The sequence below is a fragment of the Streptomyces atratus genome, assembly GCF_014648655.1.
GTDB lineage: Bacteria > Actinomycetota > Actinomycetes > Streptomycetales > Streptomycetaceae > Streptomyces > Streptomyces atratus.
In genome coordinates, this window is record NZ_BMRN01000005.1 from 113409 (window position 1) to 169144 (window position 55736).

Here is a 55736-nt window from a genome sequence, read left to right on the forward strand (position 1 = left end):
GTCTCGTGCGTCCCCTGACCGGTCTCGGGCAGGGGTTCGACCACCGGCTGCTGTACGGCGTATGCGTCCGCGACCTGTGTCTGGACGGGCTCCTGTACCTGCACCTGCACGGGCCCCTGGGGCTGCGCGGGAGCCTCGCCGACCGGCTGGGAGTGGGCCGCGTGTACCGAGGGCTGGGCCTGGTGGGCGCCCTGTTCGGGCAGCAGCGCCTGCGCGGCGACGCCCTCGGGGTACTGGCCGGGGGCCGGTACCGCCTGCGGGTCGCCCCAGGCGCCCTGGGCGCTCGGCATCAACAGGAGATCGTCGTCCTCGGACACATGCTCGGAGGGAGCGAGGTAGGTGTAGGCATCCGGGGCGGCGATGCCCGGCTGCTCCACCATGCCTGCGTTCTCCGGCAGTCCCTCACCCGGGATCTGGCCGGTGTCACTCATGCGTACCCCTCGCCCATCGTCAGTGCTCCTTCGGCCCATCGCCCGGGACGCCCGACCACGGCACGCCGGCGCTCGTCAACAAGAACGAGCGGGCGCGCCGCGCGGCACGAAACGGTCGCGGACATACTGCATTCTCGCGGCCGTTCGCCGCCGCGGCAGCTCATTTCGCCACGGCCCGCTGTGGACTGCGCCACGTCGCGCATCCCCCGGTTCTGCCGTACCACAACGGGGGCCAAAACGGTCCCCTTTTCCGGACATTGACGAACGAAGCGACGAACGCCCAGCCGCGGTGCAACGATCGGCCAGCCTACCTCGCGCTGTACGCCGACCGGTTCAGGGGGCGAGGTCCGAACGCAGCGCCGAGAGCAGGAACACGACCGAGCGTTCGCGCTCCGACCATGCGGCCGTGTCGAGTTCGACGGACTGAAGGAGCGAACACCGGACGGTGTACCCGTTTCCGGTGAGTGCCGCGCCGAGTGCCTCGGCCTCGTCCCGTGTCGACGCATGGGTCACGATGCGCTCGGGCCGGCGCTCGGTGACGGCGGTGACGACGGGGACTCCCCCGCCCCCGATCCGTACGACATCGGGCTCCGGCAGCCGTTCCAGCACATGGGGTGCCCGGCCCTCGACGACCTGGAGCTGGACTCCGAAGGACCGGGCCGAAGCCGCGGTGCGGGCGCAGGCCGCCGGGTCGCTGTCGACCGCCAGGACCGCAGCCCCGAAACGGGCGGCCTCCACCGCCAGGGCTCCGCTGCCGGAGCCGATGTCCCACAGAAGGTCTCCGGTGCGGGGGCCGAGGCGGGCCAGTTGGGCGGCGCGCAGCCCCGGGGCCTCGCCCTCGCCGCTCTCGTCCCCGGCGTCCGTGGCGCCGCCCGGGTAGGCATGGGAGGGCAGTGCCCAGCCGCGTACGCCACGGGGGTAGGCGGGGTGACGGCCGGCGATCCAGGCGCCGGAGGCCTGCGGTTCGGGGCCGCCGCCGATGACGATCACCACGTTGGGGTCGCGCCAGACGTGGTCGGCGGCCTTTTCGGATGTGACGACGCTGACCTGTTCGCGTGCGGTGCCGAGTTCCTCGCAGATGACGAAGGTGCGGTGGACGCCTTCGAGGAGCAGGGCGAGTTCGGCGGGGCCGGCGCCGGGCGAGGTGAGAACGGCGACCTTGTGGTGGGCCCGGCACACGTTGACGGCGCGCCGCAGGGTGCGGGGGTGGGCGACGACGATCTGGGCGTCCTCCCACGGCATCCCGGCGCGGGCGAACGCGGTGGCGACGGAGGACACGGCGGGCACCACTTCGACTTCGAGGCCGTGCTCGGGTGCGCGGAGATTGCGTACGACCCCGAAGAAGCCGGGGTCTCCGTCGGCGAGGACCACGGCGCTGCCGCGGTGTCCGGCGATCCGGCGGGCGGCGAGGTCGATGGAGCCCAGGCGGATCCGTTCGGCGTTCGCCGGGACTTCGGGGAGTGCGAGGTGGTGGGCGGCTCCGGCGACGAGCGTGGCGGCCGAGAGCGCGGCCGTGGCCGCTCCGGTCAGTGGCGAGCCGTCCCAGCCGATCACGGTGACCCGATCGGCCATCTGTCGTCAGTCTCCTGGAGTTGTCGCAGGTGGGGATGCCCGTGAGGGGCGGGCACGGTGAGAGTACCCGGTCCGTGCCAGTACGGTGCCAGGACCCCTTGGAGGGGTCAGTTCCAGTCGTTGTAGGCGCCGTAGCCGCCCGCGTCGGCGAGCTGTTCGGCGACCCCTTCGAGGTCCTCGGGAAGCAGGCCCCAGACGATCAGGTCGGTCCTGATGTCGGTCCAGCCTCCGTCTGTGCCGTTCTCGGTCCGGGTGCGCGCTATGCGGGCGTTGCGCAGCACTCCCTCGCTGATGCAGCCGAGCTTCTGGGCGACCTGCTGGGCGGCGGTGTTGTCGGCGGCGGTGCGCAGTTCGATGCGCTCGAAGCCCTGGTCGCGGAAGAGCCACTGGGCCAGCGCCAGCACGGACTCGGTGGCGTATCCCTCGCCGCGTGCCCAGGGGGCGGTGATGTACGCGGCCTCGGTGGCGAGGGTGCGCCAGTCGGTGTTGCGCAGACGGACCGATCCGACGAGTCGCTGGGTGAGGAATTCGGTGACGGCGAAGACGATGCCGTCGCCCGTGGTCCGCTGTGCGGGTGCGATCCTGCGGACCCAGCGTTCGGCGTCGACCTGGGTGTAGGGGTGAGGGGCCTCGGTCCAGGCGGTCACGAGTTCGTCGTTCATCATCTCGATGTACGCGGGGACGTCCGCCATGTCGAAGGGGCGCAGCACCAACCGATCCGTGCTGATGGAGATGTCCGGAAAGGTGGAAGTCATGCGCAGCTCCATGCCGAAGACCGTGTAAAGGCACAGCATGCAGCATCGGGCCGGCATTGTGCATGGGCGGGTCCGTACGACGGAGCCCCGCGCCCCCCTGGTGGGGTGCGCGGGGCTCGTCGGACAAATTCCGTGCGGGTGTCAGGACTTGGCGGCGGTGCCGAAGGCCGGGATGACCGAGCCCTGGTAGGTGTCCTCGATGAACTTCTTGACCTCGTCGGAGTGGAGGAGCTTCACGAGCTTCTGAACGCGGGCGTCCTTCTCGTTGCCCTTCTTCACGGCGATGATGTTGGCGTACGGGTTGCCGTCGGCCTTCTCAAGCGCCAGGGCGTTCTCGGCGGGCTTGAGCTTGGCCTCGATGGCGTAGTTGCCGTTGATGACGGCGGCGTCCACATCGTTCAGGGCGCGGGGCACGGTTGCGGCCTCCAGCTCCTTGAACTCCAGGCCCTTCTTGTCGGTGATGTCGCTCAGCTTGGCGTCGGTGCCGACACCGGGCTTGAGGGTGATCAGACCGTTCTCGGCGAGCAGCTGGAGGGCGCGGCCCTCGTTCGTGGTGTCGTTGGGCACCGCGATGGTCTGGCCGGACTTGATGTCACCGATGGCCTTGACCTTCTTGGAGTAGAGGCCGAGGGGCTCCAGGTGGACGGTGCCCACGGAGACGAGGTGAGTGTTGTTCTTCTTGTTGAAGTCGTCGAGGTACGGCGCGTGCTGGAAGAAGTTGGCGTCGACCTGGCCGGTCTCGGTGGCGGTGTTCGGCAGGACGTAGTCCGTGAACTCCTTGACCTCCAGCTTGAGGCCCGCCTTGGCCGCCAGGTTCTTCTTGACGAAGTTCAGGATGTCGGCGTGCGGCGTCGGGGACGCGGCGACGACGAGCGCCTTGGAGGTGTCGGCCTTGGCGCCGGTCTCGCTCTTGGAGGCCGGGTCGGACGACGTGCCGCAGGCCGTGAGGCCGAAGGCCAGGGCGGCGGTGGCGGCGGCAGCTGCGGTGATCTTGATGTTCTTACGCACGAAAAGTGCCTCTTTCTGGTGGTGAGGGTGGTGCGCCCGGACAAGGAGTTCGGGCTTGAGCAGAGAGGAAGTCTCAGGTGGTGGTACGGCCCCGGCGGGCCAGCAGGCGTACGGCTGCGTCGCCGACCAGCTGGATCACGGTCACGATGACGATCAGCAGCGCGACGGTGATGAGCATGAACTGGTTGTCGAAGCGCTGGAACCCGTAGGTCACGGCCTTGGAGCCGAGCCCCTCGCCGCCGACCGCACCGGCCATCGCGGAGTAGCCGATCAGCACGATGACGGTGGTGGTGACGCCGGAGATGAGCGAGGGCAGCGCCTGCGGCAGCAGCACCTTGCGCACGATCGTCGGGATGGATCCGCCCATCGACTGGACGGCCTCGACGAGCCCGTGGTCGACCTCGCGGACCGCCGTCTCGACGAGCCGTGCGAAGAACGGGATGGCGCCGACGGCGAGCGGCACGATCATCGCGGTCGGGCCGATGAAGGTGCCGACGACCCAGGTGGTGAAGGGGATCAGGGCGATCAGCAGGATGATGAACGGCAGCGAACGGCCGACGTTCACGATCACGCCGATGACCTTGTTCACCGGGGTGTTCCGGAGCAGTCCGCCCTTGTCGGTGAGGACCAGCAGGACGCCGAGCGGCAGCCCCACGAGAACGGTGACGACCGCGGACCAGAGCACCATGTAAAGGGTGTCGATGGTTCCCTGGGTGAGCAGCGGCTGCATTTCGGACCAGGTCACTTCGCCACCTCCTTGGTGAGCGGGGCGGGGGTCTGTACGGGGATGGAGGCGGCGTCCTGCTCCACGACCTCGGCCTGCAGGCCCTGCTCCCGCAGGAAGCCGATCGGGACGACGTTCTCCTCGAAGCGGCCGGGCAGCTCGATGCGCATCCGGCCGATCTGGTTGCCGCCGACGGTGTCCATCGCGGCGCCCAGGATCGAGATGTCGATGTTGTACGTACGGGAGAGTTGCGAGATCACCGGCTGGGTGGCGGCCTCCCCGTGGAAGGTGACGTCGACGACCGTGCGGTCGGGGCCGGAGGCCGTACCGCCGACGGGGAACAGCTCGTGGGCCAGTTCGGAGCCGGGCGTGGCGAGCAGTTCACCGACGGTGCCCGACTCGACGATGCGCCCCTTCTGCATCAGCGCGGCCGAGTCGCAGATCGTCTTGACGACGTCCATCTCGTGCGTGATGAGCAGAACGGTCAGGCCGAGCTGCTGGTTGAGGTCGCGCAGCAGCTGGAGGACGGAGCGGGTGGTCTCGGGGTCGAGGGCGGAGGTCGCCTCGTCGGAGAGCAGTACCTTGGGGTCTCCGGCGAGCGCGCGGGCGATGCCGACGCGCTGCTTCTGCCCGCCGGAGAGCTGGCCGGGGTAGGCCTTGGCCTTGTCGGCGAGGCCCACCAGGTCGAGGAGTTCGAGGGCCTTGCGGGAGCGGTCCTTGCCAAAGACGCCGAGGATCTCCAGCGGGAGTTCGACGTTGTCCTGGACATTGCGCGAGGCCAGCAGGTTGAAGTGCTGGAAGACCATGCCGATGCGGCTGCGCGCCTCGCGCAGCTCCTTGCCGGCCCGGCGACCCCGGCCCGCAAGGGCGGTGAGGTCCTGGCCGGCCACGGTCACGGTGCCGGAGGTGGGGCGTTCCAGGAGGTTGATGCAGCGGATGAGGGAGGATTTTCCGGCGCCGCTCTGTCCGATGACGCCGTACACCTCGCCCTCGCGGACGTGCAGGTCGACGCCGTCCAGGGCGGTGACCTCGCGGCCGCGCGACTGGTAGACCTTCGTGAGGCCCGAAGTGGTGATCACAGGGGTTTCCGTCACTGTCGAGTGCGCGGCGCGGTGTCCGCCGGGCACGGGGCATTCGTCTGATGAGACTGTTTGGACGTTTCGATCGGACGTTCCAAGCGGGGTCTCGGCACGGCTGGGTACGGCGGGGGCCGGGACAGCGGTGCTCGGGCAGGCTCGCTCCGCCGGGTGCGGACGGCTCGGGCTCGGTCTCGCTTCGGGGCGCGAGGCTCAGGCGGGGGCCCTCAGAAGGCGCGCATTCGACACATACAACGAGCACCGGGCGTCGTGATCGCCTCGGTCGCAAGGATGCGGTTGCTCGTCGTGGTCATGCGCCAAGTAAAACAGACGTAACGTTCCGCCCGGTCCGCCTGTCCGAATAGCGGACAGCCGTGGATGGTGGTGCGAGCAGATTCAGCCGACCGCTGTGATTTCCACGCCCTGGGCTGTGACCTGCACCGATACGGCGGAGAGGTCACCGATGACGACATCCGCGTCCAGCTCGGAACGGTCGTGCGTTGTGGCCAAGGCCACGGTCTTCATGCCTGCCGCCCGTCCGGCCCGCAGTCCGGCGGGGGCATCCTCGAAGACCACACAGCGCGCCGGGTCGACGCCGAGGCGCGCGGCAGCCAGGAGGTAGGGCTCGGGGTCGGGCTTGCCCCGGGTGACGTCCTCGGCGGCGATCATCACGGGGAAGTCGATCCCCACCTCGCGCAGCCGGGCCTCGCCGAGCAACCGGGTGGCGGAGGTGACGACGGCCCAGCGGTGCGCGGGCAGCGCACCGAGCAGCTCCTTGGTGCCGGGCAGGATCACGACGCCGCCGGGGGCGTCCTCGACCTCCAGCTGTTCTATACGGGCCAGGGCCCCGTCGACCCGGTCCGCGGGAAGCAGCTCGGCGATGATCTCCCCTGCCGTCCGGCCGTGCAGTTCGACGCCCTGGAAGTCCTCCGCCGTGAGCCCGTACTCCTGGGCCCACCGGGTCCAGCAGCGGTACACCGACTCGATCGAGGAGAGCAGTGTCCCGTCGTTGTCGAACAGCAGGGCCTGGGCATGGATCTTCATGTGCATCGACACTAGGGCCTTGCCCTCGGGCCATGTCCTCCGGGTACGGGGGCGCACGCAGGGGGCCTTTTGGTCCGTAATACCCTCACCTCATGCTTGACGCCCTGACGGTCGCGGTCGCCGTGACCGCGCTCGCCCTCGCCGCCTGGTGCGGATTCGCCGCATACCGGGACCAGCCGACCAAGGACTGGCATTTCATCGGGATGGCAGTGGTCTCCCTGCTGGCGCTGGCCCAGCTGGTGGTGGGCATCGTGCAGTTGTCCCGGGGCGAACGGCCCGAGCAGGGCATGACGATCTTCATCGCGTATCTGATCGGGGCCTTCCTCGCCGTGCCCGCGGCCGGTTTCCTGTCGCTCACCGAGCGGACCCGATGGGGTTCGGTGACGGTGGCGGCGGGCGCGGTCGTGCTGGCCGTCCTCGAAGTACGGCTCTACGACATCTGGGGAAACTGACCGTGACCGACACCGATCGCACCCCCGCGGCGGCCACCGGCGAGAAGCAGCCCTTCGACCTCGGCACCGGTCCAGGCCGGGTGCTGGTCTGGTTCTACGGGGTGTTCACCGTCGCGGCGGCCTCCCGCTCGATCGTCCAGGTGATCCTGGACTTCGACAAGGCACCGCTCGCCTATGCGCTGTCGGCCGTCGCCGCCCTCGTCTACGGATTCATCACGTACTCGCTGGTGCGCGGCGGCGAGAAGGCGCGCAGGTCGGCGCTGGTGTGCTGCGCCGCCGAGCTCCTGGGCGTGCTGGTCGTGGGGACCTGGACGATGGTGGAGCCCTCGGCGTTCGCGGACGCCACCGTCTGGTCCGACTTCGGTATGGGCTATCTGTTCATCCCGGTGATCCTGCCGATCACCGGGATGATGTGGCTGCGCCGGGCGAAAAACGCGTAGGCGGGGCGAGAACGCGTAACCGGCCCTACGCGCTGGCCACATAGGCGGGGGCGGTCACATCCTTCTCCAGCAGGATCAACCGGACGCCGTCCCGACCGGTCTCGTTGCCCACGGGGGCGTAACCCGCCCGCTGGTAGAGCCGCAGATTTCCCTCGCTGCGATGGCCGGTGTGCAGCCGGAAGCGAGTGGCCGACCGCTCGTCGACGAGTCCCGACTCCGCGGCCCGCAGCAGCCGGGCGCCGAGCCCGTGCCCCTGGAGCCGCGGGTGGACGCAGAGCCTCGCGATCTGCCCGGTACCGTCCTGATCGGTGGATCCGCGGACCGAGCCGACGACCTCGTCCCCCAGCCGCGCCACGAACACCAGATTCGTGGCGATCTCCGCGCGCACCGAATCGAGGGTCTGGACGAGCGGGTCGATCCGGTAGTTCCCGTACAGCTCCGCCTCGCTCTGGAAGCAGAGGTACTGAAGTTTCAAGATCTGTTCGGCGTCCTGTGCCGTCGCCGCCGAGATGATCACGCTCATGCCCATGTGCGCATGCCTCCGCCCACCTGATCCACCGGTTGTCTAACGCTCCTTTCCCCGCGGTTCAGGAGCTACAACCTCCGCCGCGAGCATTCTGCGCAGACATCCAAGGCATCGGGAACGGACCGGACCCAAACTCCCCTGTGACATACCCAACTTCCCTGCGATTTCCCGGTAGGTGGGATCACCGGGCGCGAGCATCGCCGCGAGCAGCCGGGCGCACCGGCCGGGCAGCCGGTCCACCGCGGCACGCAGCGCCCGGCGTTCGTCGGCACCGACGGCGATCCGCTCCGGGCAGCCGGCCGGATCCGCGGAGGTCTCGTCACGGTAGGGGCGTTCGCGCCGGGTGGTTCGACGGGCCCTGCGGGCCTCCGCCCGTACGGCGTCCCGCACCCAGCGCGCCGTGTCCACCGGCGGCCCATCCTGCGCGAGCCGCTCCAGCAGCCGTAGCCAGACGGCCTGTTCGAGATCGGCGGGTTCGATCGCCGCGCCCGTTGCCGAGGCTGCCGCCTCGGCCGCGGCCTCGGCACTCACCAGTGGATACAGGGAATGGACGACCGCCGCAGGGCCGGCGGCCCCCACGGGGGCAAGATCGATAGGCGTCATGCCCCGGCCGACGCACCTGTGCCGACGGCCGGTTGCCGTATCCGGCGAGCACCACCCGACCGGGGCCCGCCCCGGCCGGGTGCTGACGCAGGTGTCACTTCGCGGCGAAGTCCGCCGCCGCGAGAAGAGCGGTGTCTGGATTGTCGGAGAAGATCCCGTCGATACCCGTCGCGAAGTACGCCTGGAACGCACCGAATGCGTCACCGTACGCGTTGGGGTCCGTACCGCGTCGGAAGTCGGCGGGCAGGAAGGAGTTCTCGTTGCGCATGGTGTACGGGTGGAGGACCAGCCCCTGGGCGTGCGCATCCATCACCAGGGTGGTCGGTGCGGTGAGCCGGCCCGAGGCGTCCTTGGGAATGATCAGGTCCAGGGTGGGTCCGATGCCCTGGGCGAAGGACGCCATCCACTTCAGGCCCTCGGGCTTCACCAGGTCGGCGACGGTACGCGGATCTCCGGACGTCACGAAGTCCCAGGGCCGCCCGCCCGCGCCGGAGAGCAGCACGACGCGCGGGGTGGCGACGAGTCCGGCCAGTCGCTGGATGCTGCCGGGCTCGAAGGACTGGAGGATGAGCGGCGACTGCCTGCGGTGGCGGTTGTAGCGGCGCAGCAGCTTGGCGAGGGGCTCCTCGAGTCCGAGGCCGAGGCCGCGGAAGTACGTGGGGTGTTTGGTCTCGACGTACAGCCAGACCGGCTTGCCGCGCTTGTGGCCCTCGCGGTCGGCCCACTGGAGCACCTCTTCGAACGTGGGGACCTCCCAGCGGCCGTCGTAGAGCGTGTTCTTCTGACGGGTGCCGGGGATGCGCTCCTTGGCGCGGAGCGTCTTCAGCTCGGCAAGGGTGAAGTCCTCGGTGAACCAGCCGGTGAGGGAGACCCCGTCGACCTTCTTGGTGGTCTTGCGGCTCGAGAACTCGGGGTGGGCGGAGACATCGGTGGTGGCGGTGATGTCGTTCTCGTGACGGCAGACGAGATGGCCGTCCTTGGTCGGCACCAGGTCCTGCTCGATGACGTGCGCGCCCATGTCGAGGGCCAGCTGGTAGGAGCCGAGGGTGTGCTCGGGCCGGTAGCCGCTGGTACCGCGGTGTCCTATGACGGTGGGCACCGGCAGGTCGAGGCGGAAGCCGTGGCCCCCGCCGTGGCCGCCGGACCGCTCGGAGGCGTTCCCGGCGGCGTCGGCCGGTCCGCCGGCCAGTCCGAGAGCGGCCGTGCCCAGTACGGCGGCCCCCGCTCCCAGCAGGGTTCTGCGGCCGGGACCTGCCTGCGCGCGCTCTGTCATGAATGCTCCTCGCGTGTGATGTCTCGCACCTGTCGGGCGAGGCCTGAGCCTAGGGAGTCGTACCGTCTTAGGAGCAGCTCCTGGACGAACTTGGCGGAAACACACGTCAACACTGCGTATCCACTCGATGAACCCGATGTGCGATGGGCGAGTACCCGCGAGTATCGTCCTCACCTGCATGGACCGTCACGATCCCGCGCCCCGGCCGGCCCGGCCACTACACCGGAGGAACCGTTGTCCCGACACGCACTCATCAAGGCAGTGCTCGGACCGATCTTGCGTCTGATGTTCCGCCCCCAGGTGGAGGGTGTGGAGAACATTCCCGGGGACGGTCCGGTGATCCTCGCGGGCAATCATCTGACGTTCATCGACTCGATGATCATGCCGATCTGCTGTGACCGGCAGGTTTTCTACATCGGCAAGGACGAGTACGTGACGGGCAAGGGGCTCAAGGGCCGGGCGATGGCCTGGTTCTTCACGGGCTGCGGCATGATCCCGGTGGACCGGGACGGCGGCCGCGGCGGTGTCGCGGCGCTGATGACGGGCCGTCGGGTGCTGGAGGAGGGCAAGGCGTTCGCCATCTACCCGGAGGGCACCCGCTCCCCCGACGGCCGCCTCTACCGGGGCCGTACGGGCATCGCCCGGCTGACACTGATGACGGGTGCACCGGTGGTGCCGTTCGCGATGATCGGTACGGACAAGCTGCAGCCCGGTGGTGCCGGTCTGCCCCGTCCCGGCAAGGTGACGGTCCGTTTCGGCGCTCCGATGGAGTTCTCCCGCTACGAGGGCATGGACCGCGACCGCTATGTGCTGCGGGCGGTGACCGACTCCGTGATGGCCGAGGTGATGCGGCTGTCGGGTCAGGAGTACGTCGACATGTATGCGACGAAGGCCAAGGCCGCGTGAGCTGACGCGCAGGACATACGGAAGGGCCCGTACCCCGGTCGGTGGTACGGGCCCTTCCGTATGTCGTCACAACTCGTACGGCCCACGGCGCGGGCAGCTACTGGTGGACGATGCCGTCCTCCAGCTTCTGACCGCGCAACAGGAACCAGGCGGCGACGGCTGTCGCCAGCAGGACCGCCGCGCCGACACCCGCCGCGAGCCGCAGCCCGTCGACGAACGATTCCTGTGCCGCGGAGACCAGCGCGCTCGCCTGATGCGCCGGAAGGCCGTGGGCCGCTTCGACGGCGCCGCCCAGCGACTCATGGGCCGCTGCGGCGTCGGCCGACGGGACGCCCCTCGGAGTGGCGAAGTCCTGGTAGACGCCGGTGACGATGGAGCCGAGCAGGGCGATGCCGAGGGCCGCGCCGAGTTCGTACGCCGTCTCGGAGACCGCGCCCGCGGAGCCTGCCTGCTCCTTCGGGACGCTGGAGAGGATCACATCGGAGGTGACGGTGAAGGCGAAGCCCGCACCGACGCCGACGACCAGCAGCACCGCACCGATCAGCGGATAGGCGGTCTCCTTGTGGATCAGGGTGACCGCGGCGAGTGCCAGGCCGATCGCCCCGAGGCCGCCGGACACCACCGACCGCACCGAGTAGCGCCGGGCTGCCAGGCCGGCGATGAGACCCGCGGTGACCGCACCCACGGCGGCGGGCAGTTCGGCGAGCCCGGCCTCCAGCGGCCCGCGTCCCTGTACCAGTTGCAGGAACTGGGAGAGGAAGAAGACGAGCCCGGACAGGCCGAGGATGGTCAGCAGATCGGCGAGGACCGCACCCGAGAAGCCCCGGTGGTGGAAGAGCCGCATGTCCAGCAGGGGTGCGGGGAGCGTGAGTTGCCTGCGTACGAACCAGCAGAGCGCGGCCAGACCGCCGATGCCCGCGACGGCGACCTCCCAGCTCGCGCCGTGCGCGGCCAGCTCCTTGACCGCGTATACGACTCCGATCATGCCGATGAAGGAGAGCGCCACGCTGACCAGGTCCCACGGGCCCCGTGCCGGGTTCTTCGACTCGGGGATCATTTTGATGCCGACGACCACGAGGACGGCCATGACCGGCAGGTTGATCAGGAAGACCGAGCCCCACCAGAAGTGCTCCAGGAGGAAGCCGCCGACGACAGGGCCGACGGCCGCACCCGCGGAGGCCATGGCTCCCCAGATACCGATGGCGAGGCTGCGCTCGCGCGGATCGTGGAAGAGGTTGCGGATCAGGGCGAGTGTGGACGGCATCAGGGTGGCACCGGCGACCCCGAGCAGAGCCCGCGCCAGGATCATCATCTCGGGCGTGCTCGCGTACGCGTTGAGCACGGACACCGCACCGAAGGCGACGGCACCGGTCAGCAGCAGCTTCTTGCGGCCGATGCGGTCACCGAGGCTGCCCATGGAGACGAGGAGCCCGGCGATGACGAAGGAGTAGACGTCCCCGATCCAGAGCAGTTGGGTGCCGGACGGCTTGAGGTCCTCGGTGAGGAAGGGGGTGGCGAGGCCGAGGACTGTGGCGTCCACGGCCACGAGCAGCACAGCGAGGACGAGGACGGCCAGGGCGATCCACCGCCCCGGACGGCGCAGCTCCTGGGAGGTTTCCGCATGCTGTTCGAGACTGCTCATTGCCCCACGCTCCGGCGTGCGCCGCCGAGCAGCAACTCGACGATCATGTATTGGAAGTCCTGCCCGGCCACCCGGCCCACCTGGACGGTCCAGGCGCCGGCGGAGACGAGTCCGTAGAAGGCCTCGGTAAGCCAGGCGGGGGTGAGGTCGATCCGGAACTCGCCGCGCTCCTGGCCGCGCCGGAAGAGGGCGGAGACCCGGGCGTCGAGCCGGTTCCAGCCCTCGTTCACCTCGTCGCCCTCGAAGAGCTGGTTCTCGGTGACGAGGAAGGAGAGCAGTCCGGCGCTCGGCTCGACGGCCGCGACGAGTCGGCGCAGCGCCTCCTCGCAACTCCCCTCGTCGAGCGCGGCGGCGTCCAGGGCCGCTTCGAACTCCTGGATTCCCAGGCTCTCCAACGCTTTGACCAGGGCGTCCCGTCCGGCGAAGTGCCGGTGCAGGGTGGCGCGTCCGATGCCTGCGGCTCTGGCGACCTCGTCCATGGTGGCGGTCGATTTACGGGTCAGCAGTGCGGCGGCGCTGCGCAGTACCTGCTCACGATCGAGAGTCATGAGACAACAATAAACCATATGAGACATGAATGTCTCACCGGAGGTGTCTGCCTCCGCGGAAGGGAGAGAGGACGATGTCGGCATGAAGCCGCTGCTGCTGATCGACATCGACGGTCCGCTCAATCCGTACGCGACACTGATGCGCCGACGGATCCCGGACGGCTATGCGCTGTATCTGATGCGGCCGACGGGGTGGGACTACGGGACGCCGCTGCCCGTCCTGCTCAACCCGGAACACGGCCGGGCGCTGCTGGCCCTCGCCGGCCGCTACGAACTGGTCTGGGCGACGACCTGGAAGGACGAGGCCAACGTGTGGATCGGTCCGCGGCTCGGGCTGCCCCCGCTGCCGTACGTCGACTGGCCGTCGATGCATGGCGGCGCACCGGACGGTACGTACTGGAAGACGCAGTACATCGTGGAGTACGCGGCCGGCCGGCCGTTCGCCTGGGTCGACGACGAGATCGCCGAGCAGGACCGGGAGTGGATCTCGGGACAGGGGGCGGCCGAGACGCTGCTGATGTGGATCGACCCGCGGATCGGACTGCTGCCGGCCGATTTCGAGCAGCTGGCCGAGTGGGCGGACGGCCGCCGGGGCGGCGGACACTGAGCCCGCGGTACGGCCGCCCGCCCGGGGTCAGTCGTTGAGGACGGTCAGATCCAGGTCGGGGAGGCGGGCCGGGTCGTTGATCACGGACATCTCGACGACCTTCCCCCGCTCGACCGTGAAGATCATGACCGAGAACCGCCGGCCCTCGCGCGTGGAGATGACGGCCGGGTTCCCGTCGACCAGTGCCCGCTGCGACGACCGGGCGAACGGCGCGAACATCATCGCCTGACGGGCCACGACCGCGGCGCCCCGCACCAGGGACGGCGCACCGACACCACCGGCACCGAAGTCGGAGCGCACCACCACGTCCGGGTCGAGCACGGCGACGAGGGCCTCGAAGTCACCGTCGCGGGCGGCGGCCAGGAAGGCATCGACCACCTCGCGCTTGCGGGTGAGATCGGGGCCCGGATCCGGGTCCACGCCCTGCACCCGGCGACGGGCCCGGCTGGCGAGCTGCCGGGCCGCGGCCGGGGTGCGGTCCACGATGCGGGCGATCTCGTCGAAGGGCACGGCGAACATGTCGTGCAGTACGAAGGCGAGCCGCTCGGCGGGGTCGAGCGTTTCGAGTACGACCAGCATCGCGAGACCGACCGAGTCGGCCATCAGGGCCCGCTGCTCGGGATCGGCATCCGGCTGAGTGCCGAGCACCGGTTCGGGGGCGTGCGCCTCGGGTGCCTGTGTGTCGAGGGGCGCCTCGCGGCGGGAGCGGCGGGAGCGGAGCATGTCCAGGCACACCCGCCCGACAACCGTCGTCAGCCAGCCGCCGAGGTTCTCGATCGCCCGGCTGTCGGAGCGGCTGAGGCGGATCCAGGCTTCCTGGACGGCGTCCTCCGCCTCGCTCGTCGAGCCGAGCATCCGGTAGGCAACGGCCTTCAGCTGAGTCCGGTTCTCCTCGAAGCGTTCTGCCAGGAACTCGATTCCGTCCACAGTCACATTCCTCCGTAGTGTTCCGTCAATGTGGTGACGAACCGGATCTCGTGGATGTGACAGGTGGATCGGCGCCGCTTCACCGGCGCCGGGCACGCCCGCTCAGCTCCACGGCAGTCCGGCACGATGACGCCAGTACGCCTCCGGCTCCTCCACGAGCGCATCGAGCCGGGCGCGCCGCTCCTCGTCGAGGTCGACGACGGCCGCGTGCAGGTTTCCGGCGAGCTGGCTGACGGTCGCCGCACCGGAGAGCACCACACCGGCCCACGGCTGGTGCAGTACGAGCGCCAGGGCGATCGCGTCACTGCCCAGGCCGGCCTCGGCGGCGATCTCCTGGACAACGGCGGGGGCTTCCGTGCCGGCGAGCCGGCCGTTGGCCATGGCTTCCTTGACGATCACGGTGAGCCCGCCGTCATGGGCCTCGGCGAGCGCCGCTCCGGCCGAGGTCTCCAGGGCGTTGTAGGTGGCCTGGACCGTACGGAAGAGCGGCTCGCCGTCGACCGTGACGGCAAGAGCGGCCCGGATGGCGTCGGCCTGGGCAGGTCCGCTGGTGGACAGGCCGACACTGACCCCCTCCGCGGCGAGTGCGGCGAGCCGTGCGTGCAGATCCTTGTCGGTGAGGGCCGGGCTGTCGGCGGTCACCGAGTGGATCTGGTAGAGGTCGAGGCGGTCACCGAGCAGCGCGTCGGTCTCTGCGCGCTGGCGTTCGAACATGGCGAGGCTGTGGTCCTTGACCTCGTGCGCCTCGGCTTCGACATTCCAGTCGGCGGTGTAGGTGTAGCCCCACTTGCTGCCGATGACGACATCGCGCACTTCCGGGTGCACCGTCAGCCACTCGGCGAGGAACTCCTCCGAACGGCCGTAGGAGCGGGCCGCGTCGAAGTAGCGGACGCCCTGGGCATAGGCGGCGTCCAGCAGCTCGTGGGTGCGCTCGCGCAGGGCCTCGGCACTGCGGTCACCGGGCAGATCGCGGTCGCGATGGAGGTTGATGTAGCCGGGCCTGCCGACCGCTGCCAGGCCGAGCCCGATGTGGGCGGTCGGAGTAGTCGCTGTGGCCAGCCTGGCGAAAGGCATCGCGGGCTCCTCGTCGATCGGGTGCACTCCCCCGTCAACGTAACTCAGCTCGGGAAAACCGGAAGGCGGGGAACGACCGCTCCCCGCCTCGATTCGCCTTCGGCGCTGCCGGTTCCGTGCCGTCAGTTCTTCGCGGTGGCCCACGCCTGCTGGACGGCGAGGTCGGCCTTGACCTCGGTGAGCTGTACCGCTACGGCCGACGGGGCCGTACCGCCGCGGCCGCTGCGGGACGCGAGCGCACCGGCCACGTTGAGGACCGCGCGGACCTCGGGGGTGAGGTGCTCGGAGATCTTCGCGAACTGCTCGTCGGTCAGCTCGTCGAGCTCGATGCCCTGCTGCTCGCACTCCTTGACGCACTCGCCCGCGACCTCGTGCGCGACGCGGAACGGCACGCCCTGCTTGACCAGCCACTCGGCGATGTCGGTGGCGAGCGAGAAACCGGCCGGGGCGAGCTCTTCCATGCGCTCGCGGTTGACGGTGAGCGTGGCCATCATTCCGGTGAAGGCGGGCAGCAGGACTTCGAGCTGGTCGCAGGAGTCGAAGACCGGCTCCTTGTCCTCCTGGAGGTCGCGGTTGTACGCGAGCGGGAGCGCCTTCAGCGTGGCCATCAGGCCGGTCAGATTGCCGATCAGCCGGCCGGACTTGCCGCGGGCCAGCTCGGCGATGTCCGGGTTCTTCTTCTGCGGCATGATCGAGGAGCCGGTGGAGAAGGCGTCGTGCAGGGTGACGAAGGAAAACTCCTTCGTGTTCCAGATGATGACCTCCTCCGCGATCCGGGAGAGGTTGACGCCGATCATCGCGGTGATGAACGCGAACTCGGCGGCGAAATCGCGGGAGGCCGTGCCGTCGATGGAGTTGGCGATGGAGCCGTGCTCGAAGCCGAGGTCGGCGGCGACCGCCTCCGGGTCGAGCCCGAGGGACGACCCGGCCAGCGCGCCGGAGCCGTACGGGGAGACGGCGGTCCGCTCGTCCCACTGGCGCAGCCGCTCGGCGTCCCGGGAGAGGGACTGCACATGAGCGAGGACGTGATGGGCGAAGAGCACCGGCTGGGCGTGCTGCAGATGCGTGCGACCGGGCATCGCGACGTCCGGGTGCGCCTCGGCGAGGCCGACCAGGGCGCCCTGCAGCTCGGCGATCAGACCGCCGATGATCCGGGCGTGGTCGCGCAGGTACATCCGGAAGAGCGTGGCGATCTGGTCGTTCCGGGACCGGCCGGCCCGCAGCTTGCCGCCGAGGTCCGGGCCGAGGCGTTCCAGCAGGCCGCGCTCCAGCGCGGTGTGGACGTCCTCGTCGGCGACGGTGCCGGTGAACGAGCCGTCGGCGACATCGGCATCGAGCTGGTCGAGACCGGCGATCATGCGGTTCAGCTCGTCCTCGGTGAGCAGGCCCGCCTTGTTCAGCACTCGCGCGTGGGCGCGGGAGCCGGCGATGTCGTACGGCGCGAGCCGCCAGTCGAAGTGGACGGAGGCGGACAGCTTGGCCAGCGCCTCGGCCGGACCGTCGGCGAAGCGGGCGCCCCAGAGGCGTACGTCGCTGTTGCCGTTGCCGTTGCTCACTGCGTGCTCCTCGGAAGAACAAGGGGGTGGATGTGCAGCCGCCTCCCCGCACGGAGGGTCGGGGAGGCGGTGACGTAACTACTGGGGGTCAGGCGAGGTCACGCTTCGCGGCGATCTTCGACGAGAGGCCGAAGATCTCGATGAAGCCCTGCGCCTTGGACTGGTCGAACGTGTCGCCCGAGTCATAGGTGGCGAGGTTGAAGTCGTAGAGCGACTGCTCGGACTTCCGGCCGGTGACGACGGCGCGGCCCGCGTGCATGGTCATCCGGATGTCACCGGTGACGTGCTGGTTGGCCTCGTTGATGAAGCCGTCCAGGGCGCGCTTGAGCGGGGAGAACCACAGGCCGTCGTAGACCAGCTCGCCCCAGCGCTGCTCGACCTGCCGCTTGTAGCGGGCCAGCTCGCGCTCGACGGTGACGTTCTCCAGCTCCTGGTGGGCGGTGATCAGTGCGATCGCGCCCGGTGCCTCGTACACCTCGCGGGACTTGATGCCGACAAGACGGTCCTCGACCATGTCGATCCGGCCGATGCCCTGGGCGCCGGCCCGCTGGTTGAGCTGCTGGACCGCCTGGAGGACCGTGACGGGCTTGCCGTCGATGGCCACGGGCACGCCCTCCTTGAAGGAGATGACGACCTCGTCGGCCTCGCGCGGGGTGGCGGGGTTCTCGGTGTACTCGTAGATGTCCTCGATCGGCGCGTTCCAGATGTCCTCCAGGAAGCCCGTCTCGACAGCGCGTCCGAAGACATTCTGGTCGATGGAGTACGGGGACTTCTTGGTGGTCGCGATCGGAAGGTTCTTCTCCTCGCAGAAGGCGATCGCCTTGTCCCGGGTCATCGCGTAGTCACGGACCGGGGCGATGCACTTCAGGTCGGGGCCGAGCGCGGAGATGCCGGCCTCGAAGCGGACCTGGTCGTTGCCCTTGCCGGTGCAGCCGTGGGCGACGATGCCGGCGTCGTGCTTGTCGGCGGCGGCGACGAGGTGCTTGACGATGGCCGGCCGGGACAGGGCCGAGACGAGCGGGTAGCGGTCCATGTAGAGGGCGTTGGCCTTGATCGCCGGGAGGCAGTACTCCTCGGCGAACTCGTCCTTGGCGTCCGCGACCTCGGCCTCGACGGCACCGCAGGCGAGCGCGCGCTTACGGATGACCTCCAGGTCCTCGCCGCCCTGGCCGACGTCCACGGCAACGGCGATGACCTCGGCGCCCGTCTCCTCGGCGATCCAGCCGATGGCGACGGAGGTGTCCAGGCCGCCCGAGTAGGCGAGTACGACGCGCTCGGTCACGGGTTTCTCCCTACGGTGCAATCACTGATGGGTATAACTATGCAGTCCTCCGTATGGTTTGTCAAAGATGCAGGTGGGAGGCGCGCCTCAGGGCCCGCGCGCGGGAGGAGGATGCCGGACTCGAACGGTCCGGGGCGGTCTTGGCCCGGACCGCGACCGCACACTGGGGGGCAAGGACGGTGCCCGGCGACCACGAGGCCGCGAAACGGCCGGCCCGGGGCATACCGCTCGGGGCGGCGCCGGACACCTCGTCGGCCGCGGCCCGGTCAGCGGCTCCTTCGCCGTCATCGACGAACTGACCGTGGCCTACCTGGACTTCGCGGGCAGCAACGCGGAGACCGTCGCCCACCTCCGGGAGAACGGGCGCATCACGCTGATGTGGTGCGCCTTCCAGGGGCCGCCCAACATCGTGCGGGTGCACGGTCGCGGTGAGCCGGTCTTCCGTGACGATCCGCGGTTCGGCGCGCTGCTCGCCCGATTCCCCGCTGTGGACCCCGGCCCGCACGGGCTGCGCGCCATCATCGTGGTGAAGGCCGAGCTGATCCGGGACACCTGTGGATTTGCCGTGCCCTTCATGTCGTACGACGAGGACCGGCCGCTGCACGCCCATCGCTTCGCCCGCGAGGACGACGCGTCGCTCAGCGTCTACTTCGAGAAGAAGGAGCACGTCGCGACGAGTATCGACGGGCTGCCGGGGCTGCCGCTCCCGCTGCCGGCCATGCCGCGCGCGGAATGAGATCGAGCCGTACGGAGCAGGTCCGGGGGTGACACGCCGCCGGACGGTCTAGCGTTCGGGACATGCGCAGATCCCTGGTGATCGGTTCGGTACTGCTCGCGCTGGCGGGCTCGGTCGCGGCCCGGCCCGCCGGGGCGCCCGCTCTCCCGGGGCGGATGGCCGACACCGGCGGTGGTACCCAGTTGATCACGGCCGAGGCCCCGGCCACGGGTTCCACGACGGGCACCGTCACCTGGTGGAATCTGCGCCGGGGCATCTGGGTGAAGGGCGGGTCCGCACCGGCCCGGTTCGGTGCGAAGGGCCTGGCCGAGGGGACGTCGCGCAAGCAGGGCACCGACACCACACCCACCGGCCTGTACGACCTGCCGTACGCCTTCGGAATCAAGGCGGCACCGGCCGGCACCGTATACCCGTACCGCCGGGTCAACAGCCGGTCGTGGTGGTGCGAGGACACCGAGGCGCGGGCCTACAACCGCTGGGTGGAACCGCGGCCTGCGGACTGCCGGGCGGGCGAGTCGGAGCACCTGGCCGCGTATCCGACGCAGTACGCCCGCGCGCTCGTCATCGGCTTCAACTACGAGCGGCCGGTACGGGGGCGAGGCGCCGGTATCTTCCTCCACGTCAACGGGCGTGGTGCGACCGCCGGTTGTGTCTCCGTGCCGGCGGCCGCGATGGACCGGCTCCTCGACTGGGTGGACCCGGCCCGCAGTCCGCACATCGCGATCGGGACCCGTTCGGGCCCGACCGCGATCACGCGCTACTGACGGACGCGGGGTACCCCGGCCGTTCAGCGCTCGTTCTGGGCCAGTCGCAGCAGGTGCTCGGCGAGCGCCTGACCGCCCGCCGGGTCACGGCTGATCAGCATCAGTGTGTCGTCACCCGCGATGGTGCCCAGGATGTCGTGCAGTTCGGCCTGGTCGATGGCCGAGGCGAGGAACTGGGCCGCGCCCGGAGGTGTACGCAGCACCACGAGGTTGGCCGAGGCCTCCGCCGAGATGAGCAGTTCGGCGGAGAGGCGCCGCATCCGCTCCTCCTTCGCGGACTCGCCCAGCGGTGCCTGCGGGGTACGGAAACCGCCCTCGCTCGGCACCGCGTAGATCAGCTCGCCGCCGGTGTTGCGGATCTTCACCGCACCCAGCTCGTCCAGGTCGCGGGAGAGCGTCGCCTGGGTGACGCTCAGCCCGTCGTCGGCGAGGAGCTTGGCCAGCTGACTCTGCGAACGCACCGGCTGCCGGTTCAGGATGTCCACGATCCGGCGGTGGCGTGCGGTGCGGGTCTGCGGCACGGACGGCCCGCCGTGCTCGGTTTCCTGCGCCTCGGTCATCGTCGTCGCCTCATTCTCCGGATCGTCCGTCCCCTTTTGCCGCGTCGAGAGCGCCGGGCAGCGCCTGGAGGAACGCGTCCACCTCCGTGTCACCGATGATCAGCGGCGGCATGAGCCGCAGGACATCGGGGGCGGGTGCGTTCACCAGGATTCCGGCTCCCTGAGCCGCCTGTTGCACCTGAGGTGCGAGGGGCTCGGTGAGCACGATACCCAGCAGCAGCCCGGAGCCGCGGACACGGGCGACCAGCGGGTGCCCGAGACCCTCCACGCCGTCCCGGATCTTCTCGCCGAGCCGCTTCACCCGGTCCAGGGCACCATCGGCCGCCAGGGTGTCCAGGACGGCGAGACCTGCGGCGCAGGCGATCGGGTTGCCGCCGAACGTCGTGCCGTGCTGGCCCGGCTTCAGCAGATCGGCCGCCGGACCGAACGCGACGGTCGCGCCGATCGGCAGTCCGCCGCCGAGGCCCTTGGCGAGGGTGACGATGTCCGGCTCGACACCCTGGTGGGCCTGGTGCTCGAACCAGTGGCCGCAGCGGCCGATACCGGTCTGCACCTCGTCGAGGACGAGCAGGGTGCCGGTCGCCCGGGTGATCTCCCGGGCGGCCTCCAAGTAGCCCTTGGGCGGCACGACCACACCGTTCTCGCCCTGGATGGGCTCGATGATCACCAGCGCGGTGTCGGTGGTCACAGCGGCCCGCAGCGCCTCGGCGTCCCCGTACGGGACATGTGTGACATCGCCGGGCAACGGCTCGAAGGGTTCGCGCTTCTTGGGCTGCCCGGTCAGCGCGAGCGCGCCCATGGTCCGGCCGTGGAAGCCGCCGTCGGTGGCGACCATGTGGGTCCGCCCGGTCAGCCGGCCGATCTTGAAGGCGGCCTCGTTGGCCTCGGCACCCGAGTTGGCGAAGTAGACCCTGCCGCCCCGGCCGAAGAGCTGCAGCAGCCGTTCGGCCAGGGCGACGGGCGGCGGTGCGATGAAGAGGTTGGAGACATGGCCGAGGGAGGCCATCTGGGTGGAGACGGCCTCGACGACGGCGGGGTGGGCATGTCCGAGGGCGTTCACGGCGATACCGCCGACGAAGTCGAGGTACTCGGTGCCGTCGGCGTCCCACACATGGGCGCCTTCGCCTCGGACGAGGGACAGCTGGGGGGTGCCGTAGTTGTCCATCAGCGCGTGTTGCCAGCGCTGCGAGAGCTCCTGGTTGCTCATGACTCCCCCTGTGCGTCGGGCACGACCATCGTGCCGATTCCTTCGTCGGTGAAGATCTCCAGCAGGATCGAGTGCTGGACCCGGCCGTCGATGACACGGGCGGTCTCGACGCCGTTGCGTACGGCGTGCAGGCAGCCCTGCATCTTCGGGACCATGCCGCTGGACAGCTCGGGAAGCAGCTTCTCCAGCTCGGTGGCGGTGAGGCGGCTGATCACGTCGTCGCTGTTGGGCCAGTCCTCGTAGAGCCCCTCGACATCGGTGAGGACCATCAGCGTCTCGGCGTTCAGCGCGGCGGCGAGTGCGGCGGCCGCGGTGTCGGCGTTGACGTTGTAGACGTGGTTGTCGTCGGCGGAGCGTGCGATGGAGGAGACGACGGGGATCCGGCCGTCGTCGAGCAGCGCCTGGATGGCCCCGGTGTCTATGGCGGTGATCTCGCCGACCCGGCCGATGTCGACGAGTTCGCCGTCGATGGTCGGCCTGTGCTGAGTGGCGGTGATGGTGTGGGCGTCCTCGCCGGTCATGCCGACGGCGAGCGGGCCGTGCTGGTTGAGCAGGCCGACGAGCTCGCGCTGGACCTGTCCGGCCAGCACCATCCGTACGACGTCCATCGCTTCGGGCGTGGTGACGCGCAGACCGGCCTTGAACTCGCTGACCAGGCCCTGCTTGTCGAGCTGGGCGCTGATCTGCGGGCCGCCGCCGTGCACGACGACGGGCTTGAGGCCGGCCTGGCGCAGGAAGACGACGTCCTGGGCGAAGGCCGCCTTCAGCTCCTCGTCGATCATGGCGTTGCCGCCGAACTTGATGACGACGGTCTTGCCGTTGTGCCGGGTCAGCCAGGGCAGCGCCTCGATGAGAATCTGTGCCTTCGGGAGTGCGGTGTGCTTCCGCGCCGTGGTCATGAGCTGTACGCGCTGTTCTCGTGGACGTAGTCGGCAGTGAGGTCGTTGGCCCAGATGACGGCCGACTCGGTGCCGGTGGCCAGGTCGGCGGTGATCTTCACTTCCCGGTAGCGCATGTCGACCAGGTCGCGGTCCTCGCCGACACCGCCGTTCTTGCAGACCCATACGCCGTTGATGGCGACATTCAGCTGGTCCGGTTCGAAGGCGGCCTTCGTCGTGCCGATCGCGGAGAGGACCCGGCCCCAGTTGGGGTCCTCGCCGTGGATGGCGCACTTGAGGAGGTTGTTACGGGCGATGGACCGGCCCACCTCGACGGCGTCGTCCTCGGTCGCGGCGTTGATGACCTCGATCCGGATGTCCTTGGAGGCACCCTCGGCGTCACCGATGAGCTGCCGGGCGAGGTCGGCGCAGACGGTCCGTACGGCCTCGGCGAACTCGTCCTGCTCCGGGGTGATCCCACTCGCGCCGGAGGCCAGCAGCAGCACGGTGTCGTTGGTCGACATGCAGCCGTCCGAGTCGACCCGGTCGAAGGTGGTGCGGGTGGCGGCGCGCAGCGCGGTGTCCAGCGCCGGCGCGTCCACGTCGGCGTCGGTGGTGAGGACGACCAGCATGGTGGCGAGGCCCGGGGCGAGCATGCCGGCGCCCTTGGCCATACCGCCGACGGTCCACCCCTCGCCGCCCGCGACGGCGGTCTTGTGGACGGTGTCGGTGGTCTTGATCGCGATGGCGGCCTTCTCGCCGCCGTGCTCGCTGAGGGCGGCGGCTGCCTTCTCGATGCCGGGCAGCAGCTTGTCCATCGGAAGCAGCGTGCCGATCAGCCCGGTCGATGCGACCGCGATCTCGCCCGCGCTGTGACCGGTGAGGACCTCGGCGGCCTTCTCTGCGGTGGCGTGGGTGTCCTGGAAGCCCTGCGGGCCCGTACAGGCGTTGGCACCGCCGGAGTTGAGAACGACGGCACTGACCTCGCCGCCCTTGAGTACCTGCTCCGACCAGAGGACGGGGGCGGCCTTGACGCGGTTGGAGGTGAAGACGCCCGCGGCGGATCGACGCGGACCGTGGTTGACCACGAGGGCCAGGTCCGGGTTACCGCTCTCCTTGATTCCCGCGGCGATGCCCGCCGCCGAGAAACCCTGTGCTGCCGTGACACTCACGGTGCGACTCCGATCGTGGAAAGACCTGTGTCCTCGGGAAGTCCGAGGGCGATGTTCATGCTCTGCAGGGCGCCGCCCGCGGTGCCCTTGGCGAGGTTGTCGATGGCGCTGATGACGATGATCCGGCCTGCCGCCTCGTCGTGAGCGACCTGGATCTGTACGGCGTTGGAACCGTAGACGGACGCTGTGGCGGGCCACTGCCCCTCTGGGAGCAGGTCGACGAACGGCTCCTCGGCGAACGCCTTCTCGTACACGTCACGAACGGCCTGGGGGCTCACGCCCGGCTTCGCCTTCGCGCTGCACGTCGCGAGGATGCCGCGGGGCATCGGCGCCAGGGTCGGCGTGAAGGAGACCGTGACCGGCTCACCGGCCGCGGCGCTGAGGTTCTGGATCATCTCGGGGGTGTGCCGGTGTACCCCGCCGACGCCGTACGGGGACATGTTGCCCATCACTTCGGAGCCGAGCAGATGCGGCTTGGCCGCCTTGCCCGCCCCGGAGGTACCGGACGCGGCGACGATCACGGCCTCGGGCTCGGCCAGCTGGGCGGCGTACGCCGGGAAGAGCGCGAGAGAGACGGCGGTCGGGTAGCAGCCGGGCACCGCGATGCGCTTGGACCCCGCCAATGCCGGGCGCCCGCCCGGCAGTTCGGGCAGACCGTAGGGCCAGGTCCCGGCGTGCGGCGAGCCGTAGAACTTCTCCCAGTCCGCTGCGTCCCTGAGCCGGAAGTCGGCGCCCATGTCCACCACGAGCACCTCGTCACCGAGTTGCTCGGCGACGGCGGCGGACTGCCCGTGCGGGAGGGCGAGGAAGACGACATCGTGCCCGGCGAGGACCTCCGGCGTGGTCGGCCGAAGCACACGGTCGGCAAGCGGCCGCAGATGCGGTTGCAGCGCACCGAGCTTCTGACCCGCGTTGGAGTTGGCGGTGAGGGCCCCGATCTCGACCTCTGGGTGGACCAGCAGGAGACGGAGCAGCTCCCCACCGGCGTATCCGCTCGCCCCTGCCACTGCTGCACGTACCACCATCGAAATCCTCCTCGTCGATGGCATGACTATACGCAGCCATGCACTTTTATGCAAAGATCTATCCGAGCGCGCGGTCGAGACCGAAGGCCGCGCTGATCAGCGCCAGGTGGGTGAAGGCCTGCGGGAAGTTCCCGGCCTGCTCCCCGGTGTGGCCGATCTCCTCCGCATACAGACCGAGGTGGTTGGCGTACGTGAGCATCTTCTCGAACGCGAGTCGGGCCTCGTCCAGGCGGCCGGCGCGGGCCAGCGCCTCGACGTACCAGAACGAGCAGATCGAGAACGTGCCCTCATCGCCCCGCAGTCCGTCCGGGCTGGCCTGCGGGTCGTAGCGGTAGACCAGCGAGTCGGACACCAGATCCTCGCCCAGCGCGTCCAGCGTGGCGAGCCACTTCGGGTCGGTCGGGGATACGAACTTCGCCAGCGGCATCATCAGCAGGGACGCGTCGAGGACGTGGCCGTCCTCGTACTGGACGAAGGCGTGCCGCTCGTCGGACCAGCCATGGCGCATGATCCGGCGATAGATCGCATCCCGGGCCCGCCCCCACCGCACGATGTCGACGGGCAGGCCGCGATGCTGGGCCAGCCGCATGGCGCGCTCGATGGCCACCCAGCACATCAATCGCGAGTAGAGGAAGTTCTTGCGCCCGCTGCGCGTCTCCCAGATCCCCTGGTCGGGCTGGTCCCAGTGGTCGCACACCCAGTCGACCACCTCGCTGATGCTGTCCCAGTGCGCACTGGAGATGGGCTGCCCCCACTTGTTGTAGAGGTAGAGGGCGTCGATGAGCGCCCCGTAGATGTCCAGCTGCAACTGGTCGACGGCATCATTGCCGACGCGTACGGGGGCCGAGCCCCGATACCCCTCTAGATGGGTCAGCTCGCGCTCGGGCAGCTCACGGCGCCCGTCGATGCCGTACATGATCTGCAGCGGGCCGGTCGTCTCGGTCACTTCGAGGGGGACATGCTCGGAGAGGAAACCCATGAAGGCCTCGGCCTCCTCGGTGAAGCCGAGCCTGAGCAGCGCATACACGCAGAACGCTGCATCACGGATCCATACGTAGCGGTAGTCCCAGTTGCGCTCACCCCCGATGCGTTCGGGCAGGCTGGTGGTCGGCGCGGCGATGATGGCGCCGGTCGGGGCGTAGGTGAGCAGCTTCAGAGTGAGGGCGGAGCGCTGCACCATCTCCCGCCAGCGACCGCGGTACCGCGACCGGGACAGCCACCGCCGCCAGTACCCGACGGTGGCGTTGAACTGCTGCTCCGCCTCGGACAGCGGGCAGAAGCGGGGTGCCACGTCGCCCCCGACCCGGTCGAGGGCGAAGACCGCGGACTCGCCCTCGTGCAGCTTGAACAGCGACCATACGTCCTGCCCGGCGACCTCGAGCGGCACACTCGACGTCAGCGCGAGAGTGAGTGAGGGCGATTCGAAGACCGCCTGGCCGTGCTGTGCGTGCACGGTGTGCGGCTGCGCCCCGTACTCGAAACGGGGGGCCACACGGGCACGGAAGGGCAGCGATCCGCGGACGCACACCACGCGGCGGATCAGACGGTGCCGGTCGGCCTCGCGCGAATCGTCGAGTACCGGCATGAAGTCCTGGACCTCGCCGACCCCGTCCTCCGCGAAGAAGCGGGTGATCAGCACATTGGTGTCGGGGAAGTAGAACTGCTTGGTACGCGTCGGGGCATCCGCCGCGAGCTCGAAGTATCCGCCACGGTCGGCGTCGAGGATCGAGGCGAAGACACTGGGTGCGTCGAAGCGCGGGCAGCAGTACCAGTCGATGGTGCCGTTGGTGCCGACCAGCGCCGCGCTGCGCAGATCGCCGATCAGGCCGTGCTCGGCAACGGGCAGGTAGCGGGGCGCGCCGACACCCGGGGATGCGTCGAAAGCACTGAACGTCCCCGTGCTCGCGTTGGCCTCCACAGTCACGACAGACCTCCCTGAGCCTGCGCACCCCCTCTTCAGGCTAACCAGTCGTCGACGTGCAGGACAGCGGGAGTGGGCGCCGCGGTGTCCGCTCCCGCTGCCACGTCGACGGGCCCGGCACCGTGCCCGCCCGTCGGCGCCGAGCGCGTCGATGTCAGGATGGTTCCATGACGAGCAAGGTTTACTTCGACATCACCATCAATGACGAGCCCGCTGGGCGGATCACGTTCAAACTGTTCGACGACGTCGTTCCCAAGACCGCGGAGAACTTCCGCGCGCTGGCGACCGGCGAGAAGGGCTTCGGTTACAAGGGATCGTCCTTCCACCGGATCATCCCCGACTTCATGCTGCAGGGCGGCGACTTCACCCAGGGCAACGGCACGGGTGGCAAGAGCATCTACGGGGCGAAGTTCCCGGACGAGAACTTCAAGCTCGCGCACACCAAGCCGGGCCTGCTCTCCATGGCCAACAGTGGCCCCGACTCCAACGGATCCCAGTTCTTCATCACGACCATCGTGACGTCGTGGCTGGACGGCAAGCACGTGGTGTTCGGCGAGGTCGACAACCAGGAGAGCATGGACCTGGTCAAGAAGATCGAGGCCCTCGGCTCGCAGAGCGGCCGACCCCAGGCGAAGATCACCATCGCGGACAGCGGCGCCCTCTGACCCGCATACGGAACCGCTGAACGAGCGCGCCGTCCGACGGACTCCGTCGGACGGCGCGCTCCGTCGTATCCGGCCGGAGACGGACAGCCACCGCCGACCCGGCCGGCCGCGCAATTCCGCTCGGTAGGGTGTTCGGATGGGGAACGTCTTTCACGGCGGGGGCCGCAGTCTGTCCATGTCCAACGGGGGCACGGACGTCTTCGTCGATGTGCTCATGCTGGCCGTGTCCGACCTCGCCGACAGCACCTGGGAGCACCGTTTCGCCACTCTGCTGACCTTGCAGGACCAGAGCGTCATCGGGCGCGGGGTGGTCGGATTCGATCTGGAGGACATCGACTGGGGCCGCTCCCCGCACGAGCAGGCCGCAGCGAAGGACTTCGTCCTTCGGGTGCTCGATCTCGCGCTGTGCAGGCACCGGTGGGACGAACTGGACTACGAGCCGCCCTTCGCCGAGGGCTGTCTGCGGCAGTACCGGGAGATGGTCGAGGCATTCGATCCGGCCGACGTGGAGCGGCCGAGCGGCGGCTTCCCCTTTCCCGGCCCGGAGGAAGCCGCCATGGCCTCGTGCGTACGGCACCGCGTCCTGTGCGCGCCCGCCAATTGGGAGGCGTGCGTCTTCTGTACGGCGCTCTGGTGATCCCGCACCGGTGCCACGGCTCCCGTAGCTTTCACTGTCGACCGACGGTTGACAGTGAGGATGCGTCCTGCAGTTGACACATGGTGAAACCGGTACGCCCGGACGAGATCTCGTAGCGCTGCTGGGGCGTGTCGTCGTTCATGGCCGGAGGTCATCCCCCCAAGCCGGTCAGGACTTCGTCGCAGGCGGTGCGCAGGCGTCGGACCCCCGCGGTGATCTCGGCCGCCCCGGCGACCGCGGCGAAGCTCAACCGGACCTGCGGGAAAGGGGGTTCGGCGCAGAAGTACGGGCGGCCGGGCGCGATGGCCACGCCCGCGCGCAGGGCCGCCGAGACCACCGCGGACTCGTCCGTACCGGCTTCCACGTCGGGCAGGCGCAGCCACAGGCTGCCGCCGCCCGCGGGGATGTGCGGGAGCGCGAGGGCGGGCAGCTCCTGCCGCAGGGCCGTCGTCATGGCGGTCCGCCGGTTTCTCAGCTCGGTCGACACGGAACGCAGATGATGACTCCATGCCGGGGAGCCGACCAGTTCGAGCGCGGCCTCCTGGAGCGGTCGGGGCACGAAGAAGCTGTCGACGATCTGGATGGCGCGCAGCCGTCCCAGCACCGGACCGCGGGCGGCGAGCGCGCCGACCCGCAGGCTGGGCGAGGTGACCTTGGTCAGGGAGCAGACATGGACGACCACACCGTCGGGGTCGTCGGCGGCCAGGGGCGCGGGCAGCGGTCCGGCGTCGTCGTGGACCAGGCGGCGGGCGAAGTCGTCCTCGATGACGAAGGCTCCCGCCGCACGGGCGATCCGCACGACCTCGCCACGCCGCTGCGGAGCGAGGACCGCGCCGGTCGGGTTCTGGAAGAGCGGCTGGCAGACGAAGACGCGGGCACCGGTGGCCCGGAAGGCGGCGGCGAGCAGTTCCGGCCGCACGCCGTCGGCGTCGACGGGTACCGGTACGGGCCGCAGTCCGGTGGCGCGGGCGGCGGCCAGCATTCCCGGGTAGGTGGGCGATTCGACCAGGACCGGGGCGCCGGGCGGGGCGAGGGCGCGCAGCGCGGTGGCCAGGGCGCTCTGGCCACCCGCGGTGATCAGCACGTCGGCGGCGGTGAGCGCGGGCCCGATCTCCCGGGCGAACCAGGCACGCAGTTCGGTCAGCCCGTCGGTGGGCGGGCGGTCCCAGGCGCCGGGGCGGCGGCCGGCCCTGGCGAGGGCGGCGGCGAGCGCCCGCTCCGGCTGGAGCGAGGAGTGGAGGTAGCCGCCGTTGAGCTCGATGACGCCTGGCGGCGGTGCGGTGAGCGTGACCAGGACACCGGAGGCGTCGACGGTACGCGGCACCGCTTCGGGGCCGCCGTCACCGCTGAGGGAAATCTCCTGCCAGGAGGTGTCGCCCGGCGGGGGCACATCGGTACGGGGTCGCGCCCGGAAGGCGCCGGAGCCGGGACGGGTGACGACGAGCCCCTCGGCGGCGAGCTGGGCAATGGCCCGGGAGACGGTGACGGGGCTGACCCGGAAGCGCTCCACGAGGGCCCGACTCGATGGCAGCTTTTCACCTGGTGAGTAGCGGTTCAGTTCACTGCGGAGAGAACTGGCGAGTTCAGCGACGCTGCTACGCTCTTGCATGAAAGTTAAGGATAGCGCTACTCCAGAAAGCGCGATAGCGGTCGGCTCATCGACGGCCGATAAGGCGAGCGGCGGCGGCGTGGTTCTCGCCGGGCTCGGTGTCGTCGCCTTCTCGCTGACCTTCCCGTCCACGGCCTGGGGCCTGGAGAGCTTCGGCCCCTGGTCGCTGGTGGCGCTGCGGACCCTGCTCGCCGCCGCGATCGCGGGTGGTGTGCTGCTGGCCGGCCGTGTCCCGGTGCCGGACCGCCGGCACCGGGCCGGGCTCGTCGTCGTCGCCGCCGGTGTGGTGGTCGGCTTCCCGCTGCTGACGACGCTGGCGCTGCAGACGTCGACGACCTCCCACGCAGCCGTTGTGGTGGGGCTGCTGCCGCTGACCACCGCGGTGTTCTCCTCGCTGCGGACCGGGGCGCGGCCGCCGCGTGCCTTCTGGATCGCGGCGCTCGCCGGGGCGGCGGTGGTGATCGCGTTCACCGTGCAGGAGAGCGGTGGTGCGCTGTCCGGCGGTGATCTCTATCTCTTCGGTGCACTGCTGGTGTGCGCGGCGGGATACACCGAGGGCGGCAGGCTGGCCGGGATCATGCCGGGCTGGCAGGTGGTCGGCTGGGCCCTGATTCTCTCCCTGCCGCTCGCGGTGGCGGGGGCGGCCGTCGCATTGCCGCTGGAGCCGGTGCGGCTGACCGCGCACGGAGTGATCGGACTGGTCTGGGTGGCGGCCGGGTCCACCTTCTTCGGCCTTTACGTCTGGTACCGCGGGATGGCGGAGATCGGGGTTCCGCGGGCCAGCCAGCTTCAGCTCGCGCAGCCGTTGCTGACACTGGTGTGGTCGTTCTTCCTGCTCGGCGAGGAGGTCTCGGCGGCGGCGCCGGTGGCGGCAATCGCGGTACTCGTCTGCATCGTGGCCACCCAGCGGACGGGGCTCGCCCGGCGTCGTGGGTGAGAACCACGCACCTTCCACCGGGCGAAGTCGCTTTTCGGTCATAGACTTGTCGACAAGGACCGCACCCGTGAGGAGGTCACTCCCGATGGAGGCACACGCGGGCGACCGGCTGCTGACGCACGGCAGGACCGTGGGACAGCACGACCGGGTCGCAGAGATCGTCGAAGTGCTCGGGGCCGGGGGCACTCCCCCGTACCGCGTCCGCTTCGAGGACGGACACGAACACCTGATTTCGCCCGGTCCCGACAGCGTCGTACAGCACACCCACACCCGGAAGCAGGCGCCGGAGACCCCGTAGCGGCCTCCGGCGGACGGCACTGCTCTTCGCCCCCCGGGCCCCGGGCGGGCCGATCAGTTCCCGGCAGCCCGCCCACACACCCGGTGCGTCCGCTCCGCTGCTTCTGTCAGCGGGGTGGACGCACCCTGCTGCGATAGTGGTCGGCCACCACCCGGTCCATGGTTCCGATCCGGTCCGTGACCACGTTCTTGCCGGAGAAGTAGACATGGCCGCGCACCTGGTCGTAGGCGGCGGCGAAGTCGAGGTGGCGGGAGAGTTCGGCCGGGTCCTGCCAGGCTGCGGGCTGGGCCGGGTCACCGGCCTTGTAGAGTGCCTCGCCCACGAACAGATCGACGCCCGTGCCCCGTACGACCGCGTCCCACCAGGGCAGCAGCTTGGCGTAGTCGGCGGCGGCGAAACCGATGTTCCAGTAGATCTGCGGGCAGATGTAGTCGATCCAGCCCTTCTGGACCCAGCCGCGGGTGTCGGCGTGCAGATCGTCGTAGGTCTGCACACCCGCCTTCGTGTCGGAGCCGAGCGGGTCGGTCGCGGCGTTGCGCCACACACCGAACGGGCTGATCCCGAACTGGACGTTCTTCTTGATCTTCTTGATCCGCTCGGCCGTCTCGCGCACCAGCTTGTCGGTGTTGTCGCGCCGCCAGGCGGCCTTGTCCGGGAAGCCCGCACCGTATTTCGCGTACGTGGCGTCGTCGTCGAAGACCTGCCCGGCCACCGGGTAAGGGTAGAAGTAGTCGTCCCAGTGCACGGCATCGATGTCGTAGCGGCGGACCGCGTCGAGCATCGCGTCCTGGACGAAGCGGCGGACCTCGGGGATTCCGGGGTTGTAGTAGAGCTTCCCGCCGTACGGCAGCACCCAGTCGGGGTGCAGCCTGGCGGGGTGGGTGGCCACCAGGCGGGACGGATCGGTGTGGTTGGCGACCCGGTACGGGTTGAACCAGGCATGCAGTTCGAGCCCGCGGCGGTGCGCCTCGCGGACGGCCGTGCCCAGCGGATCCCAGCCGGGGTCCTTGCCCTGCACCCCGGTGAGGTACTGGGCCCACGGCTCGTAGGGCGAGGGCCACAGCGCGTCGGCCGTCGGCCGGACCTGGAGGATCACGGCGTTCAGCCGCCGGTCGACGGCCTCGTCGAGGTACGCGATCAGCTCGGCCTCCTGCGCGGCCGCTGTCAGACCGGGCGCGGAGGGCCAGTCGATGTTGGCGACGGTGGCCACCCACATACCGCGCAGCTCGCGCCGCGCCACATGGTGACCACCCTTGCGCGGCGCTGTGTCCGCCGGCCCGCTGCCCGCCCGCCGGGACGGGACCGCGACGGCCTCACCGGCCATGGTGATTGTGCTCACCACCGCTGCGACCACTCCGGCCGCACCCGCCACAAAGCCTCTTCTGGCCATTTGCCGCATTTCGTTGCACCTGCCGTCTCTCTGTCCTCGTCCGTCGCTCCGGTATCCGGGCGTAACGCAGAGCATGCCCGCCCCGGCCCGCAATCACCCGTAGGTCGCGGAGTAACGTCGGGGGGTCGGGGCGGGCACCGGAATCAGACGGGAACCTGCGACACGCAGAACAGCGAAAGGCACGAGGTGACGGACTCTATGGCCGACATTGCACGCGTCGGAGTGGTGGGCTGTGGCCAGATGGGCGCGGGTATCGCGGAGGTGTGCGCCCGCAGCGGTCTTGAGGTCATGGTGGCCGAGACCACCGGCGAGGCGCTGGAGATCGGCCGCACCCGGCTGCACAACTCCCTCTCGAAGGCCGCCGAACGCGGCAAGATCACTCCGGAGGAGCGCGACGAGACACTGGCTCGTCTGAGCTTCACCACCGACCTCGGAGAGTTCGCCGACCGCGATCTCGTCATCGAGGCCGTCGTGGAGAACGAGCAGGTCAAAACCGAGATCTTCCAGGTGCTCGACCAGGTGGTGACCCGGCAGGACGCAATCCTCGCCTCGAACACCTCCTCCATTCCGCTGGTGAAGCTGGCCGTGGCGACGTCTCGCCCGGACCAGGTCATCGGCATCCACTTCTTCAACCCGGCCCCGGTGCAGAAGCTCGTCGAGCTGATTCCCGCGCTGACGACGTCCGACGAGACGGTGAAGCGCGCCGAGGCCCTGGTGCAGGACGTGCTCGGCAAGCACCCGATCCGCGCCCAGGACCGCTCCGGCTTCGTCGTCAACGCGCTGCTGATTCCGTATCTCCTCTCCGCGATCCGGATGTTCGAGTCGGGGATCGCCAGCCGTGAGGACATCGACAACGGCATGGAGCTCGGCTGCGCCCACCCGATGGGCCCGCTCAAGCTCTCCGACCTGATCGGTCTGGACACCGTGGCCTCGGTCGCCGACTCGATGTACGCGGAGTTCAAGGAGCCGCTGTACGCCGCTCCCCCGCTGCTCCAGCGGATGGTGGACGCGGGCCGGCTCGGCCGCAAGACGGGCTCGGGCTTCTACCCGTACTCCTGATCCGCCTCTCATGCCCGCACGGGGCCGGCCGGGAAACCCCCGGCCGGCCCCGTGCGCGGTTCCGGGAGTTCATCCCGGCCTCGGTTCCGGTGGTTTCATCCCAGCCGTAAGTGATGGAGCATCATCAGCCCGGCCACCATGCCCGCCGCCGGAACCTCGCCGCGGGCGATCATGTCGGGCACCAGCTTGAGCGGTATCCACTCGCGTCGCGAGGACTCGAAGTCATCGCTGGGGTGGCCGGTCCACGTGGCCTCCTCGGACCAGTAGAGGTGGTGCAGGGCATCGGTGAGGCCGTTCGACGGCTCCACGGTCAGCAGCGGACGCAGCGGTCCGGGGCGCCAGCCGGTCTCCTCCTCCATCTCCCGGGCGGCGGCCGCTGCGATGTCCTCGCCGTCCTCGACGACGCCCGCGGCGAGTTCCCAGCCCCAGCTGTCGGTGATGAACCGGTGCCGCCAGAGCAGCAGCACCTCGTTGGCCTCGTTGACGACGGTGGCCGCCGCGACGGGGCGGAGCCGGATGAGGTAATGGTCGAGATGGCGGCCGTCGGGGATGAGCACATCCGCCAGGTTGACCCGGAACCAGCGGTTCTCATACACAGTTTGCTCGTTCAGATTCGTCCACTGCACAGTTTTGCCACCTTCCGACAAGTAGGTGACAACATCGCAGCAGGAGCAGGACCGGAGAGGAACGTACCGGAACCCGCGGGTACGAACTCACAGCGGTACGCGCAACGCCCCGTCGATCACTTCGGCGGCCCTCCCCGCGTCGGCGCAGCCGCTCGCGATCAGATCCTCGCGCACCGCACGCAGCCGGTCGCGCAGCCGTTGCGACTCCATGCCCCTGGCCCGCTCCGCCATCTCCACGGCCGTGGCCGCCGCCCGGTCCGCCTCGCCCTGACGCAGCTCGACATGGGTCAGCATGGCCAGCCGGTGCACCCGGCCCCGGTCGTGCGCCGGGGTCCGCACGGCCGTCACCGCGTGTTCCCTGGCCCCGGGCAGATCGCCGAGGCTGAGCAGGGCCTCGGCCACCTGCACATCGACCAGGCCCGGCTGGACGTATCCCGTCTCGTCCGGTTCATGGCCCGGCCGGATGCGTCCGGCCTCCGACTCGGCGCGCCGGATGCATTCCAGGGCGCTTGTGGCGTCGCCGATGTGGGCGTACGCCTTGGCCTGCATCGCGTACAGATCGGCGGCCAGCGCGGGAGTGATGTGCCGGCCGGCGGCTCTCAGCGCCGCCTGCGCGAAGGCCACCGACTGCCGGTAGTCGGCGAGGAACAGCGACTGGTTGACCAGCAGGGCGATCACATAACCGCCGAGCCCCCGGTCCCCGCTCGCCTTGGCCAGCCGCAGTGCCTGGTGGAAGTAGCGCTGGGCGAGCCCGTGCGCGTCGGAGTCGTAGGCGCAGATGCCCGCGACCGCCACCAGCCCGCCCGTCGCCCGGTGCAGTTGGCGCCCCATCGCGTCGCTGTAGCCGCCGCGCAGCAAAGGGGCGGTCTCGGTGTTGAGGAAGCCGACGATGCGGGAACGGGTCGCGATGCCGCCTGCCCTGCGGTACATCAGTTCGTAGTGGGCACGGGCCGCGCGCAGGGTCATTATGTCGGCCATGCAGACCCGGGTCGTACCGCTGCGGGAGACGTCGACGTCCTCCGGCGGGTTCTCCCACTCCCAGACGGGCATCACCGCAGTGGTGCCCGTCACGGTGGCCGAGGCGAGTATGTGTGGGCGCTGCTGGTCGTCGGAACGCCACAGCGCGGTGGCCCGCTCGACGAATCCGGTGAGCGTGGATCCGAGCAGGGCCGCGCCGGCGCCCGGGGTCGCCATGCCGATGTCGTCCAGCGAAAGAGGCCTGTTCAGCCGGTTCCCGAGCACTTCACAGATCAGGTCCGGCACCTGACCTCGCGGACGCTGCCCCTTCAACCAGCGTGCCACCGCGGTGTGTTCGTACCGCAGGCACAGTCCGCGGGAACGGCCGGCCCGGTTGATGTGCGCGGCGAGGCCCGCCCGGGAGACGGCCGCCTCCTCGATCAGGGCCTCCAGCAGAATGTTGGGCTCCGTTGCCCCCATTTGCCCCTCCGGTGGTTCGGCACGCCGAGGCGTGCCGAACCAGTGGAGCACGATTCACACGGGGTGTGAACGCAATGCCCGAACCGTCCCGCTGCGCACTCTGTTGCGCCGGTCCGCGGATCGGTTGAATCAGTCGTCTCGCAAGAGGCGGCCGGGTCGTCTGCTCCCCCTCGTACAGTCGACGACCCGCACCCGCACCGTCCGTTTCCGCCGACCTGCCCGACACTCCGTGGCGGCACGAACAGTGTGGGGAACGCCCGCGAGCGGTTCTGTGCCGCTCGGCGAGCACAGGAGGGGCGTATCCGGTCACCGGATACGCCCCTCTTTCATGATGTGTGCCGAGGCGTCATGCGCCCCGCAGCACCGCGCCCGTCCGCTCGGCGGCCAGGGCCACCGCCGCGTCGCGGGCGGCCGTGGCCTCGTCCACGGTCAGCGTGCGGTCCGCCGCGCGGAAGCGCAGCGCGTACGCCAGCGACTTCTTGCCCTCGCCGATCTGCTCACCGGTGAAGACGTCGAACAGCCGCAGCGATTCGAGGAGTTCACCCGCGCCCGCACGCAACGCCTGCTCCACCTCGGCGGCAGGGACGCTCTCGGCGACGATCAGCGCGACGTCCTGGGTCGCCACCGGGAAGGTGGAGATCCGCGGCGCCCGGAGCGCGCCGTCGACGGCCTGCTCCAGGAGGTCGAGGTCGATCTCCATGGCGCAGGTCCGCTCCGGCAGGTGGAGCTCCTTGATGACGCGCGGGTGCAGCTCACCGGCGTGCCCGACGAGGACCTCCGCGTCGTTCGCCGTGACGAACAGCGCGGCGCAGCGGCCGGGGTGCCACGGCGCGTGCTGGTCGCTGCGGACGGTGAGCTCGACACCCGCCTCGCGGGCGATGGCACGAGCGGCCTCGATGGAGTCCGCCCAGTCCACCGGGCGGCCCTTGCCCCACCAGCCGGCCTGCTCGCGGGCGCCCGCGAGGACGACCGCCGCGCGGCGCGGCTGATGCGGCAGCGCGGCGTTCAGCTCTGCGATCTGTTCGTCGCCGGGCCGGTGGTCGACGGGCAGGCGTACTGCCTGGGTCTCGTCGCCGGTCGGCCTGAAGACGAGACCGGTCTCGAAGAGTGCCAGGTCGTGGCTGCCGCGGCCGTCGTTGCGCCGCAGTGCGCCGAGAAGGCCCGGCAGCAGCGTGGTGCGCAGCGCCGGCTCCTCGTCGGAGAGCGGGTTGACGAGCTTGACCGTACGGCGGCGGGCGTCGTCGGCGTCGAACCCGAGCTGGTCGAGGACGGCGTCCCCGATGAACGGGTAGCTCAGCGCCTCGACGTAGCCGGCTCCGGCGAGCGCCCGGCCGACCCTGCGATACAGCCGCTGGCGGTCGGTGAGCCCGCGCCCGGACGGCGGCGTCGGCAGCGTCGACGGAAGGTTCTCGTACCCCTCCAGCCGGATGACCTCTTCGGCGAGGTCGTTCGGCTCGCTCAGGTCGGGCCGCCAGGACGGCGCCGTGACGAGCAGCTCGTCCTGCCCGTAGACGTCGCAGCCGACCTCCTGGAGGCGCCGTACGACGGTCTCGCGGCCGTACACGACCCCGGCCACCCGGTCGGGGTGGTCCGCGGGCATCGCGATGGTGCGGGGCCCGGACGGAGCCGTGACCTCGGTGACACCGGCCTCGGCGGTGCCGCCCGCGAGGAGCACGAGCAGGTCGACGGTGCGCTGCGCGGCGGCGGCCGCGGCCTCCGGGTCCGCGCCGCGCTCGAAGCGCTTGGACGCCTCGGAGGACAGCTTGTGACGGCGCGCGGTCCGGGCGATCGAGATCGCGTCGAAGTGCGCGGCCTCGATGACGACCTCGGTGGTGCTGTGCGCGTCTTCCTGGACGTCCGCGATCTCGGTGTTGGCTCCGCCCATGACACCCGCGAGACCGATCGGCCCACGGTTGTCGGTGATGACCAGATCCTCGGCGTCCAGGACGCGGGCCGTGCCGTCGAGCGTGGTGAGCTTCTCGCCCTGCTGGGCGCGGCGCACCCCGATCGGCCCGTCGATACGGGTGCGGTCGTAGGCGTGCAGCGGCTGGCCGAGCTCCAGCATCACGTAGTTGGTGATGTCGACGGTGAGCGAGATCGGGCGCATCCCGGCCTTCTGCAGCCGGCGCTGCAGCCAGATCGGGGAGCGCGCCTCGGGATCCAGGCCGACGACGGTGCGCGCGGTGAACCGGTCGCAGCCGATCGGGTCGGCCACCTTCACCGGGTAGCCGAACGCGTTCGGCGCGGGCACGTCGAGGAGAGCCGGGTCGCGCAGCGGCAGCCCGTACGCGATGGCGGTCTCGCGGGCGACACCGCGCATGGAGAGGCAGTAGCCGCGGTCGGGGGTGACGGCGATGTCGAGGACCTCGTCGACGAGCTGGAGCAGCTCGATCGCATCGGTGCCGACCTCGTGCTCCGGCGACAGCACGATGATGCCGTGCGTGCCGTCGTCGCCCATACCGAGCTCGTCGGTGGAGCAGATCATGCCGTGCGAGGTCCGGCCGTACGTCTTGCGTGCGGCGATCGCGAAGTCGCCGGGCAGCACGGCGCCGGGGAGGACCACGACGACCTTGTCGCCGACGGCGAAGTTACGGGCTCCGCAGACGATCTCCTGCGGCTCACCGGTGCCGTTGGCGTTGCCGACATCGACGGTGCAGAAGCGGATGGGCTTCTTGAAGCCCTCCAGCTCCTCGATGGTCAGTACCTGTCCGACGACCAGGGGGCCCTTGAGGCCGGCGCCGATGTGCTCGACGGTCTCGACCTCCAGACCGACGGCGACGAGCTTGGCCTGTACGTCACGGCCGGTCTCCGTCGCCGGCAGGTCGACGTACTCCCGCAGCCAGGAAAGCGGGACGCGCATCAGATCTCCATCCCGAACGGCCGGGTGAACCGGACGTCACCCTCGACCATGTCTCGCATGTCTTCGACGTTGTGGCGGAACATCAGCATCCGTTCGATGCCGAACCCGAAGGCGAATCCGCTGTACTTCTGGGGGTCGACGCCGCAGGCGATGAGCACCTTGGGGTTGACCATGCCGCAGCCGCCGAGCTCGATCCAGCCCTCGCTGCCGCAGGTGCGGCAGGGGCGGTCCGGGTTGCCGACGGACGTGCCGCGGCAGACGTAGCAGACCATGTCCATCTCGGCGGACGGCTCGGTGAACGGGAAGAAGTTCGGCCGCAGCCGGGTCTTCATCTCCGGGCCGAAGAGCGCCTGGACCATGTGGTCGAGGGTGCCCTTGAGGTCCGCCATGGTGAGGCCCTCGTCGACGGCGAGCAGCTCGATCTGGTGGAAGACCGGGGTGTGCGTCGCGTCGAGCTCGTCGGTGCGGTAGACCCGCCCGGGGCAGACGACGTAGACGGGGGGCTCACGGTCGAGCAGGGTGCGGGCCTGGACCGGCGAGGTGTGCGTACGCAGCACGATGCCGGACTCGTCACCCGTGGTCGGCTTCCCGTCGGGTGTGGTGCCCTGGACGAAGAAGGTGTCCTGCGTCTGCCGGGCCGGGTGGTCGGGCACGAAGTTCAGTGCGTCGAAGTTGAACCACTCCGCCTCGACCTCGGGGCCCTCGGCGACCTCGTAGCCCATGGCCACGAAGACGTCCGCGACGCGCTCCATGATGGTCGTCAGCGGGTGGCGGGCGCCGGCCGGGGTGCGGTCGTACGGCAGCGTGACGTCCACCGCCTCCTCGACCAGCACACGGGCGTCCCGCTCGGCCTCCAGCTCCGCCTGACGGGCGGCGAGGGCCTTGCTCACGGCGCCGCGGGCCTGGCCCACGCGCTTGCCCGCCTCTGCCTTGGCCTGCGGCGGCAGGGCGCCGATCTCCCGGTTGGCGAGCGAGAGGGGCGAGGTACCACCGGTGTGCGCGGTCTTCGCCTGGGCGAGCGCGTCGAGGTCACCGGCGGCGGCGAAGGCGGCGAACGCCTCGTCCCGCATGCGCTCGATCTCTTCCGGTTTCAGTGCCTCGACCTCGACTGGGTCGTACGACTTGTTCGGTGCCGACATCTCTTCCCGTGCTTCCGATTGGCTGGTACTGCGCTTACCGGGGGACAGCCCCGGACCCCCATGGCCCCGCTCGACGACTGGAGGACGCAAAGGTGCCAAAGGTCGAGTCTAAGGGTCACAGGACGTGTGGGAGGCCCGTGGGCTGCTCAGACCAGGTAGGCCGGCGTGCTCACGGGCAGAATAAATCGGAATTCCGCGCCGCCGCCGGGGCCGCGGCCGACCGTGATCGTGCCGCCGTGCGCCTCGACGATGCCCTTGACGATGTAGAGGCCCAGGCCCGTACCGCCGCGCTTGCTCCCCCGCCAGAAGCGGGTGAAGACACGGCCCATCGACTCCTCGGGGATGCCGGGGCCTTCGTCGCTCACGGTGACGGCCGTTCCCTTCTCGTCGCTCTTCGCGGGTGCGGGTGCGACTTCAATGGTGACGGTTCCCTCGCCGTGGCGCACCGCGTTTTCCAACAGGTTGCCGAGCACCTGGTCGACCTTGTCCGGGTCGGCCCAGACCGTGGGCAGCGGCTGGCAGGTACGGACGAGGAAGCGGTCGGGGGTCTGGCCGTTCGCGGTGAGGGCCTGGATGTGGCGTTCGACGGCGGCGGAGAGGTCCACGGGCTGCCGTCGCAGCTCCAGCCGGCCGGAGTCGATCCGGGAGATGTCGAGCAGTTCGGCGATGAGCCGGGTGACGCGGCCCGCGTCGGCGTCGACGGTCTCCAGCATCAGGCGCTTCTGGTCGTCGGTGAACCGTTCCCATTTGGCGAGGAGGGTCGCGGTGAAGCCCTTGACGGAGGTCAGCGGGGAGCGCAGCTCGTGGGCGACGATCGCGATCAGTTCGGCGTGGCTGCGTTCGGTGCGGCGGCGGGCCTCGGTGCCGCGCAGCGAGATCACCACGCGGCGCACGGGACCGGTCGGGTGCTCTCGTACGTACCGTGCGGAGACCAGGACCTCGCGGCCGCCGGGCAGCAGCAGATTGCGCTCGGGCTGACCGACCCGGGTGGCGAGCCCGCCGTACGGATCGGTCAGCACCCACCAGCGGCGGCCCTTGAGGTCCTCCAGCGGCAGCGCGTGCTCCAGGGGGTGGCCGAGAGCGGCGGCCCGGGGCACGGCGGTGATCCGGGCCGCCGCGGAGTTGAAGCAGATGACCCGACCGGTCTCGTCGGCGATGACCAGACCGTCGGGGAGGTCGTCGGGATCGACGGTCGCATCGACGGGTCCGAGGGCCGGTCCTTCGGCCGGTTCGCCCGCCGTGCCGGGGCCTTCACCGGCGCGCACGACGGCCACGTGCGTCTCGCGCGGCCTGCTCATGCCGACAGCCATATCCCGTACCCCACCTCTCGAACCGGTGCAGTGGGCCCCCGAGTTCGTCACCCTACTAGTCGTCGGTGACGGAGCGACACCCTGCGGGGGCGCACTGCCGCGGTCCGCCGTTCGGCGGGGTACGGGGCGTGGCGTCGGTCAGACGGCGACCTCGACGCGGTCCCCGGCCGGCCGGGCCGCCCGTTCACGCCTCATGAGCGATCCGGAGGCGAACGATCCGGCGGCCGTGCAGGCCGCGATCACCATCAGGAGCAGGGCCGCACCCCACGAGGCACCGTTCGCCGCACCGGTCAGCGAGGTGGCGAGCAGCGGTACGAATCCGGCCACGACACCTGCGAGGTTGTAGGACATCGCGACGGCGCTGTAACGGAACGCCTCGGGGAACATCCCGGAGACCACGGCGCCGATGGGGGCGTACGGAATGGAGAGTGCGCCGATCCCGAGCCCCACCCCGAGGTAGACCAGTGCGGGCTTGCCGGTGTCGACGAGCCAGAAGGCCGGGAAGGCGACGGCCATCGTGACGAGGCCGCCGATGGCACAGACCGTCCAGGCGCCGATCCGGTCGGCGATCCGCCCCGCCACGACGAGCACGACGATCTCGACGACCGAGCCGATGACGGTGGCGTTCAGCATCACGGACTTGTCGATGCCCAGCTCGTCGGTGCCGTACGAAATGATGAACGTGGTCATCAGGAAGAAGCCGCCGACGCCGAGCAGGGCCGCGCCGATGCCGATGATCATGCGGCCCCAGGTGCGGCGGAACGCCTCGATGAGCGGTGCGGGCTTCGGGCCGTTCTTCTCGGCGTCGGCGAGCATCGCGTGGAAGACCGGCGACTCCTCGATCCGCAGCCGCATGTAGAGCGCGAAGCCGAGCAGCGGGAACGCGGCGAGGAACGGCAGACGCCAGCCCCAGGAGTAGAAGGAGTCGTCGGGCAGCATCCCGACGAGGGCGAACGCGCCGGACGAGATCAGCGTGCCGACGGGCGAGCCGAGCTGCGGGATCGAGGAGTAGCTGCCGTGCTTCTCCTTCGGCGTGTGCTCCAGCGTGAGCAGCATGGCGCCGCTCCACTCACCGCCGACCGAGATCCCCTGCAGGAAGCGCAGGAGTGCGAGGAGAGCGGGGGCCCAGATGCCGATGGTGGCGTAGCTGGGCAGCAGGCCGATACAGCCGGTGGTGACGCCCATCATCACGACGGTGATGATCAGGGCGACCTTGCGGCCGTAGCGGTCGCCGATGTGGCCGAAAACGGCCGCACCGATGGGGCGGGCGACAAAGCCCACGGCGAAGGTGACGAAGGACGCGATGGTGCCCACGGCCGGGTCCAGCTCGGGGAAGAAGAGCCGGTTGAAGACCAGGGCGGCGGCGGTGCCGTAGAGGAAGTAGTCGTACCACTCCAGGGCGGTGCCGGTGAAGGCGGCGATCAGCAGTCGCCGGATGTCCTTGATGTCGGGCGAGCTCACACGTTCTCCTGGGGACGGAGGGCCTGGTGGCCTTGAGGGGACGGGGGAACGGGCTGTACGGGTGCGAGGGTGGCGGCCTGGGCCGCGAGGCCGTGCGGGTCGTGGACGGGATCGCCGTCGACGACGGTCGCGAGGACCTGGAGCGAGCCGATCCGGCCCGGATCGGTGCGGAGCGGGTCGGCGTCGAGGATCGTGAGGTCGGCGAGCTGCCCGGGGACGAGGCGCCCCTTGCGGCCGCCGAAGCCGGTGGCGCGGGCGGAGCCCTCGGTCCAGGCGCGCAGGGCGTCGAGGACCGGGACGCGCTCGTCGGGCCCGTACACGGCGCCCGAGCCGGTGCGCCGCTGGACCATGGCCTGGATGGCGGGCAGCGGGGCGCCGGGCGCGACGGGCCGGTCGGAGCTCCCGGGTACGGGCAGGCCGAGGTCGAGCAGCGAGCGCAGCCGGTAGGACCAGGCGGTGCGCTGCGCGCCGAGCGACTCGGCCATGGCGTCGCCGAACGGCGGCAGGAAGTTGTGCTGCGGTACGGGGATCACGCCGAGTTCGGCGAACCGGCGTAGCTGGTCGGGGCGGACCACTCCGGCATGCTCGATGCGGTGGTGCACGCCGGGGCGAGGGAGTTCGCGCTGAGCACGGGCGAATGCGTCGAGCGCGAGGTCGACGGCCCGGTCGCCGATGGCGTGGGCGGCGACCGTCCAGCCGGAGCGGTGGGCGGCGACGACGGTTTCGGTCATGGCGTCGGCGTCGTTCTGGAGGTATCCGGTGGGGTTGGCCGCCTCTGCCTCGTTGTGCGGGCAGCCGCAGAAGGGTTCGGTGACGGCGGCGGTCCGGCCGAGCAGGGAGCCGTCCAGGAAGATCTTGACGGGCCCGAGGGAGAGCCGGTCGTCGCCGAAGCCGGTGCGCATTCCGAGGTCGAGTCCCAGGTCGATGCCGTCGTCGGCGTGCGAGACCAGCGGGTGCAGGACGTCGGAGGCGGCCATCAGCTGGGCGCGGGTGTGGAGCCTGCCGGTGTCGCGGGCGAGCTGGTAGGCGGCGAGTTCGACCGGGGTGTGGCCGATCCAGCCGCCGCCGATGCCGGCCTCCGTGAAGCTGGTGATGCCTTCGGTGAGGTAGTGCCGGGTGGCGGCATCGACGGCGTCGGCGACGGTCTCCACGGGATACGGGAGTACGTGCCGCTGCACGAGACGCTGGGCGGTCTCCTCCAGGAGTCCGTCGGGCCGGCCGTCCTCGTCGCGGGAGACGACCCCGCCGTCCGGGTCGGTGAAGCCGTCGGCCAGGATGCCCGCCAGGCGCAGAACCGGGGTGTTGACGACGCAGGCGTGCCCGGAGGTGTGCTTCAGCCACACCCGCCGGCCGCCCGCGGCCCGGTCGAGGGCGTCGCGGTGCGGGTAGCGCCCGCCGGTCCGGTTGTGGTCGAGTCCGGCGCCGATCACCCAGGCGTCCTCGGGCAGTTTGGCGGCGTACGCGGCCACGGCGTCGTACACCTCGTCGACGGTCCGTGCGCCGGAGACGTCGAGCTGGGTGAGGGTGAGGCCGAACCACGCGGTGTGGCAGTGGGCGTCGTTGAAGCCGGGCACGACCGTGGCGCCGCCCGCGTCGATGACCCGTGCGGCAGGGAGGTGCTCGGCCTCCTCGTCGAGCCCGACGATGCGGCCGTGCAGGGCGCCGAGGGCGCGGGCGGTGGGCCGGGCGTCGTCGAGGGTCAGGATGTTCGCGTTGCGGACCAGCAGATCGAGTTTCACGGGCGAAGGTCTTTCGGGCTCAGGCGAGGTGGTGCAGCTGGGCGAGCGGCACGGCGTCGGCGGCGGGGGCTGCGGTGGGGACGCCGTCGACCAGGACGGGTGCCGGTTCGCGGGGCACCAGGACGTGCGGGGTCGCGGTGTTGTGGAGCATGTCGGCGCGGGTGAGGCCGCGGGAGCCGCGGATCGGCGCGTAGGTGAGTCCCTTGGGCAGCGCCGCCCGGGCGGCCCGGTCCGCCAGCGCGGCCTCGGCGACGAAGATCCGGGAGAGCCGCGCGGGCGCCTGGCCGAGGGCGCCGAAGTAGGGCTTGTACGTACGGGGCTGGGTCAGCCGGGTCGATCCCGAACCGGACCCCGTGTTGCCCCATGCCACGAACCCGGCCTTGATGACCAGTTCGGGCTTCGAGCCGAAGTAGGCGGGGTGCCAGAGCACCAGGTCGGCGAGGCGCCCCACCTGGGCGGTACCGACCTCGTGCGCGAGGCCGTGGGCGATCGCCGGATTGAGGGTGATCTTGGCGAGGTAGCGCAGGGCCCGCTCGTTTGCGCGGTGCTCGACGCCGCCCTCCCCGGCCGCCAGTGCCTGGAGGTGGGCGAGCTGCCAGGTGCGGCGGACGGTCTCGGCGATGCGGCCCATGCCCATGGAGTCGGAGTTGACGATGGAGATCGCGCCGAGGTCGTGCAGGGCGTTCTCGGCGGCGATGGCATGGGCGCGGATGCGGCCCCTGGAGATCTCCACATCGCTGGCGCAGTGGTGGTTCTGCCGGTGCACGGTCATCGTCATCGGGAAGAGTTCCCCGACGGTGTTCGGGGTGTACGGGATCGTCGGCGTGGTCGACGACGGCAGGATGTTCGGCTCGGAGAGGATCTCCAGCAGATCGGGGTGACCGCCACCCCCCTCCACGTGGTACGCGTGCACGGTCCGGCCCCGGGTGGAGCCGATGGTGTCGCGCAGATATCCGGACTCGTTCATGGAGTCGGTGTGCAGGGCGACCGGCAGATCGGCGGCCTCGGCGGTGTCTAGGCAGTTGTCGATGATGCGCGGGGTCGCCCCGAAGTCCTCATGGATCTTGAAGCCGCCGGCCCCGGCGAGCACGGACTCGTCGAGCAGGGTGCGGGAGCTGGACGAACCGCGGGCCAGGAACGCGATGTTGAGCGGGGTGCCCTGCCAGGAGCTCATCAGGGTGTGCAGATTGTGGGCCGGATTGCAGCCGATCTCCCAGACCCCGCCGAGCCCCATGCCGACGAGCGTGGTGACGCCGGCCGCGAGCGCTGCGGGCGCCACCTCGGGCGAGGAGAGATGGACGTGGCTGTCCACGATGCCGGGGGTGGCGATCAGCCCTTCGCCGGGGACGACGGAGGTGTGCGAGTCGATGGCGTACTCGACCGGCATCACGTCCGGGTTGCCGACGCCGCCGACGGAGACGATCCGGCCGTCCTTGATGCCGATGTCGGTCTTGCGGACGCCGAGAACCGGGTCCATGAGGACGACTCCGGCGACCACCATGTCCAGGGCGGAGTCGCGGTCGGAACGGGGCGAGGCCAGCAGCCCGTCGCGTACGGTCTTGCCGCAGCCGCCGAGCAGTTCGTCGCCGGGGGTGCCGTCGTCGGCCTCCACCTCGACCCAGAGGGAGGTGTCGCCGAGCCGGATGCGGTCACCGGTGGTGGGACCGTACAGAGCGTTGTACGTACGGCGGTCGATGCTGGTCATGCGCGCTGCTCCTCGGACTGGGCGTGCTGCGGGTGACGGGAGAGAGGGATCAGCGAGACCTCCCGGGACTCCCCCGGTTCGAAGGCCAGCGCGGTGCCGGCCGCGATGTCCAGCCGCAGCCCCCGCGCCGCTTCCCGGTCCAGCTCCAGGGCCGCGTTCACCTCGTGCAGCGGATAGTGCGAGGAGACGAACACCGTACGGTCACCGGTGTTACGGAGGGTGAGGGTGGTGCGCGGACGCCCCTCGTTGATCCGTACCGGATCGGAGGCGGTCCGTACGGCACCGGGTGCGGTGTCGGGTGTCCCCGGGCCGATCGGCCGGTCGACGGCGACAAGGGCGGTGCCGCTCGGGAAGAGCGCCTCGACCTGCACGGTGGTGACGATGTCGGCCACGCCGTCCATCACGTCGGCCTCGGTGAGCACGGAGCGGCCCACCTCGATCACTTCGTCCAGACCGAGCCCGTCCCAGGCGGCTTCCAGCACCTCGTCGCAGATCAGCGCGATGGCCTCCGGCGTGTTCAGCCGCCGGCCGCGCGCCCTGCGGCGGCGGGCCAGTTCGGCGACGGTGAACAGCTGGAGACGCTCCTGCTCTCGAGGCGTCAGATGCACTGCCAGGACCTCCCTGCATGCGGTGGGCCCGGAGGGGGATTCCGGATTGCCTCAGCTTCAAGGGCAACGAGCACAGATCCAACGTCGAAACATCACCCGTACAGCCCCTTACATTGGTCATATGCACACTCCGGTTTCCGATTTCCCTCCCCCGTCCCGTCGGATCGCCGAGCTCGCGGGCCAGTGCCTGGACAACATCGACGGTCTGATCGGCCAGTGGATGGAGATGATCAATCCGGTCCGGAGCGCCTATGCGGACCGGGTGCCGGACGCCGATTTCCGCAGCTCCGCCTGGCAGGCGTTCGAGCTGCTGCTGCGTACGGTGGCGCAGCTTCCGGTGCCCGTGCACATCGCCGGGGTGTCACAGCGCGTGGGTGAGCAGCGGGCCCGCCAGGGCGTGCCGCTGGACTCGCTGCTGGAAGCGGCCCGGCTGGACTTCCGGGTGGTGTGGGCGGCGCTGGTCCAGCGGGCCGACGAGGAGGACATGGCGGAGCTGGTGACGTCCGCTTACCACGTGTGGGAGGCCGTCGAGTCCCATGTCACGGGCATCATGACGGCGTATCAGCGCACGGTTCTGGAGATGGGCCGACGCCAGGAGGACGAGCGGCGGATGTGGTTCTCCCGGCTGCTGGAGAGCGAGGGCCACAACCCGACGGTGGTACGGAACGCGGCGCTGGCCCTGGGCTTCGACGGCGCGGGCACGTTTCTGTGCGCGGCGGCCCCGGCGGCGGAGGGTTCGGGGCTGCACCGGGCGGCGACGGCGCTGCGTGCGGCGGGTGCTCCGGTGCAGTACCAGGCGGTCGGCGGGGACGCGGTGCTGGTGGTGGAGCTGGGCCGGCGCACCACGTGGCAGTCCGTGCTGGTCCGGCTCGCGTCCACCCCGTGCGGTGTCTCGCCGCAGACGAACGGGCTCGCAGCGGTGCCCAGGGCGGCTGTGCTGGCCATCGCGACGGCGCAGATGCTGCCGCCGGACGCCCACTCACCGAGGCTGCTGGAGGACAGCTGGCTGGATGTGCTGGTGCGGCGGGCCGGGGACTTCGGCACGGATCTTGCCGCCGATGTGCTGGGTGGTCTCGACAGCCCCGGAGTGTCGGCGACGGAGGCGGCACGTCTGCTGGAGACCGTCACCGAGCATCTGCGCGGCAGCGGCTCCATCGCGGACACGGCGGCCGGGCTGTACTGCCACCGCAACACGGTCCAGCACCGCTTCGCCCGCTTCCACGAGCTGACCGGCCGCGACGTCCGGCGCCCCGACGACGCGGCACTGGTCGCGGTGGCCCTGCGGGCCAGGACCGCGGCGGCGGATTAGCGGCGCGGGCGCTGGGCCCGTGCGGAGGCGTACAGGCAGACGGCCGCCGCCGTCGCCAGATTGAGGCTCTCCGCCTTGCCGTGGATCGGCACCCTCACGACGGCGTCGGCCAGCGCCCGGGTCTCCTCCGGCAGGCCCCAGGCCTCGTTGCCGAAGACCCAGGCGGTCGGCCCGCCCATGGTCCCCGCGTCGAGCTCGTCGTCGAGGTCGTCGTCGCCCGCTCCGTCGGCGGCGAGAATCCTTACGCCCGCCTCCCTCAGCCCCTGCACGGCCTGCTCAACCGGAACACCGACGGCTACCGGCAGATGGAAGAGCGAGCCGACCGAGGCCCTGACGGACTTGGGGTTGTAGAGGTCCACCGAGGCATCGGTGAGCACGACGGCATCGGCACCCGCGGCGTCGGCGCAGCGCAGCACCGTACCGGCGTTCCCCGGGTCGCGTACGTGGGCGAGGACGGCGACCAGCTTCGGCTTCGCGGCGAGGATCGCGTCGAACGGCGAGTCGAGGAAGCGGCAGACACCGATGAGGCCCTGCGGGGTGACGGTCTGCGACACATCGGCGAGCACATCGCCGTCCGCGAGGTGCACCCGGGCACCGGCGGCATGGGCGGCGTCGACGATGTCGGCGTACCGCTCGGCCGCCTCGACGGTGGCGAACAGCTCGATCAGCGTCGCCTCGCCGTCGCTGCCCCGGTGCCCGGCGGCCTCGCGCACGGCCTGCGGCCCCTCGGCGATGAACCTGCGCTCCTTGCCGCGGAAGTTGCGCTTGGCCAGCCGCCGGGCGGCTGTGACGCGCGGCGAACGCGGGGAGATCAGTTCGGGGGTGCCCATGGTCGGCGGCGAGCCTCTCTGCGTACGGAGGTGACGGAGGTGACGGAGGTGACGGACGTACGGAACATGTCGTGCAACGCACCGGACCCGCAGACGACGAGCGCCTGCGGGTCCGGCTCAGAAGCCAAGAAGTGCGACCTGGATCAGGCGGCCTTCGGGGCGTTGACGTCGCTCGGGAGGGCCTTCTGGGCAACCTCGACGAGGGCGGCGAACGCGTTGGCGTCGTTGACCGCGAGCTCGGCCAGGATCTTGCGGTCCACCTCGATGTTGGCGGCCTTCAGACCCTGGATGAGGCGGTTGTACGTCATGCCGTTCTGGCGGGCAGCGGCGTTGATGCGCTGGATCCACAGCTGACGGAAGTCGCCCTTGCGCTTCTTGCGGTCGTTGTAGTTGTAGACGAGGGAGTGGGTGACCTGCTCCTTCGCCTTGCGGTACAGGCGGGAGCGCTGACCCCGGTAACCGCTGGCCTGCTCGAGGATTGCCCGGCGCTTCTTGTGAGCGTTTACTGCCCGCTTGACGCGTGCCACTTTTTAACTCCTTGTAGCGGGGCCGTGGTTGGACTCACACGGCCCGGAAACGAATTGGTCCCGGTCTGAGTCGAGGTCGCCGCCCACGGATTCACCGAGGGCTGCGGACTCACTTGCCGAGAAGCTTCTTGACCTTCTTGGCGTCGGCCGGGGCCAGCTCGACCGTGCCGGTCAGCGAGCGGGTCTTCTTGGACGACTTGTGCTCAAGAAGGTGGCGCTTGCCGGCGCGCTCACGGAGCACCTTGCCGGAGCCGGTGATCTTGAAGCGCTTGCTGGCACCGCTGTGCGTCTTGTTCTTCGGCATCGCGCCGTTCTCTCCTCGTCAGTGGCGCCCCTCGCGGTGCGGGCACCGGACAGCAGGGGCGTCAGATCTTGGTGGGAATTCCGGGGAGACCCGGGGCCGCCTGGATGGCGGCCCCCTGAGGTCATGCCTCGGAAGGTGTCTCGGCCGGAGCCTCGGACTGCGCTTCGGCAGCCTCGTCCGCAGCTTCGGCGTCGGGGGTCGAACCCTGACGCCCCGCCTTGCGGGCGGCCTGGGCCTCGCGGGCCTCGGCCATGGCTTCGGTCTTCTTCTTGTGCGGGCCCAGAACCATGATCATGTTCCGGCCGTCCTGCTTCGGGTTGGACTCGATGAAGCCGAGTTCCTCCACGTCCGAAGCAAGACGCTGGAGCAGTCGGAAGCCGAGCTCAGGACGGGACTGCTCACGACCACGGAACATGATCGTGATCTTGACCTTGTCGCCCTGCTTGAGGAACCGGACGACATGACCCTTCTTGGTGTCATAGTCGTGCGGGTCGATCTTCGGCCGGAGCTTCATCTCCTTGATGACCGTGTGCGCCTGGTTCTTGCGCGCCTCACGGGCCTTCATGGCCGACTCGTACTTGAACTTCCCGTAGTCCATGAGCTTGCACACGGGCGGACGGGCGGTCGCCGCCACCTCGACCAGGTCGAGGTCGTACTCCTGTGCGAGTTCCAGGGCCTTGGCAAGCGGAACAATCCCGACCTGCTCGCCGCTGGGACCGACAAGTCGCACCTCGGGAACGCGAATCCGGTCGTTGATGCGGGGCTCGGCGCTGATGGATCCTCCTCGGTAGCACCACGCGGCCGCCTGGCGGACAGCCACGTAACGTCTGTTTCGTGAGACCAACCGCTCCAGCACATCAAAAATGCCCCGGACGGGACACAGGCGGGGCTCCTGGAAAACCGGAACACCGCCGCGGTCAACCGCGGGGCGCATCGGGTGGCTCCATCGTCCGTACGGAACGATGGGCGCCACCTGACCGGTGACCTGCCGTCCCTGAGGATGGTCAGGTGGGAGATCGGAGCCTCCACTTGTGGGCCGAGCACATAGATGCCCAGCCGGTCGTTACACAAGGCTAGCAGCTCCCCCGGGCGTGCGCGAACCAGCTCTCGCCCACCGCTCCCGCAGACAGGGCGGCACCGGAGTGGGCCTATCGTATGGCGCATGAGTGACGCGACCCCCACCACCGATTCCCCCGGCTTCGACGACATGGCCCGCGACATCGCGGAGGTGCCCGCGGTCGAGGTGATCGTGACGGTCGCGGTCAATCTGATGAGCGCCGCCGCCGTGAAGCTCGGGCTGACCGAGGACGGCGACGAGCACAAGGACCTCGACGAGGCCCGCAAGCTGGTGCATGCGCTGGCCGGCCTGCTGGACGCCAGCACCACCGAGATCAGCTCCTTCCACGCGGCTCCACTGCGTGACGGCCTGAAGTCCCTGCAGCTGGCGTTCCGCGAGGCATCGCTCGTACCGGACGAGCCCGGCCAGGGCCCCGGCGAGAAGTACACCGGCCCCGTCTTCGGCTGAGCCCGCCCGCCTTCCCTCTCTTGCGACTTACGACTTCTGACGACGTGAGCCCCCTGCCCGTCCCGGGCAGGGGGCTCACGTCGTCGAAGCCGAAGTCGGGCGGTACCCATCAGCTGGGTCACCCGGTACGGGACGGCCGTCCTTACTTCGAGCCGGCGGCCGGCCCGGGGGTCAGCGCGTGAACAGGGCCTCACCGGGCGTGGTCGCATCGGCCGGGAGCAGCGCCAGATCCAGGCCGCGCACCAGGCGGGCGCGCAGGACATCGTCGGCCGCCAGCAGTTCCGCGACCCGGCGGGCCGCGTCGGCGGGGTCCGCATCGGGTGCGAGGACGAGGGCCAGGGTGCCGTCGGCCCGGCCGGGGCCGAGATGGGCGCGGAGCACCGCGGGCTCGGCGGCGACCGCGTTCCGTACCGCGGAGGTGACCGCGGGGTCGTCCAGCGGATCGGCGCTGGTGCGGCCCTCGGCGAGGGCGAGCAGTGCGGAGCCGGTCAGCTCGAATGCGACCGGGCCGGCGAGATCGAGGACGACCGTGTCCGCCTTCTCGTGCGCGGCGGCCTGCAGCGCCTGATGCAGGGGTACGGCGACAGGGCGGGCCTGCGGGTCCCAGCGGGCCAGCGAGGCGGTCGAGGTGAAGGCGGGCAGGGCTCGACGGTCCCCCGCCTGAAGGGTGGGGACGGCCATGTCACTGGTCTTCTCGCGACGCAGTCCCTTCTCGTCCTCCTCCACCTCCCCCAGGACGGCGACGACAGGGACCAGGAGCCGGGCGCCCTTGAGGGCTTCGAGTACCGGGCCGATGGCCTTCCGGTCCTCGGCCCAGGCGGCGAGCGCCGCGGTCAGGGCCGGGGCGGCCGTGCCGTCGTCGTCGGAGTAACCGGGGTCCGGAATGTTCTTCAGCGCCACAGGGCGAGCGTAGTGCCTGGGGTTCCTTACCCTGGCAACCGGGGGTTTCTTACCCTGGCAACCGGGGGTTTCTTACCCTGACAACAGGTCGGACCCAGCCTGTTCTCAGGTGCCGTTCCTAACGTCCGGGGCATGTCCCGAAACAGATTCCGCGGCTCCACCCTGTCCGCATCCGTGACGGCCGTGCTTCTGCTGGCGGGTTCGGCCGCGGGTGGCATCTGTCTGGCCGGCCGGTCGTCGGATCACGCTCCCCGCGCCTCGGCGTCCGTATCGTCCGTACCGGCCGCCGGGAGCACTGCGGTCCCGGCAACGACGACCGAGGAGCCGACGGTGGATTTCGACGCGGCGCTGGCCGCGGCGGTGGAGCCGCTGCTGACCGACGTGGGTGACGCGGAGGTGTCCGTCGCGGTGCTGGACACCGGAAGCGGGGCGCGGGCCGTCTACGGCGACGGGGCGTACGACACCGCCAGCATCGTCAAGGTCGACATACTCGCGGCGCTGCTGCTCAGGACCCAGGACGAGAAGCGTGCGCTCACCGCCGGCGAGCGAGGCTACGCGACCGCCATGATCGAGTGGAGCGACAATGCCTCCGCCACCGCGCTGCTGCGGGCGATCGGCGGGATGGAAGGTCTCGACGCGGCCAATGAACGCCTGGGCCTGACCGGGACGACGGCGGCGCACGCATGGGGGCTGACCCAGACCACGGCGGCGGATCAACTGACTTTGCTGGAAGCGGTGTTCGGTACGGATTCGGAGCTGAGCGAGGGTTCCCGTACGTATCTGCAGGGGCTGATGGGGCAGGTCGCGGCCGACCAGCAGTGGGGAGTGTCGGCGGCGGGCAGCAGTTGGGCCCTGAAGAACGGCTGGATGCCCCGGACGACGACCGGGCTGTGGGACATCAACAGCATCGGGCGGGTGAAGGCGGACGGCCGCACCTATCTGGTGGCGGTGCTCTCGGGCGGGCAGCGGACGAAGGAGACGGGGATCGCACTCGTGGAGTCGGTGGCGAAGGCGGCGGTGAGCGTGCTCGACGCCGCCCGGTGAACGCGGCCCGAGCGTTGCCGGAGCTGCGTTCAGCGCCGTACGGTGGCCGGTCTGTTGCCCCTGCCTCGCCACAGCACCACGGCCAGCGCCAGCAGGACCGCTCCGAGGCCGCCCGCGGCAGGGGCGAGCCAGCCTGCGGGGCTGCTGTCATGGTGCTCGGGGGTGGGGCCGGGGCCGAAGTACCGCTTTCGGTATCCGGCCTCGGCGGAGTCGGCACGCAGGCCGGCGGGACGGAGCGTGGCTCCGGCCTTGATCGCCGCGGCGGGGTCGACGATGCCGTACCCGCGGGCGTCGTCACGGCCGGACGCCGGGGCACTGCGGGCCGTGTCCGCGAGCAGTTTCTTGATCTGGGCGGGCGTCAGTCCCGGATGTGCGGCGCGGACCAGCGCGACCGCGCCAGAGACGAACGCGGCGGCGGCGGAGGTACCCCACTCCACGTAGTACTGATGGTCGGGGGCGGCGACGACTATGTCGACTCCGGGGGCGCTGACGGTGGCGTACCAACGGCGGGTGGAGAACGCGGCATGTGTGCCGTACCGGTCGACGGCGGCGACCGCGATCACGCCGGGGTACGCGGCGGGGTACGAGATGTGGTCGCCCTTCTCGCCTCCGTTGCCCGACGAGGCGACGACGACGGCCCCCTTCTTCAGCGCGTACTGGATGGCGGCGTCCTCGCCCGATTCGGGGTGCGCCGACTCGCTGTCGTCGCCGAGCGAGAGGTTGATGACGTCTGCGCCGTGGTCGGCGGCCCAGCGGATGCCGTCGGCGAGGGCCGTACCGCGGGACTCCCGGGCCTTGGCACGGGCCGGGTCGGAGGCTTCGAGGATCACCCGGACCGGGAGGATCCTCGCCTCGGGCGCGATGCCCAGCACTCCGTCGCCGCGTCCTGCGCCATGGCCGTGACCTGCGATGATCCCAGCCATCGCGGTGCCGTGGCGGGCCCAGGACCGATCGCCGCGGCCGGCACCGAAGCCGATCATGTCCTTGCCGGGCAGCACCTGGCCCGCCAGGTCGGGGAGGCTGCCGTCGACCCCCGTGTCGACGACGGCGACGGTGATCCCCCTGCCCTTGGTGGTCCGCCATGCCTGATCGGTGTGGAGCGCCTGAAGGCCCCACTGCTGGTCCCGGATGGCATCGGCCCTGGCCGGCGCCGCGGGCAGGAGCGCGAACGCGGTGGCGGCGCAGACCGCACCCAGGGTGCGGCGATGGCGGCGGGTGCGGCAGCTCATTCCGGCTTCTCCGTGAGGTCGGTGATGGTCCGGCGCAGGCCGCGCTCGATCCGGTCGGCGATTCCCTTGGCCTCGTGGCCGAGCCCGGCCTGGGCGGCAGCCGTGGTGGCGTTCGCGGCCATCGCCTTGGCGACGGGTTGCGGATCGGTGACCGTACGCCCGTCGGCGAACCCGGAGACGGCGAACACGACGACGGGTACCTCGGTCAGTACATGGACGGTCCAGCTGGCGCGCTGCCGGTCGCCGAACCCGGCGGCGCCCGTGCCTTCGACCGGGTACGTACGGGGCATCAGGTCGGTGCGCCGGTCGAGGTGCTGGTCGGTGAAGCGGGTGCTCAGTGCTCTCATGGCCTCGGTGTCGCCCTCGGTGAAGATCATCCCGACCGTGGTGACACTGCTGCTGGTGGCGTCGGTGTAGGTGGCGCGTAGCATGCGCTCGCATCCGACCGGACCGAGTGTCCTGGCCAGCAGCGGGTCGAGGGCCGACGTACAGCCGCTGTCCGGGGCGACGCCGACCCGGGTCCAGACCCGGTCGGCACCGCCGGGCCCGGCTCCGTCGCCATGGAGCGTGCGCGGGAAGAGAGTGTCCACGGGGACGCTGTGCCAGGCCGAGCGGCCCACGGTGTAGGCGCTGTGGGCGACGGGGTCGGCCGAGGAGTCGCTGGTGAGCCAGGCGCCGGTGGCCGCGCCGCCGATCAGTCCGAGCCCGAGGACGACGCAGGCGGCGGCGGTCGCGGTCCTGACGGGGTGGCGGGTACGGATGGGGCGCAGCCGGGTGGTGGTCTCCACAGGTGTCTCGGGGAGCGCATGGCGGTACGGGTGCGGCTGCGGGTACGCGTGCGGGACATGCACCTGCCCGGGCGGTGGCGGGGTCGCCCCTGGACGCGGGGTGAGGTCCACGGCGCCGACGGGCCGCCGACGGGTCGCGGCGGGCGGCTGCTCGGGGCGGGGCGGGGTGGTGGCGGGCGCGGCGGGCACGGGCGCCGAGGGCACAGGCCGGAGCCGCGCCGTGGTCTCCACGGGCGGGACTGCTGAGGCGTGCGTCGGCTGAGGGGGCGCGACCGGCTTCGGGTCCGGCTCCTGCCGCTGAGGTACGGGCATCGATACCGGGGCGGCCGGTCCCACCGGCGCCGCTGGGCCGGGAATCGGCGCCTGCACTGCGGGCGGTGGTGTCCTCGGGCGCGGCGGAACGGGCACGCTCGCGGAGGTCGTGGAAGGGGCCTGTGCGGGGTGCGCGGGCGCCGGTGGTGAGGTCGTGGGGCGGGGCGGGACAGGAGCACGCTGCGCCTCGGTACTCATCCGCCCCCCTGGTCCTCTTCCGTACCGCGCGCGGATCGACGTCACAGGCAGGCCCGTTGGTTGCCGCGTGCCCGTCACTCTACGGGGTGGAACGGCCCCGGTGGGAGCAGGAAGCCCCGCCCCCGGACGATCTGCGCAGTTCATCCCCCTACCCAGCGGTACGGCCGTCTGGCAAGCTGCGGCCATGACTGCCCGCGCTGCTGACCGGACCCGTTACGACCGGGCCACCGCTCATCTGGACGCCCCGATCGCCGTCGTCGATCTCGATGCGTTCGATGCCAATGCCGACGACCTCGTCCGCCGGGCCGCCGGGAAGCCGATCCGGGTGGCGAGCAAGTCTGTGCGCTGCCGGTCCCTGCTGGAGCGGGTGCTCGCGCGGCCCGGGTTCGCCGGGATCATGTCGTTCACACTGGCCGAGTCGCTGTGGCTGGCGCGGGCCGGTTTCGACGACGTACTGCTGGCCTATCCGTCGGCCGACCGGTCCGCCTTCGCGGAGCTGGCCGCCGATCCGAAGCTGGCCGCCGCCGTGACGGTGATGGTGGACGATCACGCACAGCTGGAGCTGATCGACGCGGCACGGG

Annotated in this window: 54 protein-coding genes and 1 pseudogene (2 of these 55 cut by a window edge); 15 read left to right on the forward strand and 40 right to left on the reverse strand. The window is 70.4% G+C overall.

Annotated features, from left to right (window positions below):
* From cobT to IEZ15_RS10570, 7 genes are all read right to left on the reverse strand, one after another.
* On the reverse strand, positions 1-431 hold the beginning of the coding sequence (cobT, locus tag IEZ15_RS10540; protein ID WP_189276073.1) for a nicotinate-nucleotide--dimethylbenzimidazole phosphoribosyltransferase. The gene continues 2836 nt to the left of window position 1, outside the view; 431 of the gene's 3267 nt are visible here — the first part of the coding sequence; its start codon is at positions 429-431; its stop codon lies beyond the left edge, outside the window.
* Positions 432-764: 333 nt separating this feature from the next.
* Positions 765-2003 (reverse strand): precorrin-6y C5,15-methyltransferase (decarboxylating) subunit CbiE, encoded by a 1239-nt coding sequence (cbiE, locus tag IEZ15_RS10545; RefSeq protein ID WP_189276075.1) that lies wholly within the window; start codon positions 2001-2003, stop codon positions 765-767.
* Between the two features lie 107 nt (positions 2004-2110).
* On the reverse strand, positions 2111-2797 hold the full coding sequence (locus IEZ15_RS10550; protein WP_189276077.1) for a GNAT family N-acetyltransferase: 687 nt from the start codon (positions 2795-2797) through the stop codon (positions 2111-2113).
* Between the two features lie 102 nt (positions 2798-2899).
* Complete coding sequence (locus IEZ15_RS10555) at positions 2900-3766, reverse strand: MetQ/NlpA family ABC transporter substrate-binding protein (protein ID WP_189276079.1); 867 nt, start codon at positions 3764-3766, stop codon at positions 2900-2902.
* Positions 3767-3839: 73 nt separating this feature from the next.
* Entirely contained in the window at positions 3840-4511 is a 672-nt protein-coding gene (locus IEZ15_RS10560) for a methionine ABC transporter permease (protein ID WP_189276081.1), read from the reverse strand.
* The gene (locus tag IEZ15_RS10565) at positions 4508-5569 is read right to left on the reverse strand and encodes a methionine ABC transporter ATP-binding protein (RefSeq protein ID WP_189276084.1); all 1062 of its coding nucleotides are present in this window, start codon (positions 5567-5569) and stop codon (positions 4508-4510) included. The genes IEZ15_RS10560 and IEZ15_RS10565 overlap by 4 nt, the downstream gene beginning before the upstream one ends.
* Before the next feature lie 393 nt (positions 5570-5962).
* Positions 5963-6610 carry an HAD family hydrolase gene (locus IEZ15_RS10570; RefSeq protein ID WP_189276086.1) on the reverse strand — a complete coding sequence of 216 codons (648 nt, stop codon included), beginning with the start codon at positions 6608-6610 and terminating at the stop codon, positions 5963-5965.
* 92 nt (positions 6611-6702) lie between these two features.
* On the opposite strand from IEZ15_RS10570, the gene IEZ15_RS10575 reads away from it, so the two are divergent.
* Entirely contained in the window at positions 6703-7062 is a 360-nt protein-coding gene (locus tag IEZ15_RS10575; protein ID WP_072484474.1) for a hypothetical protein, read from the forward strand.
* A gap of 2 nt (positions 7063-7064) precedes the next feature.
* Positions 7065-7502, forward strand: a complete 438-nt coding sequence (locus tag IEZ15_RS10580) for a hypothetical protein (RefSeq protein ID WP_114243557.1) — start codon at positions 7065-7067, stop codon at positions 7500-7502.
* A 25-nt stretch (positions 7503-7527) separates the two neighbouring features.
* On the opposite strand, the gene IEZ15_RS10585 is transcribed toward IEZ15_RS10580, so the two are convergent.
* From IEZ15_RS10585 to IEZ15_RS10595, 3 genes are all read right to left on the reverse strand, one after another.
* Complete coding sequence (locus tag IEZ15_RS10585; RefSeq protein ID WP_189276088.1) at positions 7528-8031, reverse strand: GNAT family N-acetyltransferase; 504 nt, start codon at positions 8029-8031, stop codon at positions 7528-7530.
* Positions 8032-8067: 36 nt separating this feature from the next.
* Positions 8068-8631: a sigma-70 RNA polymerase sigma factor region 4 domain-containing protein gene (locus tag IEZ15_RS10590; protein WP_189276089.1), complete on the reverse strand. Its 564-nt coding sequence runs from the start codon at positions 8629-8631 to the stop codon at positions 8068-8070.
* A gap of 94 nt (positions 8632-8725) precedes the next feature.
* Positions 8726-9904 carry a glycerophosphodiester phosphodiesterase gene (locus IEZ15_RS10595; RefSeq protein ID WP_189276092.1) on the reverse strand — a complete coding sequence of 393 codons (1179 nt, stop codon included), beginning with the start codon at positions 9902-9904 and terminating at the stop codon, positions 8726-8728.
* A 234-nt stretch (positions 9905-10138) separates the two neighbouring features.
* On the opposite strand from IEZ15_RS10595, the gene IEZ15_RS10600 reads away from it, so the two are divergent.
* Positions 10139-10810, forward strand: coding sequence for a lysophospholipid acyltransferase family protein (locus tag IEZ15_RS10600; protein ID WP_093893540.1), 672 nt, complete (start codon positions 10139-10141; stop codon positions 10808-10810).
* Positions 10811-10907: 97 nt separating this feature from the next.
* Here the strand turns inward: IEZ15_RS10600 and IEZ15_RS10605 are convergent, their stop codons facing one another.
* Both IEZ15_RS10605 and IEZ15_RS10610 read right to left on the reverse strand, forming a co-directional pair.
* A complete protein-coding gene (locus IEZ15_RS10605) occupies positions 10908-12452 on the reverse strand; it encodes an MFS transporter (protein ID WP_189276093.1) in 1545 nt (514 codons plus the stop codon).
* Entirely contained in the window at positions 12449-13000 is a 552-nt protein-coding gene (locus IEZ15_RS10610) for a TetR/AcrR family transcriptional regulator (RefSeq protein WP_114243563.1), read from the reverse strand. Before IEZ15_RS10610 ends, IEZ15_RS10605 begins: the two co-directional genes overlap by 4 nt.
* 82 nt (positions 13001-13082) lie before the next feature.
* Here IEZ15_RS10610 and IEZ15_RS10615 point away from each other — a divergent pair, with 82 nt between their 5' ends.
* Positions 13083-13607 carry an HAD domain-containing protein gene (locus tag IEZ15_RS10615; protein ID WP_189276095.1) on the forward strand — a complete coding sequence of 175 codons (525 nt, stop codon included), beginning with the start codon at positions 13083-13085 and terminating at the stop codon, positions 13605-13607.
* Positions 13608-13634: 27 nt separating this feature from the next.
* Here the strand turns inward: IEZ15_RS10615 and IEZ15_RS10620 are convergent, their stop codons facing one another.
* The 4 genes from IEZ15_RS10620 to IEZ15_RS10635 all read right to left on the reverse strand — a co-directional run bounded on the left by IEZ15_RS10620 (position 13635) and on the right by IEZ15_RS10635 (position 18446).
* Positions 13635-14534, reverse strand: coding sequence for a sigma-70 family RNA polymerase sigma factor (locus IEZ15_RS10620; protein ID WP_189276097.1), 900 nt, complete (start codon positions 14532-14534; stop codon positions 13635-13637).
* 102 nt (positions 14535-14636) lie between these two features.
* Positions 14637-15608 carry an aldo/keto reductase gene (locus tag IEZ15_RS10625; RefSeq protein ID WP_189276099.1) on the reverse strand — a complete coding sequence of 324 codons (972 nt, stop codon included), beginning with the start codon at positions 15606-15608 and terminating at the stop codon, positions 14637-14639.
* 122 nt (positions 15609-15730) lie between these two features.
* The gene (gene argH, locus IEZ15_RS10630; RefSeq protein ID WP_189276100.1) at positions 15731-17164 is read right to left on the reverse strand and encodes an argininosuccinate lyase; all 1434 of its coding nucleotides are present in this window, start codon (positions 17162-17164) and stop codon (positions 15731-15733) included.
* Positions 17165-17252: 88 nt separating this feature from the next.
* Positions 17253-18446 carry an argininosuccinate synthase gene (locus IEZ15_RS10635; RefSeq protein WP_189276102.1) on the reverse strand — a complete coding sequence of 398 codons (1194 nt, stop codon included), beginning with the start codon at positions 18444-18446 and terminating at the stop codon, positions 17253-17255.
* Positions 18447-18711: 265 nt separating this feature from the next.
* On the opposite strand from IEZ15_RS10635, the pseudogene IEZ15_RS10640 reads away from it, so the two are divergent.
* Both IEZ15_RS10640 and IEZ15_RS10645 read left to right on the forward strand, forming a co-directional pair.
* A pseudogene (locus IEZ15_RS10640) lies at positions 18712-19182 on the forward strand (pyridoxamine 5'-phosphate oxidase family protein); the annotation flags it as partial.
* 62 nt (positions 19183-19244) lie between these two features.
* The gene (locus tag IEZ15_RS10645; RefSeq protein WP_189276104.1) at positions 19245-19946 is read left to right on the forward strand and encodes a L,D-transpeptidase family protein; all 702 of its coding nucleotides are present in this window, start codon (positions 19245-19247) and stop codon (positions 19944-19946) included.
* Between the two features lie 23 nt (positions 19947-19969).
* Here the strand turns inward: IEZ15_RS10645 and IEZ15_RS10650 are convergent, their stop codons facing one another.
* From IEZ15_RS10650 to IEZ15_RS10675, 6 genes are read right to left on the reverse strand one after another with little or no spacing between them, the layout of a single operon-like run.
* Complete coding sequence (locus tag IEZ15_RS10650; protein ID WP_114243569.1) at positions 19970-20506, reverse strand: arginine repressor; 537 nt, start codon at positions 20504-20506, stop codon at positions 19970-19972.
* 10 nt (positions 20507-20516) lie between these two features.
* The gene (locus IEZ15_RS10655) at positions 20517-21713 is read right to left on the reverse strand and encodes an acetylornithine transaminase (RefSeq protein WP_189276106.1); all 1197 of its coding nucleotides are present in this window, start codon (positions 21711-21713) and stop codon (positions 20517-20519) included.
* The gene (gene argB, locus IEZ15_RS10660; protein WP_189276108.1) at positions 21710-22612 is read right to left on the reverse strand and encodes an acetylglutamate kinase; all 903 of its coding nucleotides are present in this window, start codon (positions 22610-22612) and stop codon (positions 21710-21712) included. Before argB ends, IEZ15_RS10655 begins: the two co-directional genes overlap by 4 nt.
* A complete protein-coding gene (argJ, locus tag IEZ15_RS10665; RefSeq protein ID WP_189276109.1) occupies positions 22609-23763 on the reverse strand; it encodes a bifunctional glutamate N-acetyltransferase/amino-acid acetyltransferase ArgJ in 1155 nt (384 codons plus the stop codon). Before argJ ends, argB begins: the two co-directional genes overlap by 4 nt.
* A complete protein-coding gene (gene argC / locus IEZ15_RS10670; protein ID WP_189276111.1) occupies positions 23760-24788 on the reverse strand; it encodes an N-acetyl-gamma-glutamyl-phosphate reductase in 1029 nt (342 codons plus the stop codon). Before argC ends, argJ begins: the two co-directional genes overlap by 4 nt.
* A 58-nt stretch (positions 24789-24846) precedes the next feature.
* On the reverse strand, positions 24847-26706 hold the full coding sequence (locus IEZ15_RS10675) for a glycoside hydrolase family 15 protein (RefSeq protein WP_189276436.1): 1860 nt from the start codon (positions 26704-26706) through the stop codon (positions 24847-24849).
* Between the two features lie 170 nt (positions 26707-26876).
* On the opposite strand from IEZ15_RS10675, the gene IEZ15_RS10680 reads away from it, so the two are divergent.
* Both IEZ15_RS10680 and IEZ15_RS10685 read left to right on the forward strand, forming a co-directional pair.
* Positions 26877-27374 carry a peptidylprolyl isomerase gene (locus IEZ15_RS10680; RefSeq protein WP_114243574.1) on the forward strand — a complete coding sequence of 166 codons (498 nt, stop codon included), beginning with the start codon at positions 26877-26879 and terminating at the stop codon, positions 27372-27374.
* 136 nt (positions 27375-27510) lie between these two features.
* On the forward strand, positions 27511-28011 hold the full coding sequence (locus IEZ15_RS10685) for a hypothetical protein (RefSeq protein WP_114243575.1): 501 nt from the start codon (positions 27511-27513) through the stop codon (positions 28009-28011).
* A 151-nt stretch (positions 28012-28162) separates the two neighbouring features.
* On the opposite strand, the gene IEZ15_RS10690 is transcribed toward IEZ15_RS10685, so the two are convergent.
* Entirely contained in the window at positions 28163-29620 is a 1458-nt protein-coding gene (locus tag IEZ15_RS10690) for an aminotransferase-like domain-containing protein (protein ID WP_189276113.1), read from the reverse strand.
* Between IEZ15_RS10690 and IEZ15_RS10695 the strand changes: the two genes are divergently transcribed.
* Both IEZ15_RS10695 and IEZ15_RS10700 read left to right on the forward strand, forming a co-directional pair.
* A complete protein-coding gene (locus tag IEZ15_RS10695; protein ID WP_189276115.1) occupies positions 29619-30557 on the forward strand; it encodes a DMT family transporter in 939 nt (312 codons plus the stop codon). The genes IEZ15_RS10690 and IEZ15_RS10695 overlap by 2 nt on opposite strands.
* Positions 30558-30642: 85 nt before the next feature.
* Positions 30643-30855 carry a DUF1918 domain-containing protein gene (locus IEZ15_RS10700; RefSeq protein ID WP_189276117.1) on the forward strand — a complete coding sequence of 71 codons (213 nt, stop codon included), beginning with the start codon at positions 30643-30645 and terminating at the stop codon, positions 30853-30855.
* Between the two features lie 106 nt (positions 30856-30961).
* Here IEZ15_RS10700 and IEZ15_RS10705 read toward each other — a convergent pair whose 3' ends face one another.
* Positions 30962-32254 carry a glycoside hydrolase family 10-like protein gene (locus IEZ15_RS10705; protein ID WP_189276119.1) on the reverse strand — a complete coding sequence of 431 codons (1293 nt, stop codon included), beginning with the start codon at positions 32252-32254 and terminating at the stop codon, positions 30962-30964.
* Between the two features lie 189 nt (positions 32255-32443).
* Here IEZ15_RS10705 and IEZ15_RS10710 point away from each other — a divergent pair, with 189 nt between their 5' ends.
* Positions 32444-33304: a 3-hydroxybutyryl-CoA dehydrogenase gene (locus IEZ15_RS10710; protein ID WP_114243580.1), complete on the forward strand. Its 861-nt coding sequence runs from the start codon at positions 32444-32446 to the stop codon at positions 33302-33304.
* Positions 33305-33399: 95 nt separating this feature from the next.
* Here the strand turns inward: IEZ15_RS10710 and IEZ15_RS10715 are convergent, their stop codons facing one another.
* The 9 genes from IEZ15_RS10715 to ureA form a co-directional block, all read right to left on the reverse strand.
* Positions 33400-33930 (reverse strand): NUDIX domain-containing protein, encoded by a 531-nt coding sequence (locus IEZ15_RS10715; protein ID WP_114243581.1) that lies wholly within the window; start codon positions 33928-33930, stop codon positions 33400-33402.
* Between the two features lie 87 nt (positions 33931-34017).
* Entirely contained in the window at positions 34018-35367 is a 1350-nt protein-coding gene (locus IEZ15_RS10720) for an NsdA family TPR-like regulatory protein (RefSeq protein WP_189276121.1), read from the reverse strand.
* Positions 35368-35713: 346 nt separating this feature from the next.
* A complete protein-coding gene (gene pheT / locus IEZ15_RS10725; RefSeq protein ID WP_189276123.1) occupies positions 35714-38227 on the reverse strand; it encodes a phenylalanine--tRNA ligase subunit beta in 2514 nt (837 codons plus the stop codon).
* Positions 38227-39366, reverse strand: a complete 1140-nt coding sequence (pheS, locus tag IEZ15_RS10730) for a phenylalanine--tRNA ligase subunit alpha (protein WP_189276125.1) — start codon at positions 39364-39366, stop codon at positions 38227-38229. Before pheS ends, pheT begins: the two co-directional genes overlap by 1 nt.
* Positions 39367-39512: 146 nt before the next feature.
* The gene (locus IEZ15_RS10735; RefSeq protein WP_189276127.1) at positions 39513-40676 is read right to left on the reverse strand and encodes a sensor histidine kinase; all 1164 of its coding nucleotides are present in this window, start codon (positions 40674-40676) and stop codon (positions 39513-39515) included.
* 138 nt (positions 40677-40814) lie between these two features.
* Positions 40815-42137 carry an MFS transporter gene (locus tag IEZ15_RS10740; RefSeq protein ID WP_189276129.1) on the reverse strand — a complete coding sequence of 441 codons (1323 nt, stop codon included), beginning with the start codon at positions 42135-42137 and terminating at the stop codon, positions 40815-40817.
* The gene (locus IEZ15_RS10745) at positions 42134-43876 is read right to left on the reverse strand and encodes an amidohydrolase (protein WP_189276130.1); all 1743 of its coding nucleotides are present in this window, start codon (positions 43874-43876) and stop codon (positions 42134-42136) included. Before IEZ15_RS10745 ends, IEZ15_RS10740 begins: the two co-directional genes overlap by 4 nt.
* Positions 43877-43895: 19 nt before the next feature.
* Complete coding sequence (locus IEZ15_RS10750; RefSeq protein WP_189276132.1) at positions 43896-45581, reverse strand: urease subunit alpha; 1686 nt, start codon at positions 45579-45581, stop codon at positions 43896-43898.
* Entirely contained in the window at positions 45578-46189 is a 612-nt protein-coding gene (gene ureA, locus IEZ15_RS10755; protein WP_189276134.1) for an urease subunit gamma, read from the reverse strand. The genes IEZ15_RS10750 and ureA overlap by 4 nt, the downstream gene beginning before the upstream one ends.
* 121 nt (positions 46190-46310) lie before the next feature.
* Here ureA and IEZ15_RS10760 point away from each other — a divergent pair, with 121 nt between their 5' ends.
* Positions 46311-47498 carry a PucR family transcriptional regulator gene (locus IEZ15_RS10760; protein ID WP_189276136.1) on the forward strand — a complete coding sequence of 396 codons (1188 nt, stop codon included), beginning with the start codon at positions 46311-46313 and terminating at the stop codon, positions 47496-47498.
* Here IEZ15_RS10760 and IEZ15_RS10765 read toward each other — a convergent pair.
* The 4 genes from IEZ15_RS10765 to infC all read right to left on the reverse strand — a co-directional run bounded on the left by IEZ15_RS10765 (position 47495) and on the right by infC (position 49979).
* Positions 47495-48328: a TrmH family RNA methyltransferase gene (locus IEZ15_RS10765; RefSeq protein WP_114243587.1), complete on the reverse strand. Its 834-nt coding sequence runs from the start codon at positions 48326-48328 to the stop codon at positions 47495-47497. The genes IEZ15_RS10760 and IEZ15_RS10765 overlap by 4 nt on opposite strands.
* A gap of 143 nt (positions 48329-48471) precedes the next feature.
* A complete protein-coding gene (rplT, locus tag IEZ15_RS10775; RefSeq protein WP_018103794.1) occupies positions 48472-48855 on the reverse strand; it encodes a 50S ribosomal protein L20 in 384 nt (127 codons plus the stop codon).
* 109 nt (positions 48856-48964) lie between these two features.
* On the reverse strand, positions 48965-49159 hold the full coding sequence (gene rpmI / locus IEZ15_RS10780; RefSeq protein WP_114243588.1) for a 50S ribosomal protein L35: 195 nt from the start codon (positions 49157-49159) through the stop codon (positions 48965-48967).
* A 121-nt stretch (positions 49160-49280) separates the two neighbouring features.
* The gene (gene infC / locus IEZ15_RS10785) at positions 49281-49979 is read right to left on the reverse strand and encodes a translation initiation factor IF-3 (protein WP_229845827.1); all 699 of its coding nucleotides are present in this window, start codon (positions 49977-49979) and stop codon (positions 49281-49283) included.
* Between the two features lie 342 nt (positions 49980-50321).
* On the opposite strand from infC, the gene IEZ15_RS10790 reads away from it, so the two are divergent.
* Positions 50322-50684 (forward strand): DUF1844 domain-containing protein, encoded by a 363-nt coding sequence (locus IEZ15_RS10790; RefSeq protein ID WP_093896122.1) that lies wholly within the window; start codon positions 50322-50324, stop codon positions 50682-50684.
* A gap of 171 nt (positions 50685-50855) precedes the next feature.
* Here the strand turns inward: IEZ15_RS10790 and IEZ15_RS10795 are convergent, their stop codons facing one another.
* Positions 50856-51584 (reverse strand): SseB family protein, encoded by a 729-nt coding sequence (locus IEZ15_RS10795; protein WP_189276140.1) that lies wholly within the window; start codon positions 51582-51584, stop codon positions 50856-50858.
* 132 nt (positions 51585-51716) lie between these two features.
* Here IEZ15_RS10795 and IEZ15_RS10800 point away from each other — a divergent pair, with 132 nt between their 5' ends.
* Positions 51717-52628: a serine hydrolase gene (locus tag IEZ15_RS10800; protein ID WP_189276142.1), complete on the forward strand. Its 912-nt coding sequence runs from the start codon at positions 51717-51719 to the stop codon at positions 52626-52628.
* A 29-nt stretch (positions 52629-52657) separates the two neighbouring features.
* Here the strand turns inward: IEZ15_RS10800 and mycP are convergent, their stop codons facing one another.
* Entirely contained in the window at positions 52658-53857 is a 1200-nt protein-coding gene (gene mycP / locus IEZ15_RS10805) for a type VII secretion-associated serine protease mycosin (protein WP_189276144.1), read from the reverse strand.
* Positions 53854-54756: a hypothetical protein gene (locus IEZ15_RS10810; protein ID WP_189276440.1), complete on the reverse strand. Its 903-nt coding sequence runs from the start codon at positions 54754-54756 to the stop codon at positions 53854-53856. Before IEZ15_RS10810 ends, mycP begins: the two co-directional genes overlap by 4 nt.
* 583 nt (positions 54757-55339) lie before the next feature.
* Here IEZ15_RS10810 and IEZ15_RS10815 point away from each other — a divergent pair.
* On the forward strand, positions 55340-55736 hold the 5' end (the start) of the coding sequence (locus tag IEZ15_RS10815) for an amino acid deaminase/aldolase (RefSeq protein ID WP_189276146.1). 806 nt of this gene lie beyond the right edge of the window; only the first 397 of its 1203 coding nucleotides appear in the window; the start codon lies at positions 55340-55342; its stop codon lies off the right edge, out of view.

What these genes read in the sequence shown, in the direction of transcription:
- cbiE (WP_189276075.1), bottom strand. Translation starts at nt 2,003, where the DNA reads ATGGCCGATCGGGTCACCGTGATCGGCTGGGACGGCTCGCCACTGACC.
- IEZ15_RS10550 (WP_189276077.1), bottom strand. Translation starts at nt 2,797, where the DNA reads ATGCTGTGCCTTTACACGGTCTTCGGCATGGAGCTGCGCATGACTTCC.
- IEZ15_RS10570 (WP_189276086.1), bottom strand. Translation starts at nt 6,610, where the DNA reads ATGAAGATCCATGCCCAGGCCCTGCTGTTCGACAACGACGGGACACTG.
- IEZ15_RS10575 (WP_072484474.1), top strand. Translation starts at nt 6,703, where the DNA reads ATGCTTGACGCCCTGACGGTCGCGGTCGCCGTGACCGCGCTCGCCCTC.
- IEZ15_RS10585 (WP_189276088.1), bottom strand. Translation starts at nt 8,031, where the DNA reads ATGGGCATGAGCGTGATCATCTCGGCGGCGACGGCACAGGACGCCGAA.
- IEZ15_RS10590 (WP_189276089.1), bottom strand. Translation starts at nt 8,631, where the DNA reads ATGACGCCTATCGATCTTGCCCCCGTGGGGGCCGCCGGCCCTGCGGCG.
- IEZ15_RS10595 (WP_189276092.1), bottom strand. Translation starts at nt 9,904, where the DNA reads ATGACAGAGCGCGCGCAGGCAGGTCCCGGCCGCAGAACCCTGCTGGGA.
- IEZ15_RS10605 (WP_189276093.1), bottom strand. Translation starts at nt 12,452, where the DNA reads ATGAGCAGTCTCGAACAGCATGCGGAAACCTCCCAGGAGCTGCGCCGT.
- IEZ15_RS10610 (WP_114243563.1), bottom strand. Translation starts at nt 13,000, where the DNA reads ATGACTCTCGATCGTGAGCAGGTACTGCGCAGCGCCGCCGCACTGCTG.
- IEZ15_RS10615 (WP_189276095.1), top strand. Translation starts at nt 13,083, where the DNA reads ATGAAGCCGCTGCTGCTGATCGACATCGACGGTCCGCTCAATCCGTAC.
- IEZ15_RS10625 (WP_189276099.1), bottom strand. Translation starts at nt 15,608, where the DNA reads ATGCCTTTCGCCAGGCTGGCCACAGCGACTACTCCGACCGCCCACATC.
- IEZ15_RS10645 (WP_189276104.1), top strand. Translation starts at nt 19,245, where the DNA reads ATGCGCAGATCCCTGGTGATCGGTTCGGTACTGCTCGCGCTGGCGGGC.
- IEZ15_RS10650 (WP_114243569.1), bottom strand. Translation starts at nt 20,506, where the DNA reads ATGACCGAGGCGCAGGAAACCGAGCACGGCGGGCCGTCCGTGCCGCAG.
- IEZ15_RS10655 (WP_189276106.1), bottom strand. Translation starts at nt 21,713, where the DNA reads ATGAGCAACCAGGAGCTCTCGCAGCGCTGGCAACACGCGCTGATGGAC.
- argB (WP_189276108.1), bottom strand. Translation starts at nt 22,612, where the DNA reads ATGACCACGGCGCGGAAGCACACCGCACTCCCGAAGGCACAGATTCTC.
- argC (WP_189276111.1), bottom strand. Translation starts at nt 24,788, where the DNA reads ATGGTGGTACGTGCAGCAGTGGCAGGGGCGAGCGGATACGCCGGTGGG.
- IEZ15_RS10680 (WP_114243574.1), top strand. Translation starts at nt 26,877, where the DNA reads ATGACGAGCAAGGTTTACTTCGACATCACCATCAATGACGAGCCCGCT.
- IEZ15_RS10685 (WP_114243575.1), top strand. Translation starts at nt 27,511, where the DNA reads ATGGGGAACGTCTTTCACGGCGGGGGCCGCAGTCTGTCCATGTCCAAC.
- IEZ15_RS10695 (WP_189276115.1), top strand. Translation starts at nt 29,619, where the DNA reads ATGAAAGTTAAGGATAGCGCTACTCCAGAAAGCGCGATAGCGGTCGGC.
- IEZ15_RS10690 (WP_189276113.1), bottom strand. Translation starts at nt 29,620, where the DNA reads ATGCAAGAGCGTAGCAGCGTCGCTGAACTCGCCAGTTCTCTCCGCAGT.
- IEZ15_RS10700 (WP_189276117.1), top strand. Translation starts at nt 30,643, where the DNA reads ATGGAGGCACACGCGGGCGACCGGCTGCTGACGCACGGCAGGACCGTG.
- IEZ15_RS10705 (WP_189276119.1), bottom strand. Translation starts at nt 32,254, where the DNA reads ATGCGGCAAATGGCCAGAAGAGGCTTTGTGGCGGGTGCGGCCGGAGTG.
- IEZ15_RS10710 (WP_114243580.1), top strand. Translation starts at nt 32,444, where the DNA reads ATGGCCGACATTGCACGCGTCGGAGTGGTGGGCTGTGGCCAGATGGGC.
- IEZ15_RS10720 (WP_189276121.1), bottom strand. Translation starts at nt 35,367, where the DNA reads ATGGGGGCAACGGAGCCCAACATTCTGCTGGAGGCCCTGATCGAGGAG.
- pheT (WP_189276123.1), bottom strand. Translation starts at nt 38,227, where the DNA reads ATGCGCGTCCCGCTTTCCTGGCTGCGGGAGTACGTCGACCTGCCGGCG.
- pheS (WP_189276125.1), bottom strand. Translation starts at nt 39,366, where the DNA reads ATGTCGGCACCGAACAAGTCGTACGACCCAGTCGAGGTCGAGGCACTG.
- IEZ15_RS10735 (WP_189276127.1), bottom strand. Translation starts at nt 40,676, where the DNA reads ATGGCTGTCGGCATGAGCAGGCCGCGCGAGACGCACGTGGCCGTCGTG.
- IEZ15_RS10750 (WP_189276132.1), bottom strand. Translation starts at nt 45,581, where the DNA reads ATGACCAGCATCGACCGCCGTACGTACAACGCTCTGTACGGTCCCACC.
- IEZ15_RS10760 (WP_189276136.1), top strand. Translation starts at nt 46,311, where the DNA reads ATGCACACTCCGGTTTCCGATTTCCCTCCCCCGTCCCGTCGGATCGCC.
- IEZ15_RS10765 (WP_114243587.1), bottom strand. Translation starts at nt 48,328, where the DNA reads ATGGGCACCCCCGAACTGATCTCCCCGCGTTCGCCGCGCGTCACAGCC.
- rpmI (WP_114243588.1), bottom strand. Translation starts at nt 49,159, where the DNA reads ATGCCGAAGAACAAGACGCACAGCGGTGCCAGCAAGCGCTTCAAGATC.
- IEZ15_RS10790 (WP_093896122.1), top strand. Translation starts at nt 50,322, where the DNA reads ATGAGTGACGCGACCCCCACCACCGATTCCCCCGGCTTCGACGACATG.
- IEZ15_RS10800 (WP_189276142.1), top strand. Translation starts at nt 51,717, where the DNA reads ATGTCCCGAAACAGATTCCGCGGCTCCACCCTGTCCGCATCCGTGACG.
- mycP (WP_189276144.1), bottom strand. Translation starts at nt 53,857, where the DNA reads ATGAGCTGCCGCACCCGCCGCCATCGCCGCACCCTGGGTGCGGTCTGC.